The following is a 55101-nucleotide window of genomic DNA, read 5'->3' as shown; positions in this document are numbered from 1 at the left end:
CCCTACTCGGTTGGCGAAACCGGCCGCATGGGCTCCCCGGGCCGCCGCGAAATCGGCCACGGCAAGCTCGCATGGCGCGCTATCCGTCCGATGCTGCCGACTGCTGAGCAATTCCCCTACACGCTGCGTGTCGTTTCCGAGATCACCGAGTCGAACGGCTCGTCCTCGATGGCAACCGTCTGCGGCACCTCGCTTGCTCTGATGGACGCCGGCGTTCCGCTCGCTAAGCCGGTTGCCGGTATTGCCATGGGCCTGATCCTCGAAGGCGACCGCTTTGCGGTCCTCTCCGACATCCTCGGTGACGAAGACCACCTCGGCGACATGGACTTCAAGGTCGCTGGTACGGCCGACGGCATCACTTCGCTGCAGATGGACATCAAGATCGCCGGCATCACCGAAGAGATCATGAAGGTCGCTCTCGGCCAAGCTCAGGGCGGTCGCGCCCACATCCTCGGCGAAATGGCAAAGGCCATCACCGAGAGCCGCGGCCAGCTCGGCGAATTCGCTCCGCGCATCGAAGTCATGAACATCCCGGTCGACAAGATCCGCGAAGTCATCGGCTCCGGCGGCAAGGTCATCCGCGAAATCGTTGAAAAGACGGGCGCAAAGATCAACATCGAAGACGACGGCACGGTCAAGATCGCCTCTTCTTCCGGCAAGGAAATCGAAGCGGCCCGCAAGTGGATCCACTCGATCGTTGCAGAACCGGAAGTCGGCCAGATCTACGAAGGCACGGTCGTCAAGACCGCCGACTTCGGCGCGTTCGTCAACTTCTTCGGCGCCCGCGACGGCCTCGTCCACATCTCGCAGCTTGCTTCCGAGCGTGTTGCCAAGACGCAGGACGTCGTCAAGGAAGGTCAGAAGGTCTGGGTCAAGCTTCTCGGCTTCGACGAACGGGGCAAGGTCCGCCTGTCGATGAAGATTGTCGATCAGGCGACCGGCCAGGAAATCCCTGCCGACAAGAAGAAGGAAGAAGCTGCAGCCGAGTAAGCTGCGCCTTCCCAAGACGTCATGGGCGCGGGGTAATTTCCGCGCCCTTTTTGTATTCGAGGACGAGATAGATCCATGAGCAGCGAGACGCTGAAGACACTGTTCCACCCCTTTGTAAGCGGTACCGTCGAGGCGCCTGGCGAGGGCGAGCACGTGCTTTTCCTCGGTGCCGAGGCGGGCTTCGCGCTGCCGGAAGCCTTTGCCGCCTCGCTGAGCGCGGTACAGGGCCTCCGGCCACTTTACCGGCAGTTGCTCGCCCAGCGCATCGAAACCGCACCTGAGATCGAAGGCGAGGGCTACGACGCCGTTCTGGTGCTGTGCAACAAGCATAAGGGCGAGAACGAGGCGAATATCGCGGCTGCCCTTCAGCGTGTTAAGGTCGACGGCCTCATCGTGATTGCCGGCGGCAAGGAGGATGGCATCCAGTCGCTGCGCAAGCGGATGGAAAGCCTCGGCCTCGAGATCGAGCATATGCCGAAGTATCACGGCGTCGCACTGTGGTTCGCGCGGCCGGCCGATATCAGTGAGATCGTCGGCAAGTTTGCCAAACCGCCGGTTCGTGTCGACGGTCGCTTCGTGGCCGCGGCGGGCATGTTCTCGCACGACCGCATCGATGACGGATCCGAGCTGCTCGCCTCGCGCCTGCCTTCTGATTTCACCGGCGATGTCGCCGATTTCGGCGCCGGTTGGGGTTATCTCTCGGTCGAACTGGCGCAGCGCTCGCCCGGTGTCAGCCGTCTCGACCTCTACGAAGCCAATCACGCCGCTCTGGAGGCCGCCAAGGCAAATCTGGCGGAGAACTGCCCCGAGGTGCCTGCACGCTTCTTCTGGCTTGATCTGGCGGGCGAACTGGTCAAGGACAAGTACGACCTCATCATCATGAACCCGCCCTTCCATGAGGGCCATGCGGCGGAGCCGTCGCTCGGTCAGGCGATGATAAAGACGGCTGCGTCTGCACTGCGCGGCGGCGGCCGCCTGCTGCTGGTTGCCAATCGTGGCTTGCCCTATGAGCCCGTGCTGGCTGCGAACTTTAAGGAAAGCGGCGAGACGTGCCGCAATGCCCGCTTCAAGGTACTTTGGGCGAAGAAGTAAGCTGTCCGCATAGGCAGCCTTGGGAGATCTGCCAGACTTGCTGCAGATGGAGAGACAACGGGCAAGAGGCATGGAGACGGAAGCCAACAAGACGCTCGTGAGGGCGTATGTTGAGGCATTCAATCGCTTCGACATGGCGGCACGGCGAGAGCTGTTTGCCGCCGATGCGCGGGTTTACGGTGTCTTGGGATATGGGGGCCTGGATGACGTCGAACCCATCTGGCGTGAGCTCCATGAGGGTATGAATACAGATCTCGAGATCCTCGATATCGCCGCCGAGGGAAGGAATGTCGTGGTCCGCTTAAAGCGGGCGCTATTCCGGCTTCTTTCGTGGTCTCGTTGGTCATGACCCGACCGGCAAAAGCTACGAGGTCGCTGCGATGGAATGGTTCGTCGTCGAAAACGGAAAGACTACGACCCGCTGGGGCGCCAGGGATTCTGCGGCTATCTTGCGGCAGGTCACGCATCCCTAGAGGATGGGTTTTGAAGGAAAGCCGGGCTCGTCCTCAAGCCCGGCTTTCCGTCTTTATTCCACGTCTGCCCTGCGCAGCGCGTCGAGCGTCGGCATCGAGGTGATGTTGAACCCGGCGTCGACGAAATGGATTTCGCCGGTCACACCAGCGGAAAGGTCTGACAGCAGGTAGAGGGCGGAATTGCCGACCTGATCAATCGTCACCGTCTTGCGCAGCGGCGAGTTGCGCTGGTTCCACGAAAGGATCGCGCGTGCATCGGAAATGCCGGCGCCGGCAAGCGTCCGGATCGGGCCGGCGGAGATCGCGTTGACACGGATGCCGCTCGGGCCGTAGTCCGCAGCCAGATAGCGTACCGACGCCTCGAGAGCGGCCTTCGCAACGCCCATGACATTGTAGTTCGGGATGACGCGCGTCGAGCCGTTGTAGGTCAGCGTCAACATAGAACCGCCCTCATTCATCAGCGGTGCGCAGCGCTTGGCGATTTCCGTGAAGGAGAAACAGGATATCACCATCGTGCGGCTGAAGTTGTTGCGTGTCGTGTCCGCGTAAAGTCCCTTCAACTCGTTTTTGTCGGAGAAACCGATGGCATGAACGATGAAATCGAGGCTGCCCCAGCGCTCCTTGATAGCATCGACGGTGGCATCGACAGAGGCGATGTCCTCGACGTCGCAAGGCAGAACGAATTCGGATCCGACTTCAGCGGCCAGCGGCTTGACCCGCTTGCCGAGAGCGTCACCTTGATAGGTGAAGGCGAGTTCGGCGCCCTGCGCTGCCAGAGCCTTCGAAATTCCCCACGCGATGGAATGGTTGTTCGCGACGCCCATGATGAGGCCGCGCTTACCCTGCATAATTCCCGTCATACTATTATCCGTTGTAGCGCTGGAAGACGAGCGTGGCGTTAGTGCCGCCAAAGCCGAAAGAGTTGGAAAGGGCGATGTCGATCTTGGCATCGTCGATGCGCTTGCGAACAATCGGAACGCCGTCGAATTCCGGGTCGAGCTCGGTGATATGCGCGCTTTCGCCGATAAAGCCGGCCTGCATCATCAGCAAGGAGTAGATCGATTCCTGCACGCCCGCTGCGCCCAGCGAGTGGCCCGTCAGCGACTTGGTCGACTGGATGTGAGGAATCTTGTCGCCGAAGACTTCGCGGATCGCGCCGATCTCCTTGCTGTCACCAACAGGGGTCGAGGTGCCGTGCGTATTGATATAGTCGACATCGCCCTTAACGGTCGCGAGCGCCTGGCGCATGCAGCGGATCGCGCCTTCACCCGACGGAGCGACCATATCGTAGCCGTCGGAGGTCGCGCCGTAGCCGACGATTTCGGCGTAGATCTTCGCCCCACGCGCCTTGGCACGCTCTAGCTCTTCCAGGACGAGGACGCCCGCGCCGCCGGCAATGACAAAGCCGTCGCGGCTCACATCATAGGCGCGCGAAGCCGTATCAGGCGTGTCGTTGTACTTGGAAGACATGGCGCCCATGGCGTCGAAGAGATTCGACATCGTCCAGTCGAGGTCTTCGTGGCCGCCAGCGAACATGACGTCCTGCTTGCCCCACTGGATCATTTCCGCGGCGTTGCCGATGCAGTGCGCCGAGGTCGAGCAGGCCGACGAGATCGAGTAGTTGACGCCATGGATCTTGAACCAGGTGGCAAGCGTCGCCGATGCCGTCGAGGACATCGCCTTCGGCACGGCAAACGGACCGATGCGCTTCGGGCTGTTGTTTTTGATGGTGATGTCGGCCGCTTCGATCAGCGTGCGCGTCGACGGGCCGCCGGAGCCCATGATGATGCCAGTGCGTTCGTTGTTGCTGATATCGCCTTCTTCCAGACCGGAATCCGCGATCGCCTGCTTCATGGCGACATGGTTCCAGGCGCCGCCCTGCGACAGGAATCGCATGGCGCGGCGATCGACCAGATCGGTCGGATCCAGCGTCGGGCGACCCCATACCTGGCATTTGAAGCCGTGTTCAGCAAAATCGTTGGAGAAGGAAATGCCGGACTTGGCATCGCGCAGCGAGGCAGTGACCTCGGCAGCATCATTGCCGATCGAGGAAACAACGCCCAGACCCGTGACAACTACCCGTCTCATGTGTTTCGACCTTTTCGTTTTTTCTAACTTGGAAACCGGGCATGTATGCCCGGTGCAATCAGGCTTCTTTGTCCTTGGACAGGCCGACGCGCAGGTCGGTGGCCTGGTAGATGGTTTCGCCGTCGGCCTTCAGCCAGCCATCGGCGGTGCCGAGAACCAGGCGGCCGCGCATGACGCGCTTGAAATCGATGCCGTACTCAAGGAGCTTCGTTGTCGGGCGGATCATGCCCTTGAACTTCACTTCGCCTGTTGAAAGCGCCATGCCGCGCCCGGGCTCACCCAGCCAGCCCAGGAAGAAGCCGGTCAGCTGCCACATGCCGTCAAGGCCAAGGCAGCCCGGCATGATCGGGTTGCCCTGGAAGTGGCAGGGAAAATACCAGTCGTCAGGCTTCACGTCGTATTCAGCGCGAATGTAGCCCTTGTCGAAGGTGCCGCCGGTTTCGGAAATGTCGGTAATGCGATGAACCATCAACATCGGGGGGAGGGGAAGCTGCGCGTTGCCCGGACCGAACAGTTCGCCGCGGCCGCAGGCCAGAATTTCCTCGTAGTTGAAGCTGGATTGTTTCGTCGCCATGAAAACTCTAATTCCCCCCGCAACTATGCCGATGGATGTGAACGTTTAGTCCAACTTCAGCGGAAAATGAAGCATAAGCATGACTGAGCTTCACCCACCTTGGGAGGACCGGCTGCGCGCCTTATTTGGTGGTCGCATACAGGAAGGCCAAGCCCCCGGCCAGCACTAATTGCGTCAAAAGCCCGATTTTACGGCGCTTTAGCACTCTTTGTCCCCATTGAAACTATTGAAACGCTTTTGCGCAAAAGTTATATGGCTAATGAAACCTGATTGCTTGACGCTAGATTAACCGGAGTTCGTTGGATGGTGGCAGAGGCCCCGCTTACCATTGAGGCACGGCTGAGGCACGCCGGCCTACGTCCGACGCGCCAGCGCGTCGCGCTCGGCGACCTGCTCTTTGCTAAGGGCGATCGGCATTTGACGGTTGAAGAACTCCATGAGGAGGCTGTGCAGGCGGGCGTGCCGGTGTCGCTGGCGACCGTCTACAACACGCTGCACCAGTTCACCGAGGCCGGCATGATCCGGGTTCTTGCGGTCGAAAGCGCCAAGACCTACTTCGATACCAACATCTCCGACCATCACCACTTCTTCATCGAAGGCGAAAACGATGTGCTCGATATTCCGGTCAGCAACCTGACCATCGGCAATCTGCCGGAGCCGCCGGAAGGCCTCGAAATCGCGCATGTCGACGTGGTGATCCGCCTGCGCCAGAAGCGGCGCTGATTCACATCACATCATCAGGGTGCCGGCCGGGCTTGGCTTTGTAGGTTGGGAAGGTCCAGCCGAAATACAGCGCGCCGCCGCGCACGGAGAAGGCTGCGATGACACCGACCGCGGAGGCTGCATAAAGCGGTAGGTCGAGCGCGTTCGCAGCTGTAAACAGGCCGGCGCCGACGAGTGCTGCCGTGATATAGATTTCCGGCCGCAATAATACTGACGGCTCATTGGCCAGAAGATCGCGCAAGATCCCGCCGAAGGTTGCCGTCAGTGTTCCGGTGACGATGCCAATCGTTGGCGAGCCGGTGGCCGCGAGGCCCTTTGCCGCACCCATCACACAATAGGCGGAGAGCCCGATGGCATCCAACCAGATCAGCAAGCGATAGCGCGACTCGACCAGGTGGGCGGTAAAGAACACCAGGATGCCGACGGCGCAGCAGACGATGACATAGGTCGGGTTCAGAACCCAGAATACCGGCACGCGGCCAAGGACAATGTCGCGCACCGTGCCGCCGCCAGTGCCGGTAACGATCGCAAAGAAGAGAAAGCCGATCAGGTCGAGCTGCTTGCGCGAAGCCGCGAGCGCGCCTGTTGCCGCAAAGAGCGCAACGCCGGCATAATCCACGTAGACGAACAGCGGCATGCAGTCCTCCAGAACCGACGTGTATCTTTGCGAAATGAATCACGGCGGCAAGGGCGGCGCAAGGCGGATCAAGCAAACTGCGCGGCCAACAGCGTCCTTATCCGACCAAAAGAGAAGCCCTTCGTGAAAACGCTCCTGATCGCTCTGAACATTGCCGCGTTGCTCGCCGCCCCGGTTGCGGCCTTCGCCCAACAGTCGCTTATCTCGGACCCGGAGATCTATGAGAAGAAGCACTTTCGGGAGCAGTGCACCAAGGCCGAGTTTTCGGATGGCTACGTCATCCGCCAGGATATCAACAACGACGGCCTGATAGACGCCGTCGTCAACGAGGGCGAGCTGACTTGCGACGGAGAGAAGGGGCCGCAGTGCAATGACGACGGCTGCACCTACAATTTCTATCTGCAGGTCGCCGAGGGCGGCTATTTCATGATCGCGACCGCCCAGATCTACGGCTATGATTTTGTGAAGCGCTTCGGCAACATGGTGCTGGCGATGAAAATGCACCCGCGCTTCTGCGATCGCCCGGATGTCGACAAGGAGAAGGAGCCCTGTATCGTCACGGCCCGTGTGCGCGGCACCAAGTTCGTGACGATCTCCAAGAAATAGCGGTTCAGCCGGGATAGAATTCTGAGGTCCGGCCGGCAAGATAGTAGCCGACAAGCCCGAACCATTCGCGGATTGCTGTCGCCAGGTTCTGAGCGTTTCGGCTCGGCTGTGTGAAATCGAGGCTAAGGCTCTCCCGCCCGTCGGTCCGGTAGTCGGTCGGCCAGGGCACGACGTCGATGCCAAGCTTGCGGAAAATGCCGACCGACCGCGGCATATGATAGCCTGAGGTGATCAGCAGGCAATTCGAAAGGCCTTGGCTCGCCAGGAGTTCCTTGGTGTTCATGGCGTTTTCGAACGTCGTCCGCGACGTCGTTTCTTCGACCAGGCGTTCCCCGCCGATACCAAACATCGGGAAGAAGCGCGCCGAAATCACCGCGTCGCCTTCATAGATTCCGGAGATCGATCCATCGCCGCCCGAAATCAAGATTCGCGCCTGCGGATATTTCTGTGCCAGACGCAGCGCCTCGACGAAGCGATCGCCACCGGCATTGAGCTCGATGCCGTGGCGGGCGGTGTTCACCTCGTTCTCGAAAGCGCCGCCGAGCACGATCATGCACTGCAGATTTGCCGGATCCTGCGGTTTAACAAACCGATCCTCCAGACCCTGCAGAAGGTAGTTGCCGGCGGTCGTGTAGAGCGTGACGAACAGGATGAGGCCCGCAATCGCGGAGGAAACGAGGCTTGTCGCGCGCCAGCGGAAAAGACCCCCTACCAGGGCAAACACGACGAAAAGAAAAGCGAGCGACAAAGGTTGCCCGAACACCCAGACGAGCTTTGAAAAGAGAAACAAGGATGCCTTCCTCTAGCGGTTTCCGCGTGCCCTCTATCTGATTCGATGGGGTTTTATTGCGACCGTGACTTCATATGCACTGGCGAACGTGGCGCGGCGTTGAACCGGCGTTGCGTGCGTTTCGGAATTAAAAGGGTGGCGAGCGCAACCAGCATCGCAAAAACGGCAATCAGCCAGAGCGCCGCTGCCCCGGCGATATGTGTCAGCAGCGCCCCAACGATAGCCCCACCCAGCATGCCGACCCAAGGTACGATCTGGATCGTCCAATCCGATCGCCTGTCGCCAACGATCCAGCGTCCGAGACCGCGTCCGAAACGCGAAAGTGCCCCTGTCACATAGGTCAGCCCGATCGGCAGCCCTTCGATCTGCTCCACGGCCGCGTTCACCATCCCCATGGAGGCAACGATGAGATAAAAGCGCGGCATCGCCAGGTTCGCGCCCGCCATGAGGGAGGCCGTTGCCAGCGCGATGCTGACGCATGAAAGCACGGCGAAGGTGCGCCGGTCCGAGAAATGTGCGATCACGATGCCAACGGCATTGCCAAGCACGAAGACCATGATCGCCGAGAGAAGAATGGCTGCATGACGCAAATCCCCATTTCCGAGCGACAGGGCAGCACGGGTCGTGTTTCCCGTCATGAACGACACGAAGTCTCCCGTCAGTGCAAGGCCGGTCGCATCGGTCATACCGGCCAGAAAGGAGATCGCGCCGGCAAGAGTCAGGCCCGTTGCCGTTCTGCGTGTATGGATAAGCCGCCGTCGTCTTTCTCGTGTCATTGAACCAAGGCTCCAATCCGCCGGAAGTCGGCATGGAAACCATAGCCGCCGTTGCTAAAAATTTGGCAAAGCATCGGCGTGCGAAGCGCCGCGGCAAGCTGTTTCTTCAGTTGATCGTGACTCTGCCCGAATTCGGCGCACTTAACATGTAGTGCTGCTCTATCGGGTCACGGTGGCTCGTCGGCCAAGCCAAACCCGTGAGGGCTGGGAGGTAGGTGTCCAGAAGGAACTTGTCTTCGGTCTCCTTGCGATTCAGCATGCCTACCAATTCGCCGCCTTCTTCAGCGGTCACCATATCCATGACAAACCCGTCGAGCACGGCCTTCTGGCCGGTGACGTCGTCAAACACTGTCCAATAGATGTTGAGGTTCTTGTGCAGGCTGTATCTCTGGGCTTCCATGGGAAAATCCTCCGGCTTTCCACTATCGCCAGGCTTCCGCGCAGAATTGGGTGGTGGCGCAGAACCTTTGAACACCCGGTAAGAAGACCATGATTGCTCCGCGAAATGAATCGCACGCGCGTATAGGCAGCCTATCCATTCGGATAGGATCCTGAGTACAGGGAAACCTAAGCCTGCAGATCATCGGAAAGCTGCTCGGGCAGCGACGCAGAGCGGGACATCATCGGCCGCTTTATGATGAGGGATACAAGCCCTCTCACTAAACGGCTTGCCGCGAAGTTTCGGCAGGGCAACCCTACAGCCTGCTTTGTCGTCATCTCGCCGGAGTATGCCCAAGAGAAGCTTGAATGGGCGAAAACCTATGTTCCGAAGGGACGGACGGAAAAGGCCTTAGCCGCCAATCGAGCACAGAAGGAGCGGAACATCGCCGAAAGCGAACGTCAACTTGCTCTCGCCCGCGAATATCGTGCCGAGACGACCCGCCTACGGATTGCTGCAGGCGTCGATCAGGCGAAGCGGCGTGTCAGCAAGGCTGAGGCCGCGGTTACTGATGCGTGCAGGTACATCTCCGAGGCTGAAGCGTTCACCACGGAGGGGCTTCGCATCAAGGCCGAGGCGATCAAAGCAAGCGGCATCTTCGACGCGTTCAAGGCTTCAAGCGGGATTATGGCCGACATAGCCAGCTTCGTTCAGTCGGTCATTAGCGTCGCATCTCCCGTGGCCGCTGCGGCTTAGGCGCCAGCAGATCACTAGCAGACAGAACCAGAAATTCATTGTGTTAGGAGCGATGTTATGAAGAGCAACAGGCAGACTTCTCAAGCTCAGACCGAGGCAACTGTGGTGGCGAGCGTGGCGACGCTGGCGAGAGTCCAGCTAGAGGCGCTCGCCAATCACAAGGTGGAGACGAGCGATGATCCGATCTCAACCGCTATCGAAGCATTCCGCGCTGGCAATGCAGCGTTTTGCGCCACCAAGGAGGAGGACTGGCCTGCTCATGGCGGCGAAGAAGCAGTAATCGCCAATACCTATGGTCGGCCGCTGGAAGTCCTTGAAAATTGGGACCAGCCCGCGTTGTCGCTGAAAGGGGCTGTAGATGCTCTTCGCTTTGCAAATGAAGAGAATCGAAATTTTGAATCCAATCCCACCGTCGTTGCCATGGTGGGTGCAGCGCTTGCGTATCTCGAAAAGGCAACCGCCGTCTCAATCGGCTCGGGAGAGGTAACTTTAGCAGGCGCAACACCTGGATCTGCGGTACCGACGTTACTCTCCGAGCATCGTTCAGCTTTCGCTGCCGGAAATGAGCATTGGCAGAAGTGCTACGAGGTCCAAGACGGCATCGAGGAGTTGTTACCCAACGTGCGCGTTCGTGTTGGGACGCTTCACGCTTCAGGGGGTAAAGAGGATATCTGGGCGTATAGTGAAAACGACGTGTTAGAAAAAACCGAACGTCATATTCGCGCAGCCCTCAACGAATTCCAGCGCACGGGTTTCATGGCCTTGCGTGACAAGTTCCTCACCGAGATCCGCGACCTCCAACAGAAGGAAAACGAGATCAAGGAAGGCGCCGGCTTGAACGCCTTAGAAGCGACTGGCCGAGAATTGGATGCCGCGCATCGCGATATCTTTTCGAAGCTGATCTCCGAAAGGCCGGCGACCCTAGAAGAGGCTCGCGCAAAGGTGTCCTATATCGCAGATCACCTCGACGAGATGGGTGAGGCGATGGACGAAGAGGAAGCGACCAAGCTTCTCAGAGACCTTCTGTAATCAATTGTCGATGCTCAACCGCGCGGGCCGTCCTTTCTGGGCGGCCTTGCCTGATGAAGTGCGATCCGCTTTGATGTCAGAACATCTCCAGGGGGGCCTTCATCAATGGCATTGTCAGTCAGGTACTATCTGTTCCCGGAGGGCTCTGATCCGTTGCGTCTCTCGCAGCGCCTCGTCGAAGGACTCACGCATGGCAAAGACGCCATGCCGCAATATGCGGACACCAGGCAACGCGTCATGGGTGTTGTCGTTCAGAATGAGGATGGGAAACCTACCCATCTCGATCGCACCTATGGAACGATGTGGACTTTCAACGAGGACGGCGAGATTAGGGAGGGTCTCCAAGAGGCGGTGTTCGAGGCGTCCACAACTCAGCAAAAAGCGCTTTGCCGAGAAATTCCGATGGGAGCCTTCGGCCGCGGATATTAATCGGGTCATCCAGGACTTATGGCCGAAACAGAAGGCAGATCGCTTGAAGGAGGCGAAAGGTGTCTCTCAACGGAAGCCAGCTCTGACCTTTGAAGCAAAACATACACTGGACAAGATTTCCGCCGGCTTCTGGGAGATATCCCACGCGATTGAGGCATTGAAGGAACCGAGCCTAAGAGGCTTCGCGTTCGAGGCGAGGAAACGCGCAAGCGAGGATCTGGAACATCGGCACCTCTATAATGCTCTTGCCGAGGCGGCCGTCGACCGTTTGGAATTGCTGAAGAGGCAGAAGACTGGGAAGGGCATCTGGTACGCTGTCCTGGAGGTCATCATGACGCGCCCGGAAGGGTTTTCGGAAACTATACAAGTCTACCATGAGCGATGTGATGGACGAGACGCCGCGGTTGTCGCCACACGAAAACTACTCGTTCGGCACGCGGAGCTGTTCAACGACTACACGGATCTGGAAGCGAGCGTGATGACCGATCTGGAATGGGAAGTGATGGCGTACCTGGACTAGGACGCCGCTGTCAGCTCACCGGATGGACGCTGTAAGTTCCGATAATGTAGGTTTTCGGAAGTCAAAAACGTGTCCAGATCAGCCCGGGGCCTCGTTCAAGGAAGCTGCAATGTCCTTAGTCGGCAGAATGAGACGCCGTTCCATGTTCTTCGTTTCTTGGAAGCCGAATTTTTTATAGAAACTCACGGCATCATCATCGAGAGCGTGAATTGTCACGGCGCGAAAAGCGACTACTTGCGCGGCGGACACCACACTCATGAGCGCGTTTTTGAGGAGTGCTTTGCCAAGGCCGTTACCTTGATGGTCGGCATCAACGGCAAGTCGGGCTAGAACCGCAATCGGAATCTCGGTTGGAGATTTAGACCCTTTCACCGATCGAGAAACATCGTTTCGGTGTATCATGCCAGCGCAAACCGAATGGTACCCCACCACTCTGAAGTTTTCATCCGCAATTACAAATGTGCGGGCATACCCCTGCTCCTGATTATATAAGGCCATTTCCTTTAGCCATGAATCCAATGAGGGCTTCCCCGATGAGAAGCCCTCAATGATGTGCTGATTGGTAATAGGGCAAGGCTTCCGATACGACAAACGTCAGTCCATCCAATCTAATTTGGTCTGAAAAAGCTTGACCAAGTTGTCTCTGGCCACGCCCGGAGCGGCAAGCTGGTCGCTTACAGCTTCAAACACGTCAGCGGATACGCCTATGAATCGTTGATCTAGCAGCTCTTCTTGCGCGGTATATACTGAGGCCTCGGTCATGAACGCAGTTATGCTCTTTCCACAAACCTCAGCAGCACGTGCAATTAGATCATGCGTTTCCGGTTCAATCCGAAGATTGACGGTTTTGGTTTTCCTAAGAGCGGACATCATACTTCTCCATCAATCGCACAGTTGATTTTTGATTTGTGCGACGTACTCGATGAACGTTCGAATACGACCATGTGTGGTCAATGTAAATACGTTTCTATAATTTTCAATTACCGAAAAAGTTCCATTTCCGCTAATGCGCTGAAACCATTTCTGGATTTTTATCATTGCGTAGGTTGGTGCCGACCTTATGAACGCAGAGGAGGATAACTGATTTCAAAAATAAGCGTTCGTACTTCCCTGGTGCTTCCCCTGGGACGAGGTCAATCTGGGTTAGGGCCAAGGTGGCGCCCTATGCGGTTGTTTTTGCAGGAGAAATTTGGTGGAGCTAAGCGGGATCGAACCGCTGACCTCTTGCATGCCATGCAAGCGCTCTCCCAGCTGAGCTATAGCCCCATCAAGGCGGTCCGGCGAGCCGGTCCTGGGATGCTTCGCGAAGGCTTGCCTCGCGGAGTGGCGGCTTCTTACTTCCGGTTTTTGGAGATAGCAAGCCAAAAAAATCGGCCCGGCGAAATTTTCTCGTCCGGGCCGACACTTAATCGGATCAGACTTCGTCTTCGTCGCCGGTGACGCCGATGATGTCGCTCATGTCGTCGTCATCATCATCTTCGTCGGCTTCAAGGAAGGTGTCGTCGTCATCGCCTTCGATTTCGACATCGTCATCGCCCATATCTGGAATGTCGTCGCCGGATGCGCCTTCATCGGCGTCCTCGAGCGAAACGAGTTCGACTTCCGTGCTTTCGGTATCGACTTCCGCCACTTCCTCTTCATCCTGGGCTTCAGCCGCTGCAGCAGCAGAGGTTTCCTCGAAGAAGGAAAGGGGATAGGACTTGCCGGTGTAAGGAGAAACAATCGGATCCCGGTTCAGGTCGTAGAACTTCTTGCCGGTTTCCGGATCGGTACGCTTCGTTCCAAGTTCAGCTTTCGCCACTGTAAGCCTCATGAGAATGGCCGAATCAAGATTCGACAAATGCCGTGAAAACCGGCGTTCTATTCGGAATTTATAAGCCGGTCCCCATAATCGTTGCAGCACGGCATGTCAAAGCCAAACTTCATGCATCGCTCATGCCCGCCGGATGACCGGCGCCGCCATTTGTGGTAGTGAGCCGGCGATTGTTCGTTTGCAAGGCAGATCGGCGTGTCACCGACTGCCGGAATGGGTGTAAGGCAATGTACCAGCCGCCGCATTTTCGTGAGGAAGACCTAAGCGTCCAGCACGCCTTGATCCGGGCGCATCCGCTCGGCTTGCTGATCACCGCGGGTGCTGCGGGTCTCATGGCGAATTCGGTTCCCTTTCATCTCGATGCGGCAGCTTGCGAGAAGGGCACGCTGCGCCTTCACCTCGCCAAGGCCAATCCGCAGTGGCGCGATATCGGGGCGGGCGCCGACGTGCTTGCAGTGTTCCAGGGTGCCGATGCCTACATCACCCCGTCCTGGTACCAGACGAAGCAGGAGACCGGCAAAGTCGTGCCGACCTGGAACTATGCCATCGTGCAGGTGAGGGGCAGGGCGCGTGTCATCGACGATGCGGCCTGGTTGCTTCAGCAGATCAACGCGATCACCACGCAACAGGAAGGGCCACGTGACAGGCCCTGGGCGGTCGGCGACGCGCCGGATGATTTCATTCGCGCGCAGTTGAAAGGCATTATCGGCGTCGAGATCGAGATTGCCGCGATCGAAGGCAAATGGAAGGTAAGCCAGAACCGACCCGTTGCCGATCGCCAGGGCGTTGCTGCCGGTCTCGGCGAAGAGGCCGGTCAGGCAGACATGGTCGATCTCGTCCGTCGTTACGGCGGACTGGCACAGAAATGAACGGATAGATGAGCTCCAAACAGTTTACGATTGCCATCGATGGACCTGCCGCGGCCGGCAAGGGAACACTCTCGCGCCGCATCGCGGAGACCTACGGATTTCATCATCTCGACACGGGACTGACCTACCGTGCGACTGCCAAGGCTTTGCTGGATGCTGGCCTGACGCTCGACGACGAGGCCGTGGCGGAAAAGATGGCGCGCGAGGTTGAACTGGCCGGACTCGATCGCGATATACTCTCGAAGCACGAGATCGGCGAGGCGGCCTCGAAGATCGCCATCATGCCCGCGGTGCGGCGTGCACTGGTAGAGGCACAGCGGCGGTTTTCGGAAAAGGCGCCCGGAACGGTGCTCGACGGCCGTGATATCGGCACCGTCGTTTGCCCGGCAGCGCCGGTGAAGCTCTATGTGACGGCAAGTCCCGAGGTTCGGGCGAAGCGCCGCTACGACGAAATAAGAGGCAAGGGAGGAATTGCCGATTTCGATGCCATTTTCGACGACGTCAAGCGCCGCGACGAACGCGACATGGGACGGGCCGACAGCCCTTTGAAACCAGCCGAAGACGCGCACTTGCTTGATACGTCGGAAATGAGTATAGAGGCCGCGTTTCAAGCTGCGAAATCGATCATCGATGCAGCTTTGAGCCGAAGTACCTGAATTCGAGCGATTTGCCCAAGCTTTGCCTGGGTCGCTTTTGAAGACTAAGCCTGAAATTCCGTCCAAGCGCCGGATTGCTTCCCGACAGGAGGCGGACTGGGTTCAGGCCCGTTCAACACGAACCAACCGGCGCATACGTATCCGGATTCGGATATGCAGGAGATTACATGTCAGTAGCTACTCCCTCTCGCGAAGATTTCGCGGCCCTTCTCGAAGAGTCCTTTGCCAAGCACGACCTGGCTGAAGGCTATGTCACCAAGGGCATCGTAACGGCAATCGAGAAGGACTCTGCCGTTGTCGACGTCGGCCTGAAGGTCGAAGGTCGCATCCTACTCAAGGAATTCGGCGCCAAGGCCAAGGACGGCTCGCTCAAGGTCGGCGACGAAGTCGAAGTTTACGTTGAGCGCATCGAAAACGCTCTCGGCGAAGCTGTTCTGTCGCGCGAGAAGGCTCGCCGCGAAGAAAGCTGGATCAAGCTCGAAGCCAAGTTCGAAGCTGGCGAGCGCGTTGAAGGCGTCATCTTCAACCAGGTCAAGGGCGGCTTCACGGTCGATCTCGACGGCGCGATCGCCTTCCTGCCGCGTTCGCAGGTCGACATCCGTCCGATCCGCGACGTCACCCCGCTGATGCACAATCCGCAGCCCTTCGAAATCCTCAAGATGGACAAGCGCCGCGGCAACATCGTCGTATCGCGTCGTACGGTTCTGGAAGAATCCCGTGCCGAGCAGCGTTCTGAAATCGTTCAGAACCTCGAAGAAGGCCAGGTTGTTGACGGCGTCGTCAAGAACATCACCGACTACGGTGCGTTCGTTGACCTCGGTGGCATCGACGGCCTGCTGCACGTCACCGACATGGCATGGCGGCGTGTGAACCATCCGTCGGAAATCCTGTCCATTGGCCAGCAGGTCAAGGTTCAGATCATCCGCATCAACCAGGAAACCCACCGCATCTCGCTCGGCATGAAGCAGCTCGAGTCGGATCCGTGGGATGGCATCCAGGCCAAGTATCCGGAAGGCAAGAAGATTTCCGGTACCGTCACGAACATCACCGACTACGGTGCGTTCGTCGAGCTGGAGCCGGGCATCGAAGGCCTGATCCACATCTCGGAAATGTCCTGGACCAAGAAGAACGTACACCCCGGCAAGATCCTGTCCACGAGCCAGGAAGTCGAAGTCGTCGTTCTCGAAGTCGATCCGTCCAAGCGCCGTATTTCGCTCGGCCTCAAGCAGACGCTGGAAAATCCGTGGGCGGCATTCGCTCGCAACCATCCAGCCGGCACTGAAGTCGAAGGCGAAGTCAAGAACAAGACCGAATTCGGCCTGTTCATCGGCCTCGACGGCGATGTTGACGGCATGGTGCACCTCTCCGACCTCGACTGGAACCGTCCGGGCGAGCAGGTCATCGAAGAGTTCAACAAGGGTGACGTCGTCAAGGCTGTCGTTCTCGATGTTGATGTCGAAAAGGAGCGCATCTCGCTCGGCATCAAGCAGCTCGGCAAGGATGCTGTCGGCGAAGCAGCAGCTTCGGGCGACCTGCGCAAGAATGCAGTCGTTTCCTGCGAAGTTATCGCAGTCAACGACGGCGGCATCGAAGTGAAGCTCGTCGACCACGAAGACATCACCTCGTTCATCCGCCGCGCAGACCTGTCGCGCGACCGCGACGAGCAGCGTCCGGAACGCTTCTCGGTTGGCCAGGTTGTTGACGCCCGCGTCACCAACTTCTCCAAGAAGGACCGCAAGATCATGCTGTCCATCAAGGCTCTGGAAATCGCGGAAGAGAAGGAAGCTGTCGCTCAGTTCGGTTCGTCCGATTCCGGCGCTTCGCTCGGCGACATCCTCGGCGCGGCTCTGAAGAACCGCGGCGGCGAATAATCGCCAGCCTCAGGCTTGAAGAATAAAAGAACCCGCCGGAGCGATCCGGTGGGTTCTTTGCATTTCCGCTGCTGGTGTAGGGTCGCGGGCTATTCCCAGTCGACCTTGCGCCGATAGCGCGTATAGGCTTCGTCTGCGCTCGCAGCCATTGGCAGGGCCGGTGCCGGACGGTGAGGCGGCGTCCCAGCCTTGATCTGGCTTTCCCGGGCGGCCACGGCAGCGGCGGCTTCGTCGTCGACTGCGACACCCGTCTCGTCCTCGTTCGGCGGCTCGCCTTGCTGGTCCGCATCCCCCTCCGACGGCTCGCCGCCGTTGTGATCTTCGCGGTACATCTCACGGGCGCCGCTATCGTCGGCCTCGTCCTTTGAGAATTCGTAAGGCTGCGTCGCGTAGGGAACGCCCTCGACGATCTTCATCAGCACCGGCACATAGGTTTCGTCGATGGCCTGCTGTACGATCAGGGGTATTGGGATTTCCGGAGCCGGATGTTTCTTCGCTGTTGCGATAGCGGCTTCGCCTGCCGGCTGTTCCGCGAGAAGCGGCGATTGGCGCGCCACGCTTTCCGGCAGGGAGGCGCGATCAGGCAGTGCAGTCAACTCCTCTGGTAGATCGGTCAGGATAGTCTCATCGAGGATGATGTCGATTTCGACTGCCGGATCCGGTTCGGCTGCCTCGAGCAATATTTCTGTTTCCTGGTCCTGAATGATTGTTACGATCAGCTTCGTCGTATCGTCCGAGAGGGATGCAGGTATCGCCGGCCAACTCTTTGGAATAATGGGATTGACCTTGGATGCTGGCCCGTGCGTGTTCGCTTGCACTGCTACGTGCGCCAGCTCGACCTCTTCCTCCAACGCTACACTCTCTTGTAAGTCTTCGCCGAGCTCAGGGAACACTTCTTCGCCGGCTGCCTCGACAGCCGACTTGGCGAGAGGCTCGTCGACAGGGACAGATCCTTTGATGAGTTGGACCTGTTCGCCGTCTGCATCGAGATAGGCGGCGGCAACGAGCGCCGTCTGCGGCCGCAGAGCTTCCGGCTCCTGCCTCGTTGCGACAGGAGTTCGCGCAGCGCCAGCCAGATTGTCCCGATGGATGCTGATTTCGGTCCGCTGCTCCTGGCGCAGCGGCGAGGCATCATTCTGGCCGTAGGAGCGAACCACGGCGCGCGCCGCGAGATCGCGATCCTTGTAGCGAATGGTTTCGAGATAGGTGGCAATGCGGGCGGCCTCCGGTCCGGCCGGGTTTCGGAGCGCCTCAGCGAGCTGGCGAAGCGGGACTGCATGGCCCTGCATTGCAAGCTGACGCTCTACCTGCTCGATTTTCGCCGGCGGCAACTTCTGTATCGCGGTCGCAAGGCGGGAGGCAAAGGCAAGATCTGTTTCGTCGTCCTCCCGCGGGATTGAAAGCGCCTCGCTGGTCGCATTGAGCACATCAAGAAGGGCATCGACCATGCGTGCACGCACGGCCAGCAGGAGGATGTTGAGTTTGCCGGCAACCGAGGAGTTGAGATCCGCGCCCTGGATCTGGCTGACCGGAGCAACGGCGCTGGCAGCGCGCATCAGGCCGTCGGTGCTGACGACGGTCGTCTGGTTCTGGGTGGATAAACTCGCATTTGACGCTGAACGAACCGGAGTCAACATGCCATGCTCCTTCTTTCGTAAAGTGCGATGAAAGCAGGTTACAAGAAGGCCGCGCTCATCCGGCCCGTCGCATTCCCCGGCAGTTCCTTCCTGCGCGACGTGACGCTCCATCGCGCCGTCGAATGCATAAAAATTGGTAAAGAATTTAACGAAGCGACGGTTAACGAATTGCTAATGGCCGGTGCGCGGATGGCCACGCCCGGTTCTATCTTTGCAAAATCCAGAAATGTCTCAGCTATGCGCGAAGATGTCGGCTTCTTCCCAGCCGAGCAGATCGAGCTTGGCGCGTGTCGGAAGGAATTCGAAGCAGGCATTGGCGTGATCCATGCGGCCGTCGCGCACCAGCCGTTCCGTCAGCTTGTCGCGCAGCGCATGCAGATAGAGCACATCAGAGGCGGCGTATTCCAATTGTGCCTGAGATAGCGTCGCGGCTGCCCAGTCGGACGACTGTTGCGTCTTGGAAATATCGACGTCCAACATTTCCTTGAGGTTGTCCTTGAGGCCGTGCCGATCGGTGTAGGTGCGGATGAGGCGTGAGGCGATCTTCGTGCAGAAGACCGGTTGGGCGGTGACGCCGAAGGTATGAAACAGGACGGCAATATCGAAGCGGCCATAGTGGAAGATCTTCTGACGGGAAGGGTCGGCCAACATTGCAACGAGGTTCGGCGCGTCCTTTTGGCCCGCAGCGATGCGGATTACATCGGCTGAACCGTCGCCCGACGAAAGCTGCACGACGCACAACCGGTCGCGGCGCGGCACAAGCCCGAGCGTTTCGGTGTCGATGGCAATGGCTCCGGTGTAGCGCGCAGCATCCGCCGCGGATATATCACCTTCATGGTAACGTATGGTGGCTGCCATCGATCTCGTCTCTCACTCAAACTGTCACTTGTGGCGCTATAGCGCAAAGCCATGGCGGGCGATACCGCCAAGGCTCAGAATGTCGGCGGTGTATTGATCCAGATGAGAATGGTTTCGCCGTCATGACGGTTGCGCCAGGAATGGTAGCGGCGGCTCTCGAAGTAAAGCGAATCGCCAGGCCCGAGGTCGAAAAACTGGTCGGAATCGAGCACGATTTCGAGCCGTCCCGACAGCACGTGCATGAACTCTTCCCCTTCGTGCCGGTAGGCGCCCTCGCTTGTCGCGCCGGGCGCGAGCACGAACCGGTGGCAATCCATCATGGTTCGGCCCTCGGCCAGAAGCTGGACCGAGACACCAGGCGTCGTCTCCGGCCATGTGCGCCAGGCGCCGGCGCGGACGACCACAGGCACGTCGTCGCGTTCTTCGCCGGACAAGCGGGAAACCGTTGTGCCGTAATATTCGGCAAGGTCGTGCAGCGTCTTGAAGCTCACGCCTTGCGAGGTCCGCTCAAGCGTCGACAGCGTCGAGGCGGCAATACCGATATCACCTGCGACATGATCCAACGTCTTTCCCGCGCCATGGCGAAGGCTGCGCAGCCGCCGCCCGAGATCCGACGAGTCCGCTGTGTCTGAGTTTTCCGACGGTTCCTCGCCTTCCAGCGCCTCGCGAATGGCCGCCGGATTGAGGCCACGCTCGGTTCGATACCAGGCTATCTTTTTCAACCTGGCCACGTCTTCGGCGCTGTATTGTCGGTGTCCGGTCTCTGAACGGTCCGGCACGACGAGGCCCTGGCTTTCCCAAAGGCGCAAGGTGGATGCGGAAACGCCCGCTGATTTCGCCGCCTCCGCCACTTTGTAGCGCACGGCCGTCCCATTGCTCATAAGCCAAATATTCCCGGTTCGTTTGTCTTCTGGAGGCCGTCTCCCGGCCCTTCTTTTCTTGAGCGACCATCGCCGAAAACAGCAACGGTTTGAAGCGGAAAATGCCGCTTGCTTTCTTGCAGGAAAAATGTAGGAATTTTCTACACGTCTTGCCGAAGTTATGCAAGATAGTTCATCCATTCCAGAGCGCAGGAACGCACCGATGACCGCGACCACCCTCACAGACCGGAAGAATGCCGCCATTTCGCGCGGCGTTGGCATGACCACGCAGATCTATGCCGACCGCGCAGAGAATGCCGAAATCTGGGACAAGGAAGGTCGCCGCTATATCGACTTCGCGGCCGGCATCGCCGTTCTCAATACCGGCCATCGCCATCCGCGCGTGATCGCCGCCGTCAAGGATCAACTCGATCACTTCACCCATACCTGCCATCAGGTCGTGCCCTACGAAAACTATGTGCATCTTGCTGAGCGCCTGAATGCGCTGACGCCGGGTAATTTCACCAAGAAGACGATCTTCGTCACGACAGGGGCCGAAGCCGTCGAGAATGCCGTGAAGATCGCGCGTGCCGCAACCGGTCGCTCGGCCGTCATTGCCTTCGGTGGCGGCTTCCACGGCCGCACCTTTATGGGCATGGCGCTCACAGGCAAGGTCGTGCCCTACAAGGTCGGTTTCGGCGCGATGCCGGGCGATGTCTTCCACGTCCCGTTCCCGGTCGAGCTCCATGGCGTGACACCGGATCAGTCGCTGGCCGCGCTGAAGAAGCTGTTTGCCGCCGATGTCGATCCGCAGCGCGTTGCCGCAATCATCATCGAGCCGGTGCAGGGCGAGGGCGGCTTCTACGCGGCGCCGGTTTCGTTCATGAAGGCACTGCGCGAACTCTGCGATCAACATGGTATCCTGTTGATTGCCGATGAGGTCCAGACCGGCTTTGCCCGGACTGGCACGATGTTCGCTATGGATCAGCACGAAGTCGCGCCCGACCTGATGACCATGGCCAAGAGCCTCGCCGGCGGCTTCCCGCTGGCGGCCGTCACCGGCCGTGCCGAGATCATGGATGCGCCTGGACCCGGCGGCCTTGGTGGCACATATGGCGGCAATCCGCTCGGTATCGCGGCTGCTCACGCAGTTCTTGACGTCATCAAGGACGAAGATCTCTGCAACCGCGCCAATCAGCTCGGCAGCCGGTTGAAGCAGCGTCTGGAATCGTTGCGCGAAAGGGCGCCGGAGATTGTCGATATCCGTGGCCCGGGCTTCATGAACGCGGTCGAGTTCAACGACAAGACGACAAAGCTGCCGAGCGCGGAATTCGCCAACAAGGTGCGTCTGATCGCGCTCGATAAGGGCCTGATCCTTTTGACCTGCGGCGTCCACGGAAACGTCATCCGCTTCCTCGCCCCGATCACCATCCAGGACAACGTTTTCGGTGAAGCGCTCGACATTCTGGAAGCCTCGATCCTCGAAGCAAGCGGCAAGTAAGGCGATAGCTTCTTTGCCCGGAGTTACATGACATGGCATTCACGACTGCACTGACAAAATACGTTCCGTTTTCCTCGCCCTTCCTGCGCGACGCCGGTTACATCAACGGTGTCTGGACAGCCGGTGGCGCGACGAAGACCTTCGACGTCCTCAACCCTGCCACGGGCGAGGTTCTCGCCTCGCTGCCCGACATGGGCGGCGCCGAAACGCGAGAAGCGATCGATGCCGCCTATGCCGCGCAGCCGGCCTGGGCCGCGCGTCCTGCCAAGGAACGCGCCGGTATCCTGCGCAAGTGGTTCGACCTTATGGTCGCCCATGCCGATGAGCTGGCCGCCATCCTTACCGCTGAAATGGGCAAGCCCTTCGCGGAGGCCCGTGGCGAAATCCTTTACGCCGCCGCCTATGTTGAATGGTACGCAGAAGAAGCTAAGCGCATCTATGGCGAGACGATCCCCGCGCCGTCGAACGATAAGCGCATGATCGTCATCAAGCAGCCCGTCGGCGTCGTCGGCACGATCACGCCCTGGAATTTCCCAGCCGCTATGATCACCCGCAAGATCGCACCGGCGCTCGCCGTCGGCTGCACCGTCGTTTCCAAGCCGGCCGAGCAGACGCCGCTGTCGGCGCTGGCGCTCGCGGTTCTTGCCGAGCAGGCCGGCATCCCGGCCGGCGTCTTCAACGTCATCGTCGGCGAAGACGGCCCGGCGATCGGCAAGGAACTCTGCGGCAACGACAAGGTGCGCAAGATCAGCTTCACCGGCTCGACCGAGGTTGGCCGCATTCTGATGCGTCAGTGTGCTGATCAGATCAAGAAGATCAGCCTCGAGCTCGGCGGCAATGCACCCTTCATCGTCTTCGACGACGCGGATCTCGATGCAGCCGTCGAGGGCGCTTTGGCGTCGAAGTACCGCAATGCCGGTCAGACCTGCGTCTGCGCCAACCGCCTCTACGTGCAGTCGGGCGTCTATGACGCCTTTGCCGCCAAGCTTGCCGCCAAGGTCGAGACGATGGCGGTCGGGGACGGTTTCAAGGCAGGCGTAAGCATCGGCCCGCTGATCGACGAGCAGGGGCTGGCGAAGGTCGAAAGCCACGTCGCGGATGCGGTGTCGAAAGGGGCCAGGATCCTGACGGGCGGTAAGCGCGTCGAAGGTGCCGGCACCTTCTTCACCCCGACCGTGCTCACCGGCGTCACCCGCGAAATGAAAGTCGCGCGTGAAGAGACGTTCGGTCCCGTTGCCCCGCTGTTCCGCTTCGATACCGTCGCGGATGTGATTGCTCAGGCGAACGACACCGAATTTGGTCTTGCTGCCTATTTCTTTGCTGGCGATCTGAAAAAGGTCTGGCGCGTCGCCGAGGCGCTGGAATACGGCATGGTCGGTATCAACACCGGCCTCATGTCGACGGAAACGGCGCCCTTTGGCGGCATCAAGCAATCCGGCCTCGGTCGCGAAGGCTCGCGTCACGGCGCCGAGGATTATCTCGAGATGAAGTATCTCTGCATGGGCAATATCTGAGCGACATCTGGCTCAGATGCGTTGAGACAACAAGAAAGGGATCGCCGGCAGCGGCGATCCCTTTCTCTTTGGCTGCGTGATGCCTAGGTTTGCGATGCTTGCGTGGCAGGCTGCCAATCCGGCAGTGGGAAGACACGGTCATAGGCCCAGTTGAAGACGAAGGCGTAGACCATGTAGAAAAGCGCGAAGGATACGTCCATCATCAGCGCTTGAACGACACTGATGCCGAGGTACCACGCAATCATCGGCAGCAGCGCCAACAGCAATCCCACCTCGAACATGACAGCATGCAGCACGCGGGTCGCGACACTCTTCTGCGTGCCGCCGGTCAGGCGCTGCATCAGGTGGTCGAAGCCGAGATTATAGATATAGTTCCACATCGTCGCCAGCGTTGCGCCGGCAACGCCGACCACGCCGATATCGGCCATGGGCATGCCGAAGGTCAGCGCACCGAGCGGCGTGACGAGCGCTAATCCAATGAGTTCGAAGCTGATGGCGTGACGGATACGGTCTGCGGTTTTACGCATAGTTACCCCCAACGGGAATGCTCGGGTCGTCCCGAGTTAATGCCCGTACTGGGGGAGGTCGTCCTCACGACCCTTTAATAGGTATTCCGGCCGCCGAAAACAAGGGTCGGGGCTTTGTTCAGTAGTGCGGTGGTCGCGTAATGGCGGGGGCTTCCAGTGATTGCTCCTCGAGCGACAGAAACCGCTCCGTCAGCCTGTCGAGCTTGGCGCGTGTCTGCTCCATCACCTTCCACTGTTCGGCCAGTTGATCGGACAACTCTTCGATCGTCTTCGCCTGATGGGCGACGGTTTCCTCGAGCTTCGTCACGCGGCTCGTCTCTTCGGACATGGAACCTCCTTGCCGCAAGCGGCCAATTCTCATCCGCATCTGAAAAGCGGAAATAGTCCGCGCGGTCAATCATTTCGAGGGTTGGGCAGGGCGATTTGCGAAAGCGAACTGTCTGGTTACTAAAAGCCCTTGCCGCATTCCGACTTGTGGGGTAGGCCGGTAGCCCTTCAGGGAGGAATTCTCATGGATGTTGGAAACGGCTTTCTTCATCCGGACCGGCTCTTTCCGGCCGATCCGACAACACGAACGATCGCGCGGGACCTTTACGAGACGGTTCGCACGTTACCGATCGTAAGCCCGCACGGGCATACGGAACCGTCGTGGTTTGCCGAAGACAAGCCATTCGAGGATGCGTCTTCGCTCCTTGTCATCCCAGATCATTATCTCTTCCGCATGTTGCATAGCGTCGGCGTCAAGCTTGACGATCTCGGCGTACCGCGCCTCGACGGCAAGCCGGTCGCCAAGGGCCGCGACATCTGGCGCGCTTTCGCCACGCAGTACCATCTCTTCGGCGGCACGCCCTCCAGCCTGTGGGTCGATCACGCAATGTCGGCCGTCCTCGGCTGTGAGGAACCGCTGACGCCTGAAAATGCGGATGCGCTCTACGACCATATCAATGCGCAGCTGGCGCTTCCCGCGTTTCGCCCGCGCGCCCTGCACAAACGTTTCGGTATCGAGACGATCGCCACGACCGAAGGCGCGCTTGACCCGCTGGTGCATCACCAGAAGATGGCGGAAGACGGCTGGATCGGCCGCGTCCGCACCACCTACCGGCCGGATAGTGTCACCGACCCGGATGCCGTCGGCTTCCGCGAAAATCTCGTTCGGCTTGGTGAACTGACCGATTGCGACGTGACGAAGTGGGATGGGCTGATCGATGCCCATCGCAAGCGCCGCGCCTATTTCCGCAAATACGGCGCGACCGCTACCGACCATGGCGTGCCGTCGGCCTTCACGGCGGACCTGCCGCTTGCCGACAAGCAACGCCTGCTCGACAAGGCGCATAAGGGTACGCTGAGCGCCGAGGACGCTGAGCTTTTCCGGGGACAGATGCTGACCGAGATGGCCGGACTTTCGGCCGAAGACGGCATGACGATGCAGATCCATGCCGGCTCGCGCCGCAACACCGATCGTGAACTGTTCCAGACCCGTGGTCCGAACATGGGGGCGGACATCCCAACGCCGACCGATTGGGTCGGCGGTCTCTCTGCCATGCTCGCAAAGTACGGCCATGCGCCGGGTCTTCGCGTCCTCCTATTCACCCTCGACGAGACAACCTATGCCCGCGAGCTGGCGCCGATGGCCGGCCATTGGCCGTGCCTGATGATCGGCCCGCCCTGGTGGTTCCACGACAGCCCGAACGGCATTCGCCGCTATCTCGATCAGGTGGTGGAAACGGCCGGTTTCGCCAATCTGGCAGGCTTTAACGACGATACGCGTGCTCTTCTGTCGATCCCGGCTCGCCATGATGTCTGGCGCCGCGAGGTTTGCCGCTTCTTGGCGCAGTTCGTGACGGAACACCGAATGTCCCGCAAGGAAGCCGAGATTGTCGCCGGCGAACTCTCCTACGGAAACGCGAAGAAGGCATACAAGCTGTGATCGAACGTCTGACGAGCCTTTCCGGCCTCGCGCCGACAGCAAAGCTTCCCGGCTATGATCGCAAGGCGCTGAAGCCGGGTATCCTGCATCTCGGTCCGGGCGCATTCTTTCGCGCCCACTTCGCTCCGTTCACCGATGCCGCGATTGCGGTCGCCGGCGGCGACTGGGGCATCGAGGTCGCGAGCCTGCGCACGGCCGATGTCGCCGATCACCTGAACGAGCAGAACGGTCTCTATACCATGCTCGTGCGCGACACGTCGGGCACGACGGCGCATGTCGTCGGCCCGATCCTGCGCGCCCATGTCGCGACCCGCAACCCCGGCGATCTGTTCGCCAGGCTCGAGGATCCTGCCATCCGCATTGTCAGCCTGACGGTGACGGAGAAGGCTTATGGCTTCGACCCCGCCACGGGCGGGCTCGACCTGAAGCATCCCGACATTGACGCCGACCTTGCCAACCGGCATGCACCCCGCGGCGTCATCGGCTATCTCGTGGAAGGTCTTGCGCGCCGCCGCACCAAAGGTATTGCGCCGTTTACTCCACTCAGCTGCGATAATCTGCCGAGCAACGGCGCCGTGCTGAAGCGGCTCGTGCTCGAGTTTGCCGGTCGCATCGATCCGGACCTTCGACAGTGGATCGAAGTCAACGTACCCTTCCCATCGACCATGGTCGATCGCATCACGCCGGCAAGCACGGATGCCACCTATCGCGATGCCGAAAGGCTCACCGGCAGGCTGGATCTGGCGGCGATCGAGACGGAACCGTTCACGCAATGGGTGATCGAGGATCACTTCGCCAACGGCCGCCCGGAATGGGAACAGGCCGGTGCCCTGATGGTCGAGGAAGTCTCCGCTTACGAAAAGATGAAGCTGCGCATGCTGAACGGCGCGCATTCGCTGCTCGCCTATCTCGGTTATATCGCCGGCTATGAACTCATTCGCGACGTCATGGATGATACCGGTCTGGCAGCCCTTGCGCGTCGCCACATGAACGCGGCAGCCGCTACGCTCGATCCCGTTCCCGGCATCGATCTCGAAGCCTATGCCGACGAGTTGATCGCACGCTTTGCAAACAAGGCGATTGCCCACCGCACCTATCAGATCGCCATGGATGGCACGCAGAAACTGCCGCAGCGTCTTCTGGAGCCCGCGACCGAGGCTTTGGCGCATGGCGCCAAGGCTGAGACCTACGCGATCGCCGTGGCAGCCTGGATGCGCTATGCCCTTGGCGTTGACAGGAACGGTAAAAGTTACGAATTGCGCGATCCCCGCGCGGCGGAAATTGCTGCGCTGTTGGCCGACGTGCCGCGCAACGGCGGCGCGGTGTCGAAAGCGCTGTTCGGGCTGCCGGGTCTCTTCCCGGCGGCGCTGTCCGGCAATCTCGCGTGGACGGAGGATGTGGCGAACAAGCTGGAGATCCTGATCCAGGACAACAAGCTGCCGCTGTTTTGAGAAAGGCGCGGCGATGGGCGCGCTCGTCGCAGCATGGTTTTTCCGGGCAGGTTATTGGCGACTGCGCAACCGGGGTGATCGATGGGCGGCTGCCCGCGTTCAGCCCGTCATCCCTGTGCTTGTCACAGGGATCCAGCACGCCCAAGTCCTTGGGCGCGGAAGACTCTTCCATAAGTCATTCATCGCGCCGACGCGCGATGGCTGGGTTCCTGTGACAAGCACAGGAATGAAGGCCTAAGGGCTCAGCGCCGATCATCCTTTCACGCGCACCATCTCTGGATCGTAGAGCGGCTTCAGCGCGACCCGGCAGGGCACGCGCTCGCGCGCCACGTCAAGCTCGTAGTAGCCGGACAGTACGAAGTCTTCGCTCACACCTTCCGGGTTGCGGACATAGCCGTAGCCGATCGGCTTGCCGATCGTGTAGCCGAAGCCGCCGCTGGAGAGCCAGCCGACACGCTTGCCGTTGCGATAGATCGTCTCGCGGCCAAGCAGCACGACATCGGGATCCTCTGGCACAAAGCAGGCAAGCATCTTCTTGACGCCCGAAGTCAGTTGCCGTTCGATCACCTCTCGGCCGCGAAACGGCGTGGTCTTTCGAGTCTTCACCGCCCAGCCAAGCCCGGCTTCAACAGGTGTGTGATCCGGACCGATATCAGAGCCCCAGGCGCGATAACCCTTTTCGAGGCGGCAGCTTTCGATCGCGCGATAACCGGCATTGGTAAGCTGCAGCGGACCGCCCGCCGCCATCAGCGCGTCATAGACCGTCGTTGCGTATTCGACCGGTACATGCAACTCGTAGCCGAGTTCCCCGACATAGGTGATGCGTAAAGCCCGAACCGGGCAACCGGCAACGCCGATTGTCTTGACGCGGCCGAAGGGGAACGCGGCGTTGGAAACATCGCTCGTCGTGACCTTCTCGAGCACGGCGCGGGCATTCGGTCCCATCAGGGACAGGACGGAATAAGCGGAAGTGACATCGACGAGTTCGGCATGCATTCCATCGGGAATATTGCGTGCAATCCAGTCGAAATCATGCGTCGCGAAGCCGGTGCCGGTCACGATGTAATACTCGTCTTCAGCCACGCGGGCGCAGGTGAGATCGCACTCGATGCCGCCCTTGTCATTCAGCATCTGTGTGTAAACAAGCGAGCCAACCGGCTTTGCCACGTCGTTGGAGGCGATCCACGACAACGCCGCCTCGACATCGCGCCCTTTCAGCACGAATTTGGCGAAGGACGTCTGATCGAAGATCACGGCGGCCTCGCGCACAGCCTTGTGCTCGCGACCAACGGCTTCGAACCAGTTCTGGCGGCCGTAGGTGTAGATATCCTTCGGCTCCTCGTTGGCGAAGAGATCGGCGAACCAGTTGGGCCGCTCCCATCCGAGCTTTTCGCCGAAGCAAGCGCCCTGTGCTTTCAGCCGGTCGTAGAGCGGCGATTTGCGGCATGGCCGTCCGCTTGAATACTCTTCGAAGGGGAAGGCCAGTGTGTAGTGCTTTCCGTAAGCTTCAAGGGTGCGGGTACGCACCCAATCCGTATCGAAATGCGGGCGCCCGAAGCGGCGGATATCTACCGGCCAGAGGTCATAGGGTGGTTCGCCCTTGGCGACCCATTCGGCGAGTGCCATGCCGGCGCCGCCGCCGGAGGCGATGCCGAAGGCGTTGAAGCCGGCGCCAACGAAGAAGTTCTTCAGCTCCGGCGCTTCCCCGAGAATGAAGTTGCCGTCAGGCGTGAAGCTCTCCGGTCCGTTCAGCAGCTGCTTGACGCCGACATTTTCCAGCGCCGGGACGCGGCCGAGGGCCTGCTCCATGATCTGCTCGAAATGATCGAAGTTGCTGTCGAGCAGCGTTAAGTGGAAACCCTCGGGGATGCCATTCTTTGCCCAGGGGATCGGGTTCGGCTCGTAGCCGCCCATGACGATGCCGCCGACCTCCTCCTTGTAGTAGGTCAGCCGGTCTGGATCGCGCAGTGTCGGCAGGTTCGAGGGAACACCGAAGGATTCGGTGATGATGTACTGGTGCTCGACGGAAACCAGCGGCACATTGACGCCGAAGCGCGCCGCAAAGGCCCGCGTCCATTGCCCGGCGCAGACGACGACGCGTTCACACTCGATGCGTCCATGCTCGGTGATGACCGCGCGAATTCGGCCCTTGTCAATTTCGAGGTCGATAACCTCGGTATCCTCGAAGATCGAGACGCCGGACATGCGGGCGCCTTTGGCCAGCGCTTGGGTAATATCGGAGGGGTTGGCCTGGCCGTCAGTCGGCAGAAAGGCCGCGCCGACGAGATCGTCTATGGTCATCAACGGCCAGAGATCGAACGCCTCCTGTGGTGTCAGCAACTGCATTTCGAGTCCGAAGGATTGCGCGGTCGTCGCCTGCCGCTTGACCTCGGTCCAGCGTTCTTCGTTGCAGGCGAGGCGCAGGCCGCCATTCATCTTCCAGCCCGTCCCGAGCCCCGTTTCGGCCTCCAGTTTCTTGTAGAGATCGACGGAATAGCCGAGCAACTGGGTGATGTTGGCACTGGTGCGCAATTGGCCAACGAGCCCAGCGGCGTGGAAGGTCGTACCCGAGGTCAGCTTCCTGCGCTCGAGCAGCACCGTATCCGTCCAGCCGAGCTTGCCGAGATGATAGGCCGTCGAGCAGCCGATGATCCCGCCGCCGATGACAACCGCCTTGGCGGTCTTTGGCAATTCCTTCGTCATATTATCGATCCTGTTCGAATGCGTCGTAGGCGCGCTCGAAGCGCGCAAGATTCTCGGCCGTATAGCCGGCATAGTCGAAATCGATGGTGGAGTGGATTTCGGACACCATACTCCACAGTGTCTCGCGCAGCAGCGAGGCGCATTTCATGGCGTGATAGCGCCGCCCGAGATCCGCAGTCAGCGGCAGCTGATAGTAGGTCTCGAGCATCGATCGCTCGGTCGCCTCGGAGAACTCGCTGTTGGAGGCGAGGCCGCCCAGATCGAAAAGCGGCGTGTTGAACCCCGCGTAGTCCCAGTCGATCAGCCATAGGCGCTTGCCATCATCGAGAAAGTTGGCGGCCAGCATGTCGTTATGGCCGAAGGCGATCTCGAAGGGGCCACCCGCCGCCTCCAGCTTTTCGGCCTTCGCGAGAAAATCCGGGAAAAGCCCGCGATAGGGGCTGCTGGCGGCCTCCAGATTGGCGATGTAATCGCGGATGACGTGGAAGACCCAGAAGATCGCCGCCGCGCCGCGAAATTCACGGGCGATGTCATGGTGGCAGGCCCGTACCAGCGGGATGACTCGCGCCAATGTCTCGGAGCGTCGCAGATCATCAGGTGAAAGCGCCCTCGACTCGATGTAGTCGAGAACCAGCACGCCTGGCGCATGATAGATGACCGCCGGCGAAAGCCCGGCTGCGTGTGCAGCTTGGCTAGCGGCAAGCTCGTTCTGCCGGCTGATATGGTGAACCGGAATGTCTTCTCCCAGTCGAACCACGCGGCGAACGACGCGATCCCGCACCAGATAGTTCCGATTGGTGATGCCGCCGGGGATCGGCACAATTTCAATCGGACCCTGCCAGATGCCAAGCGCATGAATCCGATCTTCAGGCGTCACGCTTTTCCCTTTCGTGGCCTATCCTATTGAAATCATGGCCAGAGCGGGATCGGCTGTCAAGCGCGGCTAGATTGCGGCGCCTGATGCGTCGAAGACGTGGCAGCGCGCTGGGTCAAAGGAGGCCTTCACGTTCGTTCCGCGTTCCACTTTCTGTTGTCCGTCGAGCGCGATCGTCATCTGCTGCCCATCCGCCGTCGTCGCGTAGAGCATGGTCGCACCGCCCAGGTTTTCAACGAGGTCAATGTTCACCGTCGCAAGCGTGATGCCGCTGTTCCCAAGAACCGAAAGATGCTCTGGACGGATGCCGAAGGTCACAGTCTGGCCGGCTTCTGCCTTCAGTCGCCGCGGCAGGCGAACAGAGTTGCCGCAGACGTTGATGGTCGTCTCGGCCTCTCCAACCTGCTCAACGCGCGCCTGCAGGAAGTTCATCTTCGGGCTACCGATGAAGCCTGCTACGAAGCGGTTGGTCGGATTGTTGTAGAGATCGAGCGGCGCGCCGATCTGCTCGATGCGGCCGGCGTTCAGCACGACGATCTTGTCGGCCATGGTCATGGCTTCGACCTGGTCGTGGGTGACGTAGATCATCGTATTGCCAAGGCTGCGGTGCAGGCGGGAAATCTCCACGCGCATCTGCACGCGCAATTCCGCGTCGAGGTTGGAGAGCGGTTCGTCAAACAGGAAGATGCGCGGCTCGCGCACGATCGCGCGACCGATCGCCACGCGCTGGCGCTGGCCACCGGAAAGCGCCTTCGGCTTGCGTTCCAGCAGTTTCTCGATCTGCAGGATCTCGGCAGCGCGTTTCACCTTCGGCTGGATCTCGGTCTTCTTGTAGCCGGCCGTCTCAAGCCCGAAGGCAAGGTTCTTGTAGACCGACATATGCGGATAGAGCGCATAGGACTGGAACACCATCGCGATGCCGCGCTTGGCCGGCGCCACTTCGTTCATTCGCTCGTTGTCGAGCAGAAGCGCGCCGCCGGTAATTTCCTCAAGTCCGGCTATCATGCGAAGCAGCGTGGACTTTCCGCACCCGGAGGGGCCGACGAAGACCGCGAACTCGCCGGGATCAATCTTCAGGTCGATGCCGTGGATGACGTCCAGGGCGCCGTAACGCTTCTCGACCTTCTGGAGAACGACGCTTGTTGCCATGATCTCAGGATCCTCCCTGGTCCGTTATTTCGTGTGAGCACGCCAGTCGGCGTACTTCGGGCTGTCCGATCCGATCGGCAAGACGACTTCGCTGCCGGTATCGGACGATTGATAGATGGCGGTGACGAGCTCCAGTGCACGGCGGGCATCCTGGGTCGTCACCGGCAGCGGCCCGTTGCCGCTGAGATAGGCGTGGAAGTGTTCCATCTGCGTGGTGAAGCGCGGTGCGACCGGCTGCCAGTCGCCGATGACGGCATCGATGCGCGCCTGCACGTCGTCATTCGCGGCGATGATCTTCCAAGGGTCCTTGCCCGGCGAATAAGGTTCGTGATTGCTCTCGAAGGTGACGTTCTCGAAGTGCAGCCGCAGGCGGCTGATTTGCTCTTGCGAACCAAGAGTGCAGGAGAGCGACACGAAGGCGCCATTCTGCATCAGCAGGCTTGCCGAGGCGCAGTCTTCGACCTCGATGTCGTTGACGTGGGTCGCAACACGGCCGAATACCTTTGAAACCGGGCCCATCAGGTGCAGCAGCATGTCGTGCAGATGCAGTGCGTGGGTCACGAGCACGCCGCCAAGCTCGGTCGCCCATTTGCCGCGCCACGGCACGGAATAATATTCGGGCGTCCGCAGCCAGAAGGTCTCCACCGAGCCTATGTAAGGCTTGCCGGCGATGCCGGCCTCGATGATCCGCTTCGCCTTCTCGATGCCGTCGCCGTAGCGATACTGGAAAATCGGCATCAACGTGCCTTTGGCCGCCTTTTCCGCCTCCATGATCGTGTCGACGCCCGAGAGCGAGCCAGTCAGCGGCTTTTCGCAGATGACGTGCTTGCCCGCAGCCAGCGCCGCCACCACCTGCTCAAGATGAGTGCCGGGCGGCGTGCAGATATCGACGATGTCGACGCTCCCGTCGGCCAGCACATCGGCAAACGAGGTCGTGCGCTTGGCGATGTCGAACTCGTCGCCGATCTCGCGCAGCCGCTCTTCATTCAGGTCGCAGATCGCCACGACCTTGAACTTGTCGGGATGCGGCAGGTAGCCTTCAACGATGTGGGAACGGCCGATGCCGCAGCCAACGATGGCAACATTCTTGATACTCATTGACCTAAATCCGTAACTGCATCAGCGCTTCATGCCTGTCGTGGCGATGCCTTCGATCAGCAATCGCTGGAAGAACAGGAAGAAGAAGAACACCGGCACCAGCGTCAGCGTGGACATGGCAAACAGACCGCCCCAGTCCGAGGCGCTGGTCGAGTCGACGAAGGTGCGCAGACCGAGCTGGATCGTGTAGGTGTTCATGTCGTTGAGGTAAATCAGCGGGCCGAAGAAGTCGTCCCAGGTCCAGATAAAGGAGAAGATCGCGGCGGTCGCCAGCACTGGCAGCGACAGCGGCAGCATGATCTTCCAGTAGATCCGCCAGGGGCTGCAGCCGTCCATCATGGCGGCTTCATCGAGTTCGCGTGGGATTCCGCGGAAGAACTGCACCATCAGGAAGATGAAGAAGGCATCGCTTGCCAGGAACTTCGGCACGACGAGTGGCAGGATGGTGTTGACCCAGCCGAGATTGAGGAACAGCACATACTGCGGAATGAGCGTCACGTGGTATGGGATCATCAGCGTGCCGAGCATGATCGCGAACCAGAAGTTCCGGCCAGCAAAGTGCAGGCGCGCAAAGGCATAGGCTGCCAGCGAACAGGCAACGACATTGCCGATGACGGTCAGCACCGAGATGACGAGCGAGTTCCAGAAGAAGCGACCGAAGGTGATGTCGAGCCCGGTCCAGCCGCGAAGATAAGATGAAAAGTCGATCGACGACGGAATGAGCGAGGTCGACGAGAAGATCTCGTTTTCCGGGCGGACCGAGGCCGAGACCATCCACAGCAGCGGATAGAGCATCAGCAGCGAGCCAAGGATCAGCAGCGTGTGGATCGCAACAGACGCCGGAAGGCTGCGCTTGGTGATGTCGGATGGCGGTGCCGCAACCGCGGTGGTGATCCCGTTAGTCATCGTAGTGCACCCAGTAACGCGAGGTCAGGAAGGAGAAGGCCGTGAAGATCGCGATGATCAGCACGAGGATCCAGGCGAGCGCCGAGGCGTAGCCCATGCGGAAGTTTCCGAAAGCCTCCTGATAGAGATAGAGCGTGTAGAACAGCGTCGAGTTGATCGGCCCGCCCGTCCCGCCTGAGATAATAAAAGCCGGCGTGAAGGCCTTGAAGGCGTCGATCGTCTGCACGACGGCATTGAAGAAGATGACCGGCGTCAACAGGGGCAGTGTGATCTTGTAGAACTGCCGGAACTTGGATGCGCCGTCGAGGCTGGCGGCCTCGTACATATCGGTCGGAATCTGACGCAAGCCGGCGAGGAAGATGATCATCGGCGAACCGAACTGCCAGACGCTCAGCGCCACCAGCGTATAGATGGAATAGCTCGGGTGCGAGATCCAGCTCGGGCCTTCGATCCCGAAATGGGCGAGCGCCGCATTGACCAGACCATCGCCGGCAAAGAGCTGGCGCCAGAGGACGGCGATCGCCACGCTGCCGCCGAGCAGTGACGGCAGGTAGAAGATTGCGCGGTAGAGCGGCAGGCCGCGAACGCCCTTGTTGAGCGCCATCGCGACCAGGAGTGCGAAGGTTAGCTTGAACGGCACCGACAGCACGACATAGGTCAGCGTGACCGTCATTGCCGCGGCAAATTTCGGGTCGGCGGTTGCGATGCGCACATAGTTCGCCGCTCCAACCCACTCAGCAGACCGGATCATGTCGAAATCCGTGAACGAGAGGTAGAGCGAGATGACCGCCGGTCCGAGCGTCAGCCCGAAAAAGCCGATCAGCCACGGCAGGAGAAAGAGATAGCCTGGAGCATTGGCAGTCCAGAGGCGCTTGAAACGCCCCTGGGCCGCCGCCCCATATTCACTCTTGATGGCGTCCGGGGCGGTCGTGCGCATCACATCACTCATCCGCGTCAGCCTTTGGCGAGCAGGCGGCTGATCTCATCGACCAGTTGCTTGCCACCGTCGCTCGGCGAAAGCTGGCCGAAAGCGACTTGCTCGGCGATGGTGCGCAGCACCACCTGGCCTTCGCCGGCGCCTGAGGGCGGTGGCGGCGGCAGCTTGCCTGCGAGGTCGCCGAGACCGCTGACGTAGTTGAGCGGGACCTTGCCCGTTTCGTCGAGCTTGGCGGCCACGACGTCGCGCATCGCCTTCGATTCCGGAATGCCACGTTCGACGTCGAGCGCGAGAGCAGCATCGGGATTGGTGACGAAGAAATTGACGTAGTCGACCGCCTGGTCAATCACCTTCGACTGCGAGGATACGGAGAAGAACATCGATGGCTTGCGATAGTGGCCGCCCTTCGAATCCGGCTTGATGCGCATGTAGTTGGTCAGCGCCAGCTTGTCTTTGCTGATGGCCTGGAAGCCGACGAACTGGTTGCTGTGCGCGTAATCGGCCGCAGCCTTGCCAAGGGTGAGCGGGCTGGTGTCGATCGTGTCCTTGTAGAGCGCCTGAACGTCGGGCGGTACGCAGGCGCTCGCCTCGCGGAATTTGCTCCACATGTCGAACCATTCGGAAGCCTCTTCGGCGCCGAAAGCGATCTTGGAATCGGCCGTGTAGAGTGCTTTGCCGCGCTGGCGGAGATAGTTTTCCAGTAGCGGTTCGTTGCCGCTACCGTCGGCAAAGCCGTAGAAGCCTTTGCGCTTGCCGGCCTTGGTGATTTCGGCGCCGATCTTGCCGAATTCCTCCCAGGTGGTTGCCTGTGTCGGCAGGTCGACACCGGCTTCCTGGAACGCGGTGGTATTCAAGACCGTTGATGCGGCGTTTGCGCCGAGGCTGACGCCGTAGAAGTGTCCGTCAACACTGCCGCCCTCGATCTGCGCCGGGTCGAAATCGCCAAGATTGAGCTTGGCCGGCATGTAGGATTCGAGCGGGGCGAGCGCGCCGCGCCGCGCATATTCGACGATATAGCGGTAGTCCATCTGGATGACATCGGGCGCATTGCGGCCGGCGACCTGCGTCGCCAGGCGTGGCCAATAGTCCCCCCATCCGAGAAATTCGCCGGTGATCGACGTTCCCGCATTCTTCGTCTGATAGAGCTGCGAAACCTTGTTGGTGCGGTCGGCGCGCGGCTGCGAACCCCACCACAGAAGCCGCAGGCGGGTATCTGCGGCAAATGCCTTCGATCCCAGTGCGGACAACGAAAGAAGCGTTGCTCCCCCCGCCATAAAATTACGTCTGCTTACGCGTAGTGTCATCTGTTCTCCTCCTCCCTTGGGGAACGCCTCCACACGTTCCTTGCTGGTTTCTCTTGCAACAAATAACCAATTGGTTACAAGCTATGGACAAGCTTCGAGCCTGTCAAGCGCTGATGTGATAGTGCTCTTCGCGGTTCTCGTTTTTTACAATTTGCTCACAACGTACTATGAGCGCGTTGGGGAATTAAGAAAGGTGGGTCGATGGACAGCGCCAGCGGAAATAGGGAAAAGAAGACAGCAAGGCGTCGGTCATCCGAGCGGGTCTTGCAAAGAGACCCGGAGCGGACGCGCGCGGCAATCCTCGAAGCAGCGACAAAGGAATTCGCCGAAAACGGCATGGGCGGGGCGCGCGTAGATGCGATCGCCGAGCGAGCCGGCACCAATAAGCGCATGCTCTACCACTATTTCGGCGACAAGGAGCAACTCTATCTGCGGGTGCTTGAGGAGGCCTATGTCGGCATCCGTACGGCGGAGCGCGAGCTTCACATCGGCGATCGCACGCCGCAGGAAGGGATTGGCGAACTGGCGCTGTTCACCTGGCGCTATTTCCTGAAACACCCCGAATTCCTCAGCCTGCTCGGCACCGAAAACCTTCATCGCGCGCGCTGGCTGCGCCAATCCGTTCGGCTCAAGGAACTGCATTCGCATCTAATCGGAGAACTTGCCGAGGTGCTGGAGCGCGGCAAGAAGGCTGGCGTCTTTGCTGCCAGCGCTGATCCGCTGAATGTCTACCTGACGATCGCCTCGCTCGGGTACTTCTACCTCTCCAACCAGTATACGCTTTCGACGATCTTCGGTCGTGACCTGGTCGAACCGGGCAATCTCGACGCCTGGGAACGGCACATCGTCCATGTGACGCTCGCGTCGATTTCCGCCTGATCCGCGAAATTCGCAATCGCCTATTGACAGTGGACGGCGTCTGTCATCAGGTAACTATTTAGTTACAGCCTGATATGGTCCGCAGATTGGGGAGCCGCGACTTGTTGGGCACCAGACCAATTTTCGTTTCATGACAAATGAAGGAGGATCATAGGATGGAGAAACGTCGCTTTGCCTTGATTGGAACGGGAAACCGCGGCACCACCATGTGGGGCAAGGAACTGCTTGCCGGCTGGCGCGAGCATGTGGATCTCGTCGCGATCGTCGACACCAATTCGCTGCGTGCCGAGCGGGCCCGCACGATGATCGGCAGCAATGCGCCGATCTATGAGAACATCGACGCCATGCTCGCCGAACAGCAGGTCGACCTCGTGATCGTCTGCACGCCCGACTATACGCATGACGATATCGTCGTCCGTGCGCTGGAAGCCGGCATCGACGTCATCACAGAAAAACCGATGACCACCGCTGTCGACAAGATCCGCCGTATCCTCGATGCCGAAAAGCGCACAGGCAAGCGCGTCGACGTCTCCTTCAACTATCGCTATGCGCCGACAGCCGCCAAGATCAAGGAACTGCTGAACGCCGGCGAGATCGGCCGCGTGACCTCGGTCGACTTCCACTGGTATCTCGACACCAAGCATGGCGCGGACTATTTCCGTCGCTGGCACGCCTATACGGAAAATTCCGGCAGCCTTTTCGTCCACAAGGCGACGCACCACTTCGATCTCTTGAATTGGTACCTGGACAGCGACCCGGATGCAGTCACCTCTTTTGCCGATTTGCAGAATTACGGCCGCAAGGGGCCGTTCCGCGGCCCACGCTGCAAGCTCTGTCCGCATACCGGCGAGTGCGACTACTATCTCGATCTCGAGGCCGATCCCTTCCTCGATTCTCTGTACGAGGATCCGTCGAAGATCGACGGCTACTTCCGCGACGGCTGCGTCTATCGCGAGGATATCGACATCCCCGACACGATGGTCGTCAGCATCCGCTACAAGAACAATGTCCACGTCTCCTATTCACTGAACACCTTCCAGCCGATCGAAGGCCACCACATCGCTTTCAACGGCACGCAAGGGCGCATTGAGTTGAGGCAATACGAGAAGCAGCCGTGGGAAACACCCGATGAGGACACCATCCTGCTCGTGCGCAACTTTCCGAAGGGCAAGGATGCCGTCGAGCGAATCGTCGTGCCGCACTCTCCTGGCGGCCATTACGGCGGCGACGACCGGATGCGCAACATGATCTTCAAGCAGGGCATGGACGACAAGCTCGGTCAGCGCGCCGGGACGCGCGCCGGCGCCATGTCGGTGCTCTGCGGCATTGCCGCTCTGAGCAGCTCGCGCACCGGCAAGGTCGTAAAGATCTCCGACCTGATGCCGGACATAGTCGCGGCCGGTGTGCCGGGCAATCTGAAAGCCGGCTAAGCAATCAGTGCCAGATCACGGCGCTGGATCTGATAGCGGAGCGGTTCGCCCTTGACGAACCGCTCTATTTCATCAGCGGCCATGTCACCGAGGCGTCCGCGTTCCAGCCCCACGGCGCCGGCGATGTGTGGCGTCAAGAAGACATTCGGCAGGTCATAGAAGCCGGATGCCTTCTCCGGTATCTCAGGATCGGTCACGTCGATGATGGCTTCGATCCGGCCGGTGTGAAGCGTCGCCAGCAGTGCGGCTTCATCGATCAAGGCGCCGCGCGCCGTGTTGATCAGCGTGGCGCCGTCTTTCATCAGCGACAGTTCTCGGCTTCCGATCATATGACGCGTCGATGGCAGCGAGGGTGCGTGCAGGGAGACGATGTCGGACTGCTGCAGGAGCGTCGGCAGATCCACCTTCTCGGTTCCGAGGCTTTTTGCCTCGGTGGCATCGAGGGTCGGGTCGAAGAGAAGCACGCGGTACTCGAATGGTCGCAGCAGCTCGATAACCCTTCGACCGATGCGGGAGGCGCCGACAATGCCGACCGTGCGACGATAGTTGCCGATTGCCAACCGTTGCATCGCATGCGTCCGGTCGCGATTGCGTTCAGTGACGTAGAGGTCGCGGAAGCGAAACACGTGCTTGCCGGCAAAGATGATCGCCGCAAGCGTAAACTCCGCGACGGGGATGGAATTTGCTTCCGCGGCGTGCGTCACGGCTATACCGGCATCGAAGACCTGCTCGTCGACAATCCCCTTCACAGTTCCGGCCGCATGCGCGATCAGCCGCAGCCGTGGAGCAGCCGCAAGCACCTCGCGCCCGACGTAAGGGGACCCCCAACCCGTGATAAGAATCTCGGTCTCTGCGAGAACGCGCCGGGCGCGATCATCATCAAAGCGCTGCAGGGGTTGGGTATCAAGCAGGTCGCCAAGCTCGCTGAGCCGGCGCAGTGTCGCAGCGGGCAGGACATGCTCCGTCCGCGAAGGCTGCATCGCAAGCGCGATGGAGGGGTGCTTCATGGCATCTGCCCCGGCGCCTCGATGGCACTGACCCTGATGCCCTCTTTCGCGACAAGCGCTTCGAGTTCGGCAATATCAGGGACCTTCGGTGGGGTGGTCCAGGCACCGGTCACGGTACCTGTGTCGTTTGCGGCAAGAACGGCTGTCATCAGGATCGTCCGGCCAGCCGGTACTTCTCCGCGCAACTGCGGCACCAGCGTCTTGGCGACGATCAAGTTGGTATTCGGAGGCGCCTTCTGCGTCAGGCCCGTGCGTGGCACCTCAGAACCGATGTCGAGAATGCCGCTGAAATCCTCTTCGCCGATCGCGTAGGCGCTCGAGCCCTCCGCGACCAGCGTATCGAGCTCGAAATCGCGGCGCGCGATCGCAAAGCCTCCTTCCGCCGTCTGCAGCGGCCGTGGCGTGTTGATGCGGTGAACGCGGATGTGCCAGGGCGCTGCCGGCACCAGCCAGGTTTCGACCTCCACGTCCCGGAATGGTGACCACTTTGAGTAGAGAACGTTGCCCGCAAGCTTGGCTTCCTGATTGTTCTCCCGAACCCGGTAGTGCAAGCCGTCATCGCTGAAGGCGAGGGTCGAATCGAGGGCCGCGCCAGCGAAGTTGCGCTCGTCGGATTCCACACTGAAGCCGTAGCGGCTGGAATAGGCGAATTTCGCGTATTTCTCCGTGCCGAACCGCATCTGCAGGTTCTCCTGGCCGGAGGAGAGCGCCACCACGTCGCCGGCATTGCGCATCATCACCATGCCGGGATGGCGTTGCGGCAGGACACTCGCCGTCTGCTGAGGCGGCGTTTCCTCGATCGTCCAGAAGGGATGATCTTCTGCGAGGGCAAGCGGCAGAAACGCCTTGAAGGCCCAGTAGGGCGAACCGGCGGAATTGTAGTTCTCCGACATCAGCAGGTTGGGATAACCGAAACCGATCGACAGAATGCCGTCACGGTTCGTCATTGGCTTGTCCTTCCACCAGCGCAGATGCTGAAGGCACAGGCTCTTGATCTCGCCCCAAGGCAGCGCTTCAAGATCGGCAAAGGCAAGGGCTGACCAGAAGCCTGCACACGCGAAACGGTAGGTCAGGCTGCGGCCGAACGGAATCGTCGCCCCATCCGATCCGAACCAGTGCTTGAAGTCGTTTGCGAAGAGGAGAGCGCGCTCGCGATAGCGCTTTGCGTAATCGTCATCGATGAGCTTGGAATAGATCAGGCCGTAGAAATGCATGGCGAACGGGATGTAGTGGTCGATGCGGCGCACATTGCCGTCACGGTACCATCCGTCGCCGATGTAGAAGCCCTCCAGCTCCTCGAGATATTGCTTGGTCAAGGTGCGGTCGAAATTGGCGCCCACGCGGTCGAGTGCGATGTCGACGAAAATGCGAAAGAATTTCCAGTTGTTGTCGGCATAATCGAACTGCCGCGCGTGCTTGAGGTAGGCGACGACGTTGTCGCGTGCCCGGCCGCCAAGCGGCTCCCAGACCTTCTCCGGCACGAGCGCCAAGGCAAAACCCAGCGCCGCAAGCTCGACCATGCGCTGGTCGCGGCCGTTGACGGTTCCCCAATATTCGGGGTGTTTCGGGTCGGTGCCATTGGCGATACCTTCGGTAAAGCGATGCCACTCCGTAAATTCGCCGCCGCCGGCTCCTAGCGGCGCCAATCCCCAGAGCGGTCGCGCAAAGCCTTCGAGATCCGCTGCAGCGCGGTCGAAATGCGCAGCCGCTCCGTCGAGCCGCACGCGCGCATTGCCTGCCGAGAAATAGGACAGCAGCGGATCGAAGAGGTCGCGAAGTGCGCGCGACATATCTTCGCGCGTTTTCAGCGGGTTGTTGGCGAGCGGATTTGCACTGGCAGGGTCATAGGTCATCGGCATTGCTCTTTGAGGAGTGCGGGACGGTGCCGCCGGCAATCGGCACGACGGCATGGCAAATCTGGCGGGCGGGGGCGGTGCGGTCCTTGAAGCGCGCAACCATGAGACCGGCCGCCTCCCTGCCGAGCGTCACGCGATCCACACGCATGGTCGACAGCGGCGGGTTGGTCATCAGCGCGCAGGGAAGGTCGTCGAAGCCGACAATGGCGAAGTCATCAGGCACGCGTAGCCCGGCCTCGGTTACGGCCTCGAGAACGCCGACGGCGATGAAGTCGTTCATGCAGAAGGCGGCGGTGAAACCAGCATTCTCGCCGAGCACGGCGGCCGTCAGTTCATGCGCCTCATGGCTGGCGCTCCCCTGGAAGGTCATCGACACGAGACGCCCTTCGGCGCCTTCGACCTCGGCGATCGCAGCCTTGAAACCCCGCACGCGTTCGCGAATGGTGTGACGATGCGAGCCGGTCAGATGTAGGATCCGGCGGTGGCCGGCGTTCAGCAGGCGCGCCGTCGCTTCATATGCGCCGAAGAAATTCGATGGTGAAACGCCATCGAGCCGCAGCCGCGGATCGGTGCCGTTGACAAGCACTGTCGGAATTGCCGCGTCCTCCAACCAGGCGCGCAACTCGGCGCTCGGATCGATCCCGACCAGGAACAGCCCACCGGCGCTTGCCGTCCGCATGTATTCGTGAACGACATCGGGCGTCGCCCGGTTCTCGCGGATCAGCCGCACCTCGAAGGGTATGCCGGCGTCAAGTGCGCCGGCGCGCAATCCCTCGACGATCCCTTCGTAAAAGACGCTCAGCCCGCCGGTTACGCCGTCGCTTGCAATCAGCGCCAGGCCGCCGCGCAGCGGCCCGGTCACGGCGCGGGCCGAATAGCCGTTTTCGGCCGCCACTTTGAGAATATGCTGGCGCACGCTCTCGCTGATGCCGGGCTCGTTGGCGAGCACGCGGGACACGGTGGATACGGACACGCCCGCCATTGCGGCGATATCGGCCTGCCTCAGTCGCTTGGTCTTGATCTCGTTCATGACAACGAAATTATGCAAATAATGCAAATTTGCAAGAGAAAGATAATTTGTTGCATAGGAGATTTTTTTGCGTAATCTACGCTGCATGGCCCGTTCAGCTGTTGGAGGATGGCGGGGCGATGAAAGAGGAGGATGAAACATGCAGGTCAATCGCCGTTCATTTCTGATGGGCTCGGCAGGTGTCGCTGCCGGGCTGGCCTTCGGGGCCGGAAGCGCAATTCCGGCCTTTGCGGACGACGCCAAATTGCGTGCCATGTGGTGGGGATCGAACGATCGTGCCAAGCGCACGCTCGATGTCGCCAAGCTCTACGAAAGCAAGAATCCCGGCGTCTCGATCGTCGGCGAATCGCTGAGCGGCGACGGCTACTGGACGAAGCTCTCCACGCAGATGGCCGGCCGCGCCATCGCCGACGTCTTCCAGCTAGAGCCGGGAACAATCTCGGACTATTCCAAGCGCGGCGCATGCCTGCCGCTGGACGAATTCGTCCCCTCGACATTGAAAGTCGATTCCTTCGGCAAGGATATACTGAAGCTGACGACGGTGGACGACAAGCTCTACGGCATCGGTCTCGGTCTCAACTCCTTCGCACTGTTCTTTGACCAGACAGCCTTTGAAAAGGCGGGCATTCCGGTGCCGACGGCGGATCTGACCTGGGATGAGTACGCCAAGCTCGCGGTCGAACTCACGAAAGCCGGCGGCAAGGATAACTACTGGGGCGGCCCTTATGGCGCGCGCTACGCCTACGTCTTCGATGCTTGGCTGCGCCAGCGCGGCAAGAGCCTCTATGCCGACGGCAAGCTCGGCTTCAATGTTGATGACGCAACGGCCTGGTTCACCTATTGGGAAGATCTACGCAAGAAGGGTGGCACGGTTGCGGCCGACGTGCAGACGCTCGATCAGAATACGATCGACACCAACTGCCTGGCGCTCGGCAAGTCGGCGATGGGTATGGCCTATTCCAACCAGCTTGTCGGCTATCAGCTGATTTCCAAGAACAAGCTCGCGATCACGCTCCTGCCGCGTGAAAAGAAGGGTGGTCCGTCCGGCCACTACTATCGCCCGGCGTTGATCTGGAGCGTTGGCGGAACCACGAAGAACGGCGAGGCTGCGGCCAAGTTCATCGATTTCTTCGTCAATGATGTCGAGGCTGGCAAGATCCTTGGCGTGGAGCGTGGCGTGCCCCTATCGCCTTCCGTGCGCGAGGCGATCCTGCCCAACCTTAATCCGACCGAGCAGGCCACCGTGAAGTATATCAACCTGCTGAAAGATCAGGTCGGCGAATATCCGGCGCCTGCGCCGCTCGGTTCGACCCAATTCGATCAACGCGTCTTCCGCCCGATCGCCGACGAGCTCGCGTTCGAGCGGACGAAACCTGCCGAAGCGGCGGCACGCCTCCTGGAAGAAGGTAAGGCGACGATCAAGGGCTGATCGCACGCCACATCGGCTAAGCTTTGGATCGCGGCGGCCATTGGTCTGCCGCGTTTTTCTGTGTCTCCAAATGCTTTGATGACAATCGTATGATTTTTGCCTGAGAAAACCTTTTCTCACTTGACGCAAAAGGTGGGAAAAGCTTTTCTCATGCTTAAATGAGGAGAAAGCGCGGTGAACATCGCGGGAGGAAAAAGAGGCCGGATCACCATCCACGACGTCGCGGCGGCGGCGGGGGTCAGCATTTCGACCGCCTCGAAGGCTCTGAACGAGACCGGTCGCATGAGTGCGGAAACCCGCGAGCGCGTAAAGCGCATTGCCGGCGAAGTTGGTTTCCGCCCGAACGCGCTCGCCCGGGGCCTCTTGAGCAAGCGCAGTTTCACGATCGGCCTGCTGACCAATGATACCTACGGGCGCTTCACGCTGCCTGTGATGGCCGGCATTTCAGAGGCGCTCGTCGATCACGGCGTATCGGTTTTTCTCTGTGCGATCGAAGATGATCCGGCGCTTGGCCAGATTCATGTCGACGCAATGCTCGAAAAGCAGGTCGATGGCATCATTGCCACCGGCAAGCGATTGGATCGGCAGCTTCCGGTCGATCTGTCGAACCTGCATGTCCCTGTCGTCTACGCGTTCACAGAGGGGACGCCGGCAAGCGTCACCTTCCGCTCCGACGACGCGCAGGGTGCGCAATTGGCGGTGGAGTGGTTGGTCAAAATGGGCCGTCGGCGGATTGCCCATGTGACTGGGCCGGAGAGCTTTTTTTCCGTCCGCGAACGCGCGGATGCCTATCGCGATGTCATTGGCGGTGAGGGCCTCGTCATGTTCGGCCATTGGGCGGAGGCCTGGGGGCACGAAGCCGTTGCAGAGATCTGGAACGGAGAGAGCGAAAAACCGGACGCCATCTTCTGCGGCAACGATCAGATCGCCCGTGGCGCTGTGGATGCGCTCCGCGAGCGCGGTGTTCGCGTGCCGGAGGATGTTTCCGTGGTCGGCTTCGACAATTGGGAGATTGTCGCCGGCCAGACGCGACCCCCGCTTACCTCCGTCGATATGGAGCTGAAGGAGCTGGGGCGCCAGGCCGGATTGACGGTTCTGGCGCTGGCGGAGGGACGCCCGGTGGAACCAGGCGTCAGGAAATTGCCGTGCCGTCTCGTGGTGCGGCAGTCATGCGGGGCCCAAAACCCCAGGAGATGAAGAGCCGGCGCGGAGGAGATGCGCCAATTTGGGAGGAAGTGCCATGATTAAGCGTCTGCTGGCTGCGACAAGCGTTGCCACCCTATGCCTGGTGTCCGGAGCATCGGCCGCCGAAAAGGTCGAAATGTGGGTCCGCACGGGTATCGGCGAGTCCTTCAAGAAAGTCGTCGAAGCCTACAACTCCAGCCACGAGAACCAGGTTGTTGCGACGGAGGTTCCGTTCTCGGAACTTGTCCAGAAATACGCAACGGCGATCGCCGGCGGCCAGGCGCCGGACGCCTTGTCGATGGACCTTATCTACAACCCGGCCTTTGCCGCTGCGGGACAGCTGGAAGACTTGACGGATTGGGCAAAGAAATTGCCCTATTTCAATTCGCTATCGCCATCGCATGTTCGCCTCGGCACCTATCAGGATCGCGTCTACGGCCTGCCGCTTTCTGTCGAAACGTCGGTCTTCGCCTGGAACAAAGACCTTTACAAGAAGGCTGGTCTCGACCCTGAAAAGGCGCCCGCGACCTGGGAGGAAATCACAACCAACGCCGAGAAGATCCGCAAGCTCGGTGACGATACCTACGGCTTCTATTTCTCCGGCGGTGGTTGCGGCGGCTGCATGATCTTTACGTTCACGCCGCTCACCTGGGGTGCAGGTGCTGATATCCTGTCGGCCGATGGCAAGACGGCGACGCTTGACACCCCGCAGATGCGCAAGGCCGTCGACTACTATCGCGACATGGTGAAGAAGGACCTTGTCCCGGCAAGTGCTGCCAGCGACAATGGTGCCAACTTCCTGACCTTTACCAACGGCAAGATCGGTCAACAGAGCCTCGGCGCATTCGCGATCGGCACGCTCGTCACCGAGCATCCCGACATCAACTTTGGCGTGACCCTCATCCCGGGCGTTGACGGCAAGCCGTCCTCCTTCGCCGGCGGTGACAACTTCGTCATCACCAAGGGCACCAAGAAGATCGATGCCGTGAAGGAATTCCTCGAGTACATTTATTCGATGGACGGCCAGAAAGTCATGGCGAAGTACGGTAGCCTGCCGACCCGCGGCGATATCGCCGACAAGGTGCTCGCCGGTCTCGATCCAAGGATGCAGGTCGGCCTGAAAGCCATCTCGGTCGCAAAGACACCGTACACGCTGCAGTTCAACGATCTGATCAACAGCGCCAACGGTCCGTGGGCAACCTTTACGAACGCCGCCATCTTCGGTGACGACGTCGACGGTGCCTTGAAGAACGCACAGTCGGAGATGCAGTCGATCATCGACAGCGGCCAATAATCTCCCAACGGCCGTGGCCGGAGGGTGGTGGCAGTCCTCCGGCCGATTTTATCAGGAATGATGCGGAGTGTTTCGATGACCGTGACGGGTCGAAAGCAGACAGCATGCGTGCGCAGACGCGCCCCGAGACCGGAATGGACCGGTCTCCTTTATATCGCTCCGGCGATGCTTTTGGTGATCATGTTCTTCGTGTTGCCGGTCGCCTTCACCGCCTGGATGAGCCTTCACAACTGGCCGCTGATGGGGGCCTCGCGCTGGATCGGCTTCAACAACTACTTCCGCATGTTCAATGACGGCCGTTTCGTCGCGGCGCTGAACTTCACTGCCTATTACACGGTCATCGTGACGATCCTCATCTTCGCGGTCGCCTTTCCGCTTGCTCTTTTCGTCGAGCGGCAGCGGGCCTTCGTCAGTACCTATCGCACCGTCATCTTCCTGCCCGTCGTCGTCGGTTTAGCGTCGGCGTCGCTGCTGTGGGTATGGCTTGCCAATGTCGACAGCGGGTTCATCGGACCCGCCTTGAGGGCGCTCGGACTTGTCGAGAAGAGCCCCAATCTGCTTGCCACCTTCGACAGTGCATTCCTGACGATCTGCGTCATGGTGGTGTGGAAGATAGCCGGCTTTACAATGATCATCCTGCTGACAGGACTGCAGGCGATCCCGGCCGATCTGACGGAGGCCGCCGTCGTCGATGGGGCAAGCTGGTGGCAGCGGTTCCGTTTTCTGACGCTGCCGCTGATGCGCAGGACGATCGCGCTGGCGCTCATCATTTCCGTGACGGGGTCGATCCTCGCCTTTGATCAGTTTTACATCATGACCTCTGGCGGACCGCAAAACCGTATGATCTCCGTCGTCTACTACATCTTCAACCAGTCTTTCGTGTCCTTCAATCTCGGATATGGCGCGGCCTTGTCGATTGCGCTTCTCGCCATTCTCGTGGTCATCAGCGTCGCGCAGCTCTGGCTGCTGCGTGTTGGGGAGGAGGGCTGATGAGCCTCGTCACCGGTCGCAAGAGAAGCCGCGAAATCCGTGGGCAGGCCGCCTACCACGGCACCGGCATAGCCGTTGCCATTTTCTTTCTCGCTCCGTTTGTCATTACGCTGCTGGCCTCGTTCCGGCATGGAACGGAGGCGCGGCTGCCGCCGCTGCCGCCATGGCCGACAAACGGCATCAGTTTCGATTCCTACCGTTCGCTCGACAGTTTCGGCGCCGGCATTTTGCAGCACACCCTCAATTCGCTCATCGTGTCGCTTGCGACCGTTGTGCTGACCGTGGTGATCAGCCTGCTCGCCGGCTACGGCTTTTCGCGTTATCGCTTCCCGCTGAAGAATGTCTTCTTCATCCTGATCATCGCGACGCTGATGATCCCGTTCCAGTCGATCCTCACGCCGCTCTTCATCATCCTCGCCAGGCTCGGGCTCAACAATTCGCTCTTTGGCCTGACGCTGGTTTACGTGACGCTGCAGCTGCCGTTTTCGGTGTTCATGATGCGCAACGCCTTCGATGCGGTGCCGAAGGAGATCGAGGAAGCAGCGCGCATCGACGGCGCCCACGATCTGAAGATGCTCGTGCTGGTTCTGCTGCCGCTCGTACTGCCGGGCGTCGCGACGGTGGCGATCTTCGCCTTCCTCAATGCCTGGAACGAATTCCTGGCCGCGCTTGTGCTGCTTTCCAGCAACGAGAAATACACGCTGCCTGTCCTTATGATGGCGGTGCGCGCCGGTCGCCTCGGGGCGATCAACTGGGGTGCCGTGCAAGCGGGTGTCGCAGTCATGACCATCCCTTGCCTCATCGTCTTCCTGCTTCTGCAACGCTACTACATGCGCGGGCTCATGGCCGGCGCGGTGAAATGACTTCTAAAAGAGATGGATCAAGCCATGAACAAGTTGAAAAGAGACCGCCAGTTTCGTCCGCTTCCCGTGCCTGATGTCGATGTGCACGGCCTCTTCGGGGAGCGCCAGGACGCGATCTGCGATTCCACCGCTGAAACGCTGCTCGACCGTTGCGTCGAGGCGGGGATGTTGCGTGCGATCGATATCGACCAGCCGAGCCCCGGGATCGTGATCCCGATCGGCCCATGGGGTGGTTCTACGCAAATGTTCTGGGATAGCGATTTCGGCAAGTCGATCGAGACCGTTGCCTACTCGCTCTATCGCCGCGCCAATCCCGCTCTGGAAGCCCGCGTCGATGCCATCGTCGACATGTATGAGAAGCTGCAGGACAAGGATGGCTATCTGAATGCGTGGTTTCAGCGGGTTCAGCCCGACCGCCGCTGGACCAACCTGCGCGACCATCACGAACTCTATTGCGCCGGCCACCTGATGGAAGGGGCGGTCGCCTATTATCAGGCCACCGGCAAGCGCAAGCTGCTCGATATCATGTGCCGCTTTGCCGACTACATGATTACCGTCTTTGGTCACGGCCCGGGCAAGATCCCCGGCTATTGCGGCCACGAGGAAGTCGAACTGGCGCTGGTCAAGCTTGCCCGTGTGACGGGCGAGAAGAAGTATCTGGACCTTGCCAAGTTCTTCATCGACGAGCGCGGAACCGAACCGAACTTCTTCACCGAAGAAGCAATTCGTGACGGCCGCGATGCCGCCGACTTCCATCAGAAGACCTATGAATATGGCCAGGCCCATCAACCGGTTCGCGAACAGAAGAAGGTCGTCGGTCATGCCGTGCGCGCCATGTATCTCTATTCCGGCATGGCCGACATCGCGACGGAGTATAATGACGACAGCCTGACCGGGGCGCTCGAGACGCTCTGGGACGACCTGACGACCAAGCAGATGTACGTCACCGGCGGCATCGGGCCGGCGGCCGCCAACGAAGGCTTCACCGACTACTACGATCTGCCGAACGAAAGCGCCTATGCCGAGACCTGCGCATCAGTCGGCCTGGTCTTCTGGGCGAACCGCATGCTCGGACGCGGCCCGAACCGGCGCTATGCCGATATCATGGAGCAGGCGCTCTACAATGGCGCCATGGCCGGCCTGTCGCTCGACGGCAAGACGTTCTTCTACGAGAACCCGCTGGAAAGCGCCGGCAAGCACCATCGCTGGATTTGGCACCATTGCCCCTGCTGCCCGCCGAACATTGCCCGGCTGCTCGCCTCGATCGGCTCCTATATGTACGGGGTCGCGGAAGATGAGATCGCCGTCCATCTCTATGGCGAAGGCAGGGCGCGATTCAAGATGGCGGGTGCCGATGTCGCACTGACCCAGAAGACCCGCTACCCCTGGCATGGTGCTGTTCATTTCGACGTCAAGACGAGCAAGCCGGCGCAGTTTGCGGTTTCGCTGCGCATCCCGGGATGGGCAAACGGCGCCACGCTTGCCGTCAACGGCGAGGCAATCAACATCGGTTCGGTCGACGTCGACGGTTACGCCCGCATCGAACGCGAATGGCGCGATGGCGACAAGATCGATCTGGACATCCCGCTGGAAGCGCGCTCCCTCTGGGCAAACCCGTTGGTGCGCCAGGACGCCGGACGCGCCGCCCTGATGCGGGGCCCGCTCGTCTATTGTGTGGAGGCAACGGATAATGGGGCGGGCCTGAACGGCATCCGGCTTGGCGAAGACATTGCGGCAAAGACGGCGGAGATCGCCGAGCTCGGTGGTGCGATTGCCCTCGATATTCCTGTGACGAAGGATGAGGCGGATTGGGGCGCGACGCTCTATCGCACCAGGCCTCCCGCGGCCGAGAAGGCGACAGCCCGTTTCGTGCCCTACCATCTCTGGGACAATCGTGCGCCCGGTGAAATGCTCGTCTGGGTCCGTTCCGCGACCCAGCGTGAGTGATGCAGCGTTAGTTCGCCTACTGTCGTCGCCGGCTTTATCTGCCGGCGACTGCCTTGGGTTGCCGCCGCGCCTGCGCTTTGATCATGCATACCCAATTGCGCCCGATCGCAAGACCGCTTGCATCTGATTCGCTCGCATGCTTGGCAGCAAGCCCCGCATAGCCTTCATGCCAGCCCGGCTCCATCTGCTCGATCCAAGCGGCAAATTCGGCCTTCCAGCTGTCGATCACCGATGCGCTGGCCTCGAAGTGGAACTGCGTGCCATACGCCGCGCGTCCAACGCGAAACGCCTGGTTCTCCGTCAGGCCGCTTGTGGCGAGACGCGTCGCGCCCTCCGGTAGCGTAAACGTGTCACTGTGCCACTGGAAGGTTGTGAAATCGTCCGGGAGGTCGGAGAGCAGTCCATCCGTCTGGCCCTCCTTGGACTTGCTGACTGCGTGCCAGCCGAACTCCAGTCCGGCGTTCAGATGGTTCTCCGCGCCGTAAGCACGCGCGAGAATCTGTGCGCCGAGGCAGATGCCGAGCACTGCCTTGTCGGCCTCGACGAAGTCGCGCATCAATTGCGCAAGCGTCGGCAGATACGGATAGTTCTGATCATCGATCGCATTCTGCTCGCCGCCGAGCACCACCAGAGCGTCATGACCGGCACTGCCCGCAGGCAGCTTGCCGTCGATCCAGGGACGGAAGCGCTCAATTTCTGCATTGGCCTCCGCCAGCGCCACGCCCAGCGAGCCAAGCGGCGTGCTCTTCATGTTCTCGATGACGGCGACCCGCATCAGCATCTCCAATACGATCTTCGACTCGGACAGGAACACCAAGCGCTCTACGATTGCAATATCGATTGCGCCACGCCTCGGCAGTTCTTAAATCGGCATGACGAAAGGAAACCTGACATGAGTGACGAGAAGGCCCGCGTGACTATCCTCTACTGCACCCAATGCAACTGGCTGCTGCGGGCCGGCTGGATGGCGCAGGAGCTTCTGCAGACCTTTGCCGACAGCCTCGGCGAGGTGGCGCTCATTCCTGGGACTGGCGGCAACTTCGAAATACGGGTCGATGACGTGCTGATCTGGGAGCGTAAGCGTGATGGCGGCTTTCCCGGTCCGAAGGAGTTAAAGCAGCGCGTCCGCGACATCATCGAGCCCGGCCGGGACCTCGGTCACGTCGACCGCGCCTCGCTGGAAAGCTGAGCCTAGTCGTAAGGTGAATTGCAGGTCTTGTAGATGCCTTCGTAAGTCACGAATCGGTCGGTCTTCGGATTGTAGGTCCGATACTGATTGCGGCACCAATCGACGTGAAATTGTCGTCCTTGCGTCTTAGGCTGCACCGTGCGCACTGGCGGCGGATCGTAATAAAGCGGTGCCGGTCCCCGCGCGCCTGGCCGATAGTAGGTCGGGCCGGTGGCCGTCGGCGGTCGATAGTTAGGCTGGACGTAGGACGGTCGGAACGATTGTACCGGCCCGAAGGTAAAGCAGCCGCGCGCATCGCACATGGTCGACCCCACAGGGACGATGTCCGACTGGCCGGCGACGGGCGAAAAGGCGCCAAGCGGCATCGCAAAGACCGCATTGGGCAGCAGCGAGAAGAGCGCAATCAGGCAGAGTTTGTGAAGGCCGGGCATCGGACGATCCTTTCTTGCTGCATTTATATAGGGCCGATTATGTCGATCGCTACCGCTGCCTCAGATTGGGCCCTCGTCAACAGAGACCGGCATCAACGAGTTTTTTGCTGCCTGTCAGGAAAACTTTAAAAACCCTGTTGACAGCAAGAGGCCACGCCCGTACATGGCTCTCCGTCGCCCAGATGGCGGAATTGGTAGACGCGCAGGTTTCAGGTACCTGTGCCGCGAGGCGTGGAGGTTCGAGTCCTCTTCTGGGCACCATTCCATTTTGATCGTTATCCAGATCAAATACTTAGGCCTTTCCAATAAGTTGCGCTCACCACACCGTGTAACAAAGGTGAGTAACATGAGGCTGCAACTGGTGGCGCCGACGCAGCCGAAAAGATTCGGCCAATCCGCATTTATCCAGCGTATTCCCAGCGACTTGAAGGCCAGTATGGTCGGCATGACGGTCGAAATGCCGCTTGGTACTGACGCTGTTCCCATCACCATCACCGACAAGATGCAGGCCATACGGTTGTCCCTACGCACGGCAGATGCTGGCGAAGCGAAGGCAGGCAGCAATCATTGCCTATCTTGAAGGCCTCTACCGCAACCTTCGGGCTACGCGCGGATCTCGCCGACCATAAACAATGCGTGGCGCTGTCCGGCGAATTGTATCGGTCTTGGCTGGCCGACCTTGAGACATCCCGGCGGATCACGTTTCAGGTCGAGGCAGAAGCGTCGTGGGATACGGCGTTGACTTGGAGGAAGAGGCGGCCGCTAGGGCCGTTGGTGAACCGGCTGTTGTTGAGGCGTGGTGTTACCTGAGCCTGTGCCATATAAATCTCGGCTCAATCCTAGGCACAATATATGCACATTTCTGCGCACATGAAGACCCCTTTGAGAACTGCACCCTCCCCGGCTCCCCCAATTTAGGACGAGGAACGGCCGGCGTCGCATCTGGCCCAGAGAGTTCCGCCATCTGGCGCGGATTCATCAACAGTGCCTTGCGGCCCATCAGGCCCTACCGTCGCGAATCCCTTCCCGGAAAGACGATGGCAGATCCTGTATAGCCAGGCAGCGCTCATTCGCAACGGGCGGCGGACCGGGACGCATTGCCGACAGACAGTACCGTCTTTGCCTGGAGACGGAAGCGGTGCATCTCTTGCTTGCGCTTCTGTGCAAGAAGCGCTCGCGTGGCTCGACCGAAGGTCGTCACCGCCCCGGAAAGGACTGCCACCTCTTGCACTTTCGCCATCGGCAGTAGAGAATCTCACGCATTGCGGTATTGGTAATTGCAGAACTTAAAAGGGCAGATTGCCTTGATCATTCTCGAACAGCTCGATCATCTCCCCGACAAGAAGCGCCGTGAGCTGAGCCGCGTCGTGCAGATCATCTTCGAGGAGTTCGAGGACGCCCAGAAGAACAAGTTGTCGGACAAAGCCCGCGCCGGCCGAATCCTGAAACTGATCCTGTTTGGCAGTTTCGCACGTGGCGATTGGGTCGAGGATCGCGACAGCGGCTATCGTTCCGATTACGACCTGCTGGCCGTCGTCAACGTCGAGAGCTTCGCCGAGGAGAACGACGTCTGGCAGACGATCGACGATCGGCTGACACGGGAGTTCGCTGTCACCGGCCGCCTTAAGACACCGGCCAAGGTGATCGCCCATAGCCTGGCCGACGTCAACGACAAGCTGGCGCGGGGACTGCCGTTCTTCATGGACATCGCCCGTGACGGGATCGTGCTCTATGAAACGCCCGGCCATCCGCTGGCCGCGCCGAAACCGCTGAGACCGGAGGCTGCTCGAGCGGAAGCGCAGCGGCATTTCGAGCAGTGGTTTCCGGATGCAGGCGAATTTCTACTAGGCGCCGAGTTTTATGGGGAACGCAAAAACAGAAACCTGTCTGCATTTAGTCTGCATCAAGCCACCGAGCGCTTATACCATTGTGTGCTCCTCGTGCTGACGCTCTACTCCCCGAAATCGCACCGGCTCAGCGTGCTTCGAACGCATGCCGAACGGGTCGAGCCGCGGCTGATCGAGGCATGGCCGCGCGACAGCAAGTTTGCCAGGCGCTGCTTTACCCGGCTTGACCGGGCCTATGTCGATGCCCGTTACTCGCCGCATTACGAGATCACGACCGAGGAGCTTGCCTGGCTGGTCGGGCGGATCAAGGTGCTGCAGTCTCTCGTCAAGGATGTCTGTGAACAGCGCCTGCGCAGTTAAGGCCGGTCGAAGGCCCGACGGCAGGCGTTGCCGGCAGATGGCCCGCGCGCCGCCGGATAGCAAGTTAAGCTACGCCGGCTCCCCCTTCACCGTCGCTACGATCCAGTCTATCCGGAGCCGCTGTCGAGCGGTCATATGCCGTAAGCCAGGATTATGCTGCATGGCCCAGAGTTGCAAGAAAGCCGCTACAACGGCTTCCTGTTTCTTCCGCGAAAAGACATCACCAATGCAGGTAACGACGTCCGATCAGGCTGCCGATTGCAGTCGAGGCCGCGATCGGCAGATAAGAGCGATGCAGTCGTGTGGGGTATGATCGAGCAGCCGCAGCATACGGTAGAGTTTCTGCGGGATCGTCAGCCCCTGCATATGGTCCATCGCGATTTCATCGTGCATGGGCGTGTCTCCACACATGAGTTAGCGAACGGAACAAAATGCGTCCGTCCGTAAGGCACCGGCGAAATTAGCCGAGAGGTAGAACGCAGGAGTCTCCGCAACAGCCGCCGCGACCGAACCGGCAAGCGACATGCCTGCTGCCAGTGCTTCGATATAGGCGGCACCATCGGCCGGCAGGCGATGAACCTCGACGCTCATATGAGCTCGGACGATCAGCGCATCTTGGCCGCACCAGTCGACAACCGGCCCGAGTTCAGATCGATGGCTGGCACGTCGCCGACAACGCAGTCTGCCTGTTCGAGAATGAATACAAGTTGCCGTTCGTCGATACTTGGATCGGCGCTCATCTGGCGGCAGTTGCCGAACACGTCTTCCCACGCTGCTGGTTATCGGTCTGGCAAGCCGTCTCTCCGCCCTTGCCCTTCCTGGCATGGCAGTGGTGATCGAGTTATTCGTCTATCCCGATGCTTGGCCGACGCATGGCACCTGGGCCGTCTGCTTCCTCGTGATCATGGCCGGGGGCCAGGGCGACCATCGATCGACCACCTGATCGCGCGCCACTTTGGCGACGCCGCCCGATAGCTCAGCGAACCGGCTGATAGTGTCCGCGCCGCGGCACCTGCGTCCCGACGCTCTCCACGCCGTCACGATCGC

The 55101-nt window shown here is 60.2% G+C and carries 58 protein-coding genes, 2 tRNA genes and 1 pseudogene (2 of these 61 cut by a window edge); 30 read left to right on the top strand and 31 right to left on the bottom strand.

What is annotated here, in order from left to right:
- From pnp to FHT71_RS32355, 4 genes are all read left to right on the top strand, one after another.
- Positions 1–990: the final stretch of a polyribonucleotide nucleotidyltransferase gene (gene pnp / locus FHT71_RS16065; protein ID WP_132589284.1), read on the top strand. The gene continues 1152 nt to the left of window position 1, outside the view; the window shows 990 of its 2142 coding nt (coding positions 1153–2142); its start codon lies beyond the left edge, outside the window; the stop codon is at positions 988–990.
- Between the two features lie 75 nt (positions 991–1065).
- Positions 1066–2082 carry a class I SAM-dependent methyltransferase gene (locus FHT71_RS16060; protein ID WP_132589286.1) on the top strand — a complete coding sequence of 339 codons (1017 nt, stop codon included), beginning with the start codon at positions 1066–1068 and terminating at the stop codon, positions 2080–2082.
- 70 nt (positions 2083–2152) lie between these two features.
- Entirely contained in the window at positions 2153–2431 is a 279-nt protein-coding gene (locus FHT71_RS16055) for a nuclear transport factor 2 family protein (protein ID WP_245505430.1), read from the top strand.
- Positions 2432–2462: 31 nt separating this feature from the next.
- Positions 2463–2555 (top strand): hypothetical protein, encoded by a 93-nt coding sequence (locus FHT71_RS32355; protein WP_348649307.1) that lies wholly within the window; start codon positions 2463–2465, stop codon positions 2553–2555.
- Positions 2556–2608: 53 nt separating this feature from the next.
- On the opposite strand, the gene fabI is transcribed toward FHT71_RS32355, so the two are convergent.
- The 3 genes from fabI to fabA are packed head-to-tail and all read right to left on the bottom strand — an operon-like array spanning position 2609 to position 5217.
- The gene (fabI, locus tag FHT71_RS16050; RefSeq protein WP_132589288.1) at positions 2609–3415 is read right to left on the bottom strand and encodes an enoyl-ACP reductase FabI; all 807 of its coding nucleotides are present in this window, start codon (positions 3413–3415) and stop codon (positions 2609–2611) included.
- Positions 3416–3419: 4 nt separating this feature from the next.
- Positions 3420–4643, bottom strand: coding sequence for a beta-ketoacyl-ACP synthase I (fabB, locus tag FHT71_RS16045; RefSeq protein WP_007798970.1), 1224 nt, complete (start codon positions 4641–4643; stop codon positions 3420–3422).
- A gap of 58 nt (positions 4644–4701) precedes the next feature.
- Positions 4702–5217, bottom strand: a complete 516-nt coding sequence (fabA, locus tag FHT71_RS16040; RefSeq protein WP_007798967.1) for a 3-hydroxyacyl-[acyl-carrier-protein] dehydratase FabA — start codon at positions 5215–5217, stop codon at positions 4702–4704.
- A 303-nt stretch (positions 5218–5520) separates the two neighbouring features.
- Between fabA and irrA the strand changes: the two genes are divergently transcribed.
- Complete coding sequence (gene irrA, locus FHT71_RS16035; protein WP_132589290.1) at positions 5521–5940, top strand: iron response transcriptional regulator IrrA; 420 nt, start codon at positions 5521–5523, stop codon at positions 5938–5940.
- Between the two features lies 1 nt (position 5941).
- Here the strand turns inward: irrA and FHT71_RS16030 are convergent, their stop codons facing one another.
- Positions 5942–6577 (bottom strand): trimeric intracellular cation channel family protein, encoded by a 636-nt coding sequence (locus FHT71_RS16030; RefSeq protein ID WP_132589292.1) that lies wholly within the window; start codon positions 6575–6577, stop codon positions 5942–5944.
- 123 nt (positions 6578–6700) lie between these two features.
- On the opposite strand from FHT71_RS16030, the gene FHT71_RS16025 reads away from it, so the two are divergent.
- Positions 6701–7183 (top strand): hypothetical protein, encoded by a 483-nt coding sequence (locus tag FHT71_RS16025; RefSeq protein ID WP_132589294.1) that lies wholly within the window; start codon positions 6701–6703, stop codon positions 7181–7183.
- Between the two features lie 4 nt (positions 7184–7187).
- Here FHT71_RS16025 and FHT71_RS16020 read toward each other — a convergent pair whose 3' ends face one another.
- The 3 genes from FHT71_RS16020 to FHT71_RS16010 form a co-directional block, all read right to left on the bottom strand.
- A complete protein-coding gene (locus FHT71_RS16020; RefSeq protein WP_007798957.1) occupies positions 7188–7973 on the bottom strand; it encodes a YdcF family protein in 786 nt (261 codons plus the stop codon).
- Positions 7974–8026: 53 nt separating this feature from the next.
- Positions 8027–8749, bottom strand: coding sequence for a YoaK family protein (locus FHT71_RS16015; protein ID WP_007798955.1), 723 nt, complete (start codon positions 8747–8749; stop codon positions 8027–8029).
- Between the two features lie 106 nt (positions 8750–8855).
- Positions 8856–9149 carry a hypothetical protein gene (locus FHT71_RS16010; RefSeq protein ID WP_007798952.1) on the bottom strand — a complete coding sequence of 98 codons (294 nt, stop codon included), beginning with the start codon at positions 9147–9149 and terminating at the stop codon, positions 8856–8858.
- A gap of 237 nt (positions 9150–9386) precedes the next feature.
- Here FHT71_RS16010 and FHT71_RS16005 point away from each other — a divergent pair, with 237 nt between their 5' ends.
- The 4 genes from FHT71_RS16005 (at position 9387) to FHT71_RS15990 (ending at position 11862) form a co-directional block, all read left to right on the top strand.
- On the top strand, positions 9387–9884 hold the full coding sequence (locus FHT71_RS16005; RefSeq protein WP_183720884.1) for a hypothetical protein: 498 nt from the start codon (positions 9387–9389) through the stop codon (positions 9882–9884).
- Positions 9885–9941: 57 nt separating this feature from the next.
- Positions 9942–10913 carry a hypothetical protein gene (locus FHT71_RS16000; protein ID WP_132589298.1) on the top strand — a complete coding sequence of 324 codons (972 nt, stop codon included), beginning with the start codon at positions 9942–9944 and terminating at the stop codon, positions 10911–10913.
- Positions 10914–11018: 105 nt separating this feature from the next.
- The gene (locus tag FHT71_RS15995; RefSeq protein ID WP_183720881.1) at positions 11019–11342 is read left to right on the top strand and encodes a hypothetical protein; all 324 of its coding nucleotides are present in this window, start codon (positions 11019–11021) and stop codon (positions 11340–11342) included.
- Positions 11343–11385: 43 nt separating this feature from the next.
- Complete coding sequence (locus tag FHT71_RS15990; protein WP_183720878.1) at positions 11386–11862, top strand: hypothetical protein; 477 nt, start codon at positions 11386–11388, stop codon at positions 11860–11862.
- Positions 11863–11940: 78 nt separating this feature from the next.
- Here the strand turns inward: FHT71_RS15990 and FHT71_RS15985 are convergent, their stop codons facing one another.
- The 4 genes from FHT71_RS15985 to FHT71_RS15970 form a co-directional block, all read right to left on the bottom strand.
- A complete protein-coding gene (locus FHT71_RS15985; protein ID WP_246718013.1) occupies positions 11941–12381 on the bottom strand; it encodes a GNAT family N-acetyltransferase in 441 nt (146 codons plus the stop codon).
- Positions 12382–12456: 75 nt separating this feature from the next.
- On the bottom strand, positions 12457–12732 hold the full coding sequence (locus FHT71_RS15980; RefSeq protein WP_183720875.1) for a DUF1778 domain-containing protein: 276 nt from the start codon (positions 12730–12732) through the stop codon (positions 12457–12459).
- A gap of 320 nt (positions 12733–13052) precedes the next feature.
- Positions 13053–13128 (bottom strand) — tRNA-Ala (locus FHT71_RS15975).
- A 148-nt stretch (positions 13129–13276) separates the two neighbouring features.
- Positions 13277–13663: a TIGR02300 family protein gene (locus FHT71_RS15970; protein WP_007798949.1), complete on the bottom strand. Its 387-nt coding sequence runs from the start codon at positions 13661–13663 to the stop codon at positions 13277–13279.
- 239 nt (positions 13664–13902) lie between these two features.
- On the opposite strand from FHT71_RS15970, the gene FHT71_RS15965 reads away from it, so the two are divergent.
- The 3 genes from FHT71_RS15965 to rpsA all read left to right on the top strand — a co-directional run bounded on the left by FHT71_RS15965 (position 13903) and on the right by rpsA (position 17071).
- Positions 13903–14544: an FMN-binding negative transcriptional regulator gene (locus tag FHT71_RS15965; protein WP_132589304.1), complete on the top strand. Its 642-nt coding sequence runs from the start codon at positions 13903–13905 to the stop codon at positions 14542–14544.
- A gap of 8 nt (positions 14545–14552) precedes the next feature.
- Positions 14553–15200 (top strand): (d)CMP kinase, encoded by a 648-nt coding sequence (gene cmk / locus FHT71_RS15960; protein ID WP_007798945.1) that lies wholly within the window; start codon positions 14553–14555, stop codon positions 15198–15200.
- Between the two features lie 167 nt (positions 15201–15367).
- Positions 15368–17071: a 30S ribosomal protein S1 gene (gene rpsA, locus FHT71_RS15955; protein ID WP_007798943.1), complete on the top strand. Its 1704-nt coding sequence runs from the start codon at positions 15368–15370 to the stop codon at positions 17069–17071.
- A gap of 89 nt (positions 17072–17160) precedes the next feature.
- On the opposite strand, the gene FHT71_RS15950 is transcribed toward rpsA, so the two are convergent.
- The 3 genes from FHT71_RS15950 to FHT71_RS15940 all read right to left on the bottom strand — a co-directional run bounded on the left by FHT71_RS15950 (position 17161) and on the right by FHT71_RS15940 (position 20447).
- The gene (locus FHT71_RS15950; protein WP_183720873.1) at positions 17161–18708 is read right to left on the bottom strand and encodes a hypothetical protein; all 1548 of its coding nucleotides are present in this window, start codon (positions 18706–18708) and stop codon (positions 17161–17163) included.
- 231 nt (positions 18709–18939) lie between these two features.
- Positions 18940–19566, bottom strand: a complete 627-nt coding sequence (locus tag FHT71_RS15945; protein ID WP_007798932.1) for a ribonuclease D — start codon at positions 19564–19566, stop codon at positions 18940–18942.
- 74 nt (positions 19567–19640) lie between these two features.
- Complete coding sequence (locus FHT71_RS15940; RefSeq protein WP_183720870.1) at positions 19641–20447, bottom strand: MerR family transcriptional regulator; 807 nt, start codon at positions 20445–20447, stop codon at positions 19641–19643.
- A 202-nt stretch (positions 20448–20649) separates the two neighbouring features.
- Between FHT71_RS15940 and FHT71_RS15935 the strand changes: the two genes are divergently transcribed.
- Both FHT71_RS15935 and FHT71_RS15930 read left to right on the top strand, forming a co-directional pair.
- Positions 20650–21927 carry a 4-aminobutyrate--2-oxoglutarate transaminase gene (locus FHT71_RS15935; RefSeq protein ID WP_007798927.1) on the top strand — a complete coding sequence of 426 codons (1278 nt, stop codon included), beginning with the start codon at positions 20650–20652 and terminating at the stop codon, positions 21925–21927.
- 32 nt (positions 21928–21959) lie between these two features.
- Positions 21960–23441 (top strand): NAD-dependent succinate-semialdehyde dehydrogenase, encoded by a 1482-nt coding sequence (locus tag FHT71_RS15930; RefSeq protein ID WP_183720867.1) that lies wholly within the window; start codon positions 21960–21962, stop codon positions 23439–23441.
- A gap of 83 nt (positions 23442–23524) precedes the next feature.
- Here the strand turns inward: FHT71_RS15930 and FHT71_RS15925 are convergent, their stop codons facing one another.
- The gene (locus tag FHT71_RS15925; protein ID WP_132589314.1) at positions 23525–23968 is read right to left on the bottom strand and encodes a PACE efflux transporter; all 444 of its coding nucleotides are present in this window, start codon (positions 23966–23968) and stop codon (positions 23525–23527) included.
- Positions 23969–24086: 118 nt separating this feature from the next.
- Positions 24087–24296: a SlyX family protein gene (locus FHT71_RS15920; RefSeq protein WP_132589316.1), complete on the bottom strand. Its 210-nt coding sequence runs from the start codon at positions 24294–24296 to the stop codon at positions 24087–24089.
- A 183-nt stretch (positions 24297–24479) separates the two neighbouring features.
- Here FHT71_RS15920 and uxaC point away from each other — a divergent pair, with 183 nt between their 5' ends.
- Entirely contained in the window at positions 24480–25895 is a 1416-nt protein-coding gene (uxaC, locus tag FHT71_RS15915; protein ID WP_183720864.1) for a glucuronate isomerase, read from the top strand.
- Positions 25892–27346: a mannitol dehydrogenase family protein gene (locus tag FHT71_RS15910; protein ID WP_132589320.1), complete on the top strand. Its 1455-nt coding sequence runs from the start codon at positions 25892–25894 to the stop codon at positions 27344–27346. The genes uxaC and FHT71_RS15910 overlap by 4 nt, the downstream gene beginning before the upstream one ends.
- 252 nt (positions 27347–27598) lie before the next feature.
- Here the strand turns inward: FHT71_RS15910 and FHT71_RS15905 are convergent, their stop codons facing one another.
- The 7 genes from FHT71_RS15905 to FHT71_RS15875 all read right to left on the bottom strand — a co-directional run bounded on the left by FHT71_RS15905 (position 27599) and on the right by FHT71_RS15875 (position 36317).
- Positions 27599–30049 carry an FAD-dependent oxidoreductase gene (locus FHT71_RS15905; protein ID WP_132589322.1) on the bottom strand — a complete coding sequence of 817 codons (2451 nt, stop codon included), beginning with the start codon at positions 30047–30049 and terminating at the stop codon, positions 27599–27601.
- 1 nt (position 30050) lies between these two features.
- Positions 30051–30926: a phosphotransferase gene (locus tag FHT71_RS15900; protein ID WP_132589324.1), complete on the bottom strand. Its 876-nt coding sequence runs from the start codon at positions 30924–30926 to the stop codon at positions 30051–30053.
- Positions 30927–30992: 66 nt separating this feature from the next.
- Positions 30993–32072, bottom strand: a complete 1080-nt coding sequence (ugpC, locus tag FHT71_RS15895; protein WP_132589326.1) for a sn-glycerol-3-phosphate ABC transporter ATP-binding protein UgpC — start codon at positions 32070–32072, stop codon at positions 30993–30995.
- A gap of 24 nt (positions 32073–32096) precedes the next feature.
- A complete protein-coding gene (locus FHT71_RS15890) occupies positions 32097–33170 on the bottom strand; it encodes a Gfo/Idh/MocA family oxidoreductase (RefSeq protein ID WP_132589328.1) in 1074 nt (357 codons plus the stop codon).
- A 21-nt stretch (positions 33171–33191) separates the two neighbouring features.
- Positions 33192–34076, bottom strand: coding sequence for a carbohydrate ABC transporter permease (locus FHT71_RS15885; protein ID WP_132589330.1), 885 nt, complete (start codon positions 34074–34076; stop codon positions 33192–33194).
- On the bottom strand, positions 34069–35025 hold the full coding sequence (locus FHT71_RS15880) for a sugar ABC transporter permease (RefSeq protein ID WP_007798261.1): 957 nt from the start codon (positions 35023–35025) through the stop codon (positions 34069–34071). Before FHT71_RS15880 ends, FHT71_RS15885 begins: the two co-directional genes overlap by 8 nt.
- 5 nt (positions 35026–35030) lie before the next feature.
- Entirely contained in the window at positions 35031–36317 is a 1287-nt protein-coding gene (locus FHT71_RS15875; protein WP_007798265.1) for an ABC transporter substrate-binding protein, read from the bottom strand.
- Between the two features lie 201 nt (positions 36318–36518).
- Between FHT71_RS15875 and FHT71_RS15870 the strand changes: the two genes are divergently transcribed.
- Entirely contained in the window at positions 36519–37196 is a 678-nt protein-coding gene (locus tag FHT71_RS15870; RefSeq protein ID WP_132589332.1) for a TetR/AcrR family transcriptional regulator, read from the top strand.
- 155 nt (positions 37197–37351) lie between these two features.
- Entirely contained in the window at positions 37352–38626 is a 1275-nt protein-coding gene (locus FHT71_RS15865; RefSeq protein WP_007798271.1) for a Gfo/Idh/MocA family oxidoreductase, read from the top strand.
- Here the strand turns inward: FHT71_RS15865 and FHT71_RS15860 are convergent.
- The 3 genes from FHT71_RS15860 to FHT71_RS15850 are packed head-to-tail and all read right to left on the bottom strand — an operon-like array spanning position 38623 to position 42519.
- Complete coding sequence (locus FHT71_RS15860) at positions 38623–39633, bottom strand: hydroxyacid dehydrogenase (protein WP_183720861.1); 1011 nt, start codon at positions 39631–39633, stop codon at positions 38623–38625. The genes FHT71_RS15865 and FHT71_RS15860 overlap by 4 nt on opposite strands.
- A complete protein-coding gene (locus FHT71_RS15855) occupies positions 39630–41486 on the bottom strand; it encodes a DUF2264 domain-containing protein (protein WP_183720858.1) in 1857 nt (618 codons plus the stop codon). Before FHT71_RS15855 ends, FHT71_RS15860 begins: the two co-directional genes overlap by 4 nt.
- On the bottom strand, positions 41476–42519 hold the full coding sequence (locus FHT71_RS15850) for a LacI family DNA-binding transcriptional regulator (RefSeq protein WP_132589338.1): 1044 nt from the start codon (positions 42517–42519) through the stop codon (positions 41476–41478). Before FHT71_RS15850 ends, FHT71_RS15855 begins: the two co-directional genes overlap by 11 nt.
- Before the next feature lie 139 nt (positions 42520–42658).
- Between FHT71_RS15850 and FHT71_RS15845 the strand changes: the two genes are divergently transcribed.
- The 6 genes from FHT71_RS15845 (at position 42659) to FHT71_RS15820 (ending at position 50227) form a co-directional block, all read left to right on the top strand.
- On the top strand, positions 42659–43948 hold the full coding sequence (locus tag FHT71_RS15845; protein ID WP_132589340.1) for an ABC transporter substrate-binding protein: 1290 nt from the start codon (positions 42659–42661) through the stop codon (positions 43946–43948).
- 174 nt (positions 43949–44122) lie between these two features.
- Positions 44123–45145 carry a LacI family DNA-binding transcriptional regulator gene (locus tag FHT71_RS15840; protein ID WP_007798284.1) on the top strand — a complete coding sequence of 341 codons (1023 nt, stop codon included), beginning with the start codon at positions 44123–44125 and terminating at the stop codon, positions 45143–45145.
- 43 nt (positions 45146–45188) lie between these two features.
- Positions 45189–46427: a sugar ABC transporter substrate-binding protein gene (locus FHT71_RS15835; RefSeq protein ID WP_132589342.1), complete on the top strand. Its 1239-nt coding sequence runs from the start codon at positions 45189–45191 to the stop codon at positions 46425–46427.
- A gap of 75 nt (positions 46428–46502) precedes the next feature.
- The gene (locus FHT71_RS15830; protein WP_183720855.1) at positions 46503–47417 is read left to right on the top strand and encodes a sugar ABC transporter permease; all 915 of its coding nucleotides are present in this window, start codon (positions 46503–46505) and stop codon (positions 47415–47417) included.
- Entirely contained in the window at positions 47417–48280 is an 864-nt protein-coding gene (locus FHT71_RS15825) for a carbohydrate ABC transporter permease (protein WP_132589346.1), read from the top strand. Before FHT71_RS15830 ends, FHT71_RS15825 begins: the two co-directional genes overlap by 1 nt.
- Positions 48281–48304: 24 nt before the next feature.
- Positions 48305–50227, top strand: a complete 1923-nt coding sequence (locus FHT71_RS15820; protein ID WP_132589348.1) for a glycoside hydrolase family 127 protein — start codon at positions 48305–48307, stop codon at positions 50225–50227.
- Between the two features lie 34 nt (positions 50228–50261).
- On the opposite strand, the gene FHT71_RS15815 is transcribed toward FHT71_RS15820, so the two are convergent.
- Entirely contained in the window at positions 50262–51002 is a 741-nt protein-coding gene (locus FHT71_RS15815) for a type 1 glutamine amidotransferase (protein ID WP_132589493.1), read from the bottom strand.
- A gap of 117 nt (positions 51003–51119) precedes the next feature.
- On the opposite strand from FHT71_RS15815, the gene FHT71_RS15810 reads away from it, so the two are divergent.
- Positions 51120–51416: a SelT/SelW/SelH family protein gene (locus FHT71_RS15810; RefSeq protein WP_132589350.1), complete on the top strand. Its 297-nt coding sequence runs from the start codon at positions 51120–51122 to the stop codon at positions 51414–51416.
- 2 nt (positions 51417–51418) lie between these two features.
- On the opposite strand, the gene FHT71_RS15805 is transcribed toward FHT71_RS15810, so the two are convergent.
- Positions 51419–51781, bottom strand: coding sequence for a BA14K family protein (locus tag FHT71_RS15805; RefSeq protein ID WP_244423786.1), 363 nt, complete (start codon positions 51779–51781; stop codon positions 51419–51421).
- 242 nt (positions 51782–52023) lie between these two features.
- Between FHT71_RS15805 and FHT71_RS15800 the strand changes: the two genes are divergently transcribed.
- The 3 genes from FHT71_RS15800 to FHT71_RS15790 all read left to right on the top strand — a co-directional run bounded on the left by FHT71_RS15800 (position 52024) and on the right by FHT71_RS15790 (position 54054).
- Positions 52024–52108: transfer RNA gene (locus FHT71_RS15800), tRNA-Leu, on the top strand.
- Between the two features lie 85 nt (positions 52109–52193).
- The gene (locus FHT71_RS15795) at positions 52194–52427 is read left to right on the top strand and encodes a hypothetical protein (RefSeq protein ID WP_183720852.1); all 234 of its coding nucleotides are present in this window, start codon (positions 52194–52196) and stop codon (positions 52425–52427) included.
- A gap of 724 nt (positions 52428–53151) precedes the next feature.
- Positions 53152–54054, top strand: coding sequence for a HEPN domain-containing protein (locus tag FHT71_RS15790; protein WP_183720849.1), 903 nt, complete (start codon positions 53152–53154; stop codon positions 54052–54054).
- A 246-nt stretch (positions 54055–54300) separates the two neighbouring features.
- Here FHT71_RS15790 and FHT71_RS15785 read toward each other — a convergent pair whose 3' ends face one another.
- Positions 54301–54447: a hypothetical protein gene (locus tag FHT71_RS15785; RefSeq protein ID WP_183720846.1), complete on the bottom strand. Its 147-nt coding sequence runs from the start codon at positions 54445–54447 to the stop codon at positions 54301–54303.
- A gap of 21 nt (positions 54448–54468) precedes the next feature.
- Positions 54469–54645: a hypothetical protein gene (locus tag FHT71_RS15780; protein WP_183720844.1), complete on the bottom strand. Its 177-nt coding sequence runs from the start codon at positions 54643–54645 to the stop codon at positions 54469–54471.
- Between the two features lie 50 nt (positions 54646–54695).
- On the opposite strand from FHT71_RS15780, the pseudogene FHT71_RS31690 reads away from it, so the two are divergent.
- Positions 54696–55029 (top strand): annotated as a pseudogene (locus tag FHT71_RS31690) (DoxX family protein); the annotation flags it as partial.
- Between the two features lies 1 nt (position 55030).
- Here the strand turns inward: FHT71_RS31690 and FHT71_RS15775 are convergent.
- On the bottom strand, positions 55031–55101 hold the 3' portion of the coding sequence (locus FHT71_RS15775) for a hypothetical protein (protein ID WP_183720841.1). It continues 262 nt past the right edge of the window; only the last 71 of its 333 coding nucleotides appear in the window; the start codon falls outside the window, past its right edge; it ends in the stop codon at positions 55031–55033.

Origin of the sequence: Rhizobium sp. BK060 (assembly GCF_014193145.1) — a bacterium.
Taxonomy (GTDB): domain Bacteria; phylum Pseudomonadota; class Alphaproteobacteria; order Rhizobiales; family Rhizobiaceae; genus Rhizobium.
This window is presented reverse-complemented; position numbering and strand designations above follow the sequence as displayed.

Coding starts and splice junctions, on each gene's coding strand:
- FHT71_RS16060 (WP_132589286.1), top strand. CDS start 1,066: ATGAGCAGCGAGACGCTGAAGACACTGTTCCACCCCTTTGTAAGCGGT.
- FHT71_RS16055 (WP_245505430.1), top strand. CDS start 2,153: ATGGAGACGGAAGCCAACAAGACGCTCGTGAGGGCGTATGTTGAGGCA.
- FHT71_RS32355 (WP_348649307.1), top strand. CDS start 2,463: ATGGAATGGTTCGTCGTCGAAAACGGAAAGACTACGACCCGCTGGGGC.
- fabI (WP_132589288.1), bottom strand. CDS start 3,415: ATGACGGGAATTATGCAGGGTAAGCGCGGCCTCATCATGGGCGTCGCG.
- fabB (WP_007798970.1), bottom strand. CDS start 4,643: ATGAGACGGGTAGTTGTCACGGGTCTGGGCGTTGTTTCCTCGATCGGC.
- fabA (WP_007798967.1), bottom strand. CDS start 5,217: ATGGCGACGAAACAATCCAGCTTCAACTACGAGGAAATTCTGGCCTGC.
- irrA (WP_132589290.1), top strand. CDS start 5,521: ATGGTGGCAGAGGCCCCGCTTACCATTGAGGCACGGCTGAGGCACGCC.
- FHT71_RS16030 (WP_132589292.1), bottom strand. CDS start 6,577: ATGCCGCTGTTCGTCTACGTGGATTATGCCGGCGTTGCGCTCTTTGCG.
- FHT71_RS16015 (WP_007798955.1), bottom strand. CDS start 8,749: ATGACACGAGAAAGACGACGGCGGCTTATCCATACACGCAGAACGGCA.
- FHT71_RS16010 (WP_007798952.1), bottom strand. CDS start 9,149: ATGGAAGCCCAGAGATACAGCCTGCACAAGAACCTCAACATCTATTGG.
- FHT71_RS16005 (WP_183720884.1), top strand. CDS start 9,387: ATGAGGGATACAAGCCCTCTCACTAAACGGCTTGCCGCGAAGTTTCGG.
- FHT71_RS16000 (WP_132589298.1), top strand. CDS start 9,942: ATGAAGAGCAACAGGCAGACTTCTCAAGCTCAGACCGAGGCAACTGTG.
- FHT71_RS15995 (WP_183720881.1), top strand. CDS start 11,019: ATGGCATTGTCAGTCAGGTACTATCTGTTCCCGGAGGGCTCTGATCCG.
- FHT71_RS15980 (WP_183720875.1), bottom strand. CDS start 12,732: ATGTCCGCTCTTAGGAAAACCAAAACCGTCAATCTTCGGATTGAACCG.
- FHT71_RS15965 (WP_132589304.1), top strand. CDS start 13,903: ATGTACCAGCCGCCGCATTTTCGTGAGGAAGACCTAAGCGTCCAGCAC.
- cmk (WP_007798945.1), top strand. CDS start 14,553: ATGAGCTCCAAACAGTTTACGATTGCCATCGATGGACCTGCCGCGGCC.
- rpsA (WP_007798943.1), top strand. CDS start 15,368: ATGTCAGTAGCTACTCCCTCTCGCGAAGATTTCGCGGCCCTTCTCGAA.
- FHT71_RS15950 (WP_183720873.1), bottom strand. CDS start 18,708: ATGTTGACTCCGGTTCGTTCAGCGTCAAATGCGAGTTTATCCACCCAG.
- FHT71_RS15945 (WP_007798932.1), bottom strand. CDS start 19,566: ATGGCAGCCACCATACGTTACCATGAAGGTGATATATCCGCGGCGGAT.
- FHT71_RS15940 (WP_183720870.1), bottom strand. CDS start 20,447: ATGAGCAATGGGACGGCCGTGCGCTACAAAGTGGCGGAGGCGGCGAAA.
- FHT71_RS15935 (WP_007798927.1), top strand. CDS start 20,650: ATGACCGCGACCACCCTCACAGACCGGAAGAATGCCGCCATTTCGCGC.
- FHT71_RS15930 (WP_183720867.1), top strand. CDS start 21,960: ATGGCATTCACGACTGCACTGACAAAATACGTTCCGTTTTCCTCGCCC.
- FHT71_RS15925 (WP_132589314.1), bottom strand. CDS start 23,968: ATGCGTAAAACCGCAGACCGTATCCGTCACGCCATCAGCTTCGAACTC.
- FHT71_RS15920 (WP_132589316.1), bottom strand. CDS start 24,296: ATGTCCGAAGAGACGAGCCGCGTGACGAAGCTCGAGGAAACCGTCGCC.
- uxaC (WP_183720864.1), top strand. CDS start 24,480: ATGGATGTTGGAAACGGCTTTCTTCATCCGGACCGGCTCTTTCCGGCC.
- FHT71_RS15905 (WP_132589322.1), bottom strand. CDS start 30,049: ATGACGAAGGAATTGCCAAAGACCGCCAAGGCGGTTGTCATCGGCGGC.
- ugpC (WP_132589326.1), bottom strand. CDS start 32,072: ATGGCAACAAGCGTCGTTCTCCAGAAGGTCGAGAAGCGTTACGGCGCC.
- FHT71_RS15890 (WP_132589328.1), bottom strand. CDS start 33,170: ATGAGTATCAAGAATGTTGCCATCGTTGGCTGCGGCATCGGCCGTTCC.
- FHT71_RS15885 (WP_132589330.1), bottom strand. CDS start 34,076: ATGACTAACGGGATCACCACCGCGGTTGCGGCACCGCCATCCGACATC.
- FHT71_RS15880 (WP_007798261.1), bottom strand. CDS start 35,025: ATGAGTGATGTGATGCGCACGACCGCCCCGGACGCCATCAAGAGTGAA.
- FHT71_RS15875 (WP_007798265.1), bottom strand. CDS start 36,317: ATGACACTACGCGTAAGCAGACGTAATTTTATGGCGGGGGGAGCAACG.
- FHT71_RS15870 (WP_132589332.1), top strand. CDS start 36,519: ATGGACAGCGCCAGCGGAAATAGGGAAAAGAAGACAGCAAGGCGTCGG.
- FHT71_RS15865 (WP_007798271.1), top strand. CDS start 37,352: ATGGAGAAACGTCGCTTTGCCTTGATTGGAACGGGAAACCGCGGCACC.
- FHT71_RS15860 (WP_183720861.1), bottom strand. CDS start 39,633: ATGAAGCACCCCTCCATCGCGCTTGCGATGCAGCCTTCGCGGACGGAG.
- FHT71_RS15855 (WP_183720858.1), bottom strand. CDS start 41,486: ATGACCTATGACCCTGCCAGTGCAAATCCGCTCGCCAACAACCCGCTG.
- FHT71_RS15850 (WP_132589338.1), bottom strand. CDS start 42,519: ATGAACGAGATCAAGACCAAGCGACTGAGGCAGGCCGATATCGCCGCA.
- FHT71_RS15845 (WP_132589340.1), top strand. CDS start 42,659: ATGCAGGTCAATCGCCGTTCATTTCTGATGGGCTCGGCAGGTGTCGCT.
- FHT71_RS15835 (WP_132589342.1), top strand. CDS start 45,189: ATGATTAAGCGTCTGCTGGCTGCGACAAGCGTTGCCACCCTATGCCTG.
- FHT71_RS15830 (WP_183720855.1), top strand. CDS start 46,503: ATGACCGTGACGGGTCGAAAGCAGACAGCATGCGTGCGCAGACGCGCC.
- FHT71_RS15825 (WP_132589346.1), top strand. CDS start 47,417: ATGAGCCTCGTCACCGGTCGCAAGAGAAGCCGCGAAATCCGTGGGCAG.
- FHT71_RS15820 (WP_132589348.1), top strand. CDS start 48,305: ATGAACAAGTTGAAAAGAGACCGCCAGTTTCGTCCGCTTCCCGTGCCT.
- FHT71_RS15815 (WP_132589493.1), bottom strand. CDS start 51,002: ATGCGGGTCGCCGTCATCGAGAACATGAAGAGCACGCCGCTTGGCTCG.
- FHT71_RS15810 (WP_132589350.1), top strand. CDS start 51,120: ATGAGTGACGAGAAGGCCCGCGTGACTATCCTCTACTGCACCCAATGC.
- FHT71_RS15805 (WP_244423786.1), bottom strand. CDS start 51,781: ATGCCGCTTGGCGCCTTTTCGCCCGTCGCCGGCCAGTCGGACATCGTC.
- FHT71_RS15795 (WP_183720852.1), top strand. CDS start 52,194: ATGAGGCTGCAACTGGTGGCGCCGACGCAGCCGAAAAGATTCGGCCAA.
- FHT71_RS15785 (WP_183720846.1), bottom strand. CDS start 54,447: ATGCACGATGAAATCGCGATGGACCATATGCAGGGGCTGACGATCCCG.
- FHT71_RS15780 (WP_183720844.1), bottom strand. CDS start 54,645: ATGAGCGTCGAGGTTCATCGCCTGCCGGCCGATGGTGCCGCCTATATC.